At 71.0% G+C, this 57,671-nt stretch carries 42 protein-coding genes, 2 tRNA genes and 1 pseudogene; 18 read left to right on the top strand and 27 right to left on the bottom strand.

Annotated features, from left to right (window positions below; translation table 11 throughout):
• The first annotated feature begins 123 nt into the window (after positions 1-123).
• Entirely contained in the window at positions 124-1,293 is a 1,170-nt protein-coding gene (locus ABT085_RS03495; protein WP_351601340.1) for a hypothetical protein, read from the top strand.
• Positions 1,294-1,353: 60 nt separating this feature from the next.
• Here ABT085_RS03495 and ABT085_RS03490 read toward each other — a convergent pair whose 3' ends face one another.
• The 11 genes from ABT085_RS03490 to ABT085_RS03440 form a co-directional block, all read right to left on the bottom strand.
• Positions 1,354-3,327 (bottom strand): TIGR03960 family B12-binding radical SAM protein, encoded by a 1,974-nt coding sequence (locus ABT085_RS03490; RefSeq protein ID WP_351601337.1) that lies wholly within the window; start codon positions 3,325-3,327, stop codon positions 1,354-1,356.
• Between the two features lie 98 nt (positions 3,328-3,425).
• Entirely contained in the window at positions 3,426-5,009 is a 1,584-nt protein-coding gene (locus ABT085_RS03485) for a CYTH and CHAD domain-containing protein (protein ID WP_351601329.1), read from the bottom strand.
• A gap of 216 nt (positions 5,010-5,225) precedes the next feature.
• Entirely contained in the window at positions 5,226-6,422 is a 1,197-nt protein-coding gene (gene rodA, locus ABT085_RS03480) for a rod shape-determining protein RodA (RefSeq protein ID WP_351601326.1), read from the bottom strand.
• Positions 6,419-8,668, bottom strand: a complete 2,250-nt coding sequence (gene mrdA / locus ABT085_RS03475; protein ID WP_351601323.1) for a penicillin-binding protein 2 — start codon at positions 8,666-8,668, stop codon at positions 6,419-6,421. The genes rodA and mrdA overlap by 4 nt, the downstream gene beginning before the upstream one ends.
• Before the next feature lie 80 nt (positions 8,669-8,748).
• The gene (mreD, locus tag ABT085_RS03470) at positions 8,749-9,420 is read right to left on the bottom strand and encodes a rod shape-determining protein MreD (RefSeq protein ID WP_351601320.1); all 672 of its coding nucleotides are present in this window, start codon (positions 9,418-9,420) and stop codon (positions 8,749-8,751) included.
• Between the two features lie 13 nt (positions 9,421-9,433).
• Entirely contained in the window at positions 9,434-10,378 is a 945-nt protein-coding gene (gene mreC / locus ABT085_RS03465) for a rod shape-determining protein MreC (protein WP_351601317.1), read from the bottom strand.
• A gap of 182 nt (positions 10,379-10,560) precedes the next feature.
• Positions 10,561-11,580, bottom strand: a complete 1,020-nt coding sequence (locus ABT085_RS03460) for a rod shape-determining protein (protein WP_351601314.1) — start codon at positions 11,578-11,580, stop codon at positions 10,561-10,563.
• A gap of 304 nt (positions 11,581-11,884) precedes the next feature.
• Positions 11,885-12,298 (bottom strand): nucleoside-diphosphate kinase, encoded by a 414-nt coding sequence (ndk, locus tag ABT085_RS03455; protein WP_351601311.1) that lies wholly within the window; start codon positions 12,296-12,298, stop codon positions 11,885-11,887.
• 66 nt (positions 12,299-12,364) lie between these two features.
• Positions 12,365-12,721 (bottom strand): DUF4233 domain-containing protein, encoded by a 357-nt coding sequence (locus ABT085_RS03450; protein ID WP_351601309.1) that lies wholly within the window; start codon positions 12,719-12,721, stop codon positions 12,365-12,367.
• An 8-nt stretch (positions 12,722-12,729) separates the two neighbouring features.
• A complete protein-coding gene (gene folC, locus ABT085_RS03445) occupies positions 12,730-14,250 on the bottom strand; it encodes a bifunctional tetrahydrofolate synthase/dihydrofolate synthase (RefSeq protein WP_351601306.1) in 1,521 nt (506 codons plus the stop codon).
• An 88-nt stretch (positions 14,251-14,338) separates the two neighbouring features.
• Positions 14,339-16,963: a valine--tRNA ligase gene (locus ABT085_RS03440; RefSeq protein WP_351601303.1), complete on the bottom strand. Its 2,625-nt coding sequence runs from the start codon at positions 16,961-16,963 to the stop codon at positions 14,339-14,341.
• Positions 16,964-17,098: 135 nt separating this feature from the next.
• On the opposite strand from ABT085_RS03440, the gene ABT085_RS03435 reads away from it, so the two are divergent.
• Positions 17,099-18,073, top strand: a complete 975-nt coding sequence (locus tag ABT085_RS03435; RefSeq protein WP_351601300.1) for a hypothetical protein — start codon at positions 17,099-17,101, stop codon at positions 18,071-18,073.
• Positions 18,074-18,166: 93 nt separating this feature from the next.
• On the opposite strand, the gene clpX is transcribed toward ABT085_RS03435, so the two are convergent.
• From clpX to ABT085_RS03410, 5 genes are all read right to left on the bottom strand, one after another.
• A complete protein-coding gene (gene clpX, locus ABT085_RS03430; protein ID WP_351601297.1) occupies positions 18,167-19,453 on the bottom strand; it encodes an ATP-dependent Clp protease ATP-binding subunit ClpX in 1,287 nt (428 codons plus the stop codon).
• A 194-nt stretch (positions 19,454-19,647) separates the two neighbouring features.
• Entirely contained in the window at positions 19,648-20,328 is a 681-nt protein-coding gene (locus ABT085_RS03425; RefSeq protein WP_162469608.1) for an ATP-dependent Clp protease proteolytic subunit, read from the bottom strand.
• Positions 20,329-20,489: 161 nt separating this feature from the next.
• A complete protein-coding gene (locus ABT085_RS03420) occupies positions 20,490-21,098 on the bottom strand; it encodes an ATP-dependent Clp protease proteolytic subunit (protein ID WP_351601367.1) in 609 nt (202 codons plus the stop codon).
• Positions 21,099-21,771: 673 nt separating this feature from the next.
• Positions 21,772-23,163 carry a trigger factor gene (tig, locus tag ABT085_RS03415; RefSeq protein ID WP_351601293.1) on the bottom strand — a complete coding sequence of 464 codons (1,392 nt, stop codon included), beginning with the start codon at positions 23,161-23,163 and terminating at the stop codon, positions 21,772-21,774.
• A 183-nt stretch (positions 23,164-23,346) separates the two neighbouring features.
• A tRNA-Pro gene (locus ABT085_RS03410) sits at positions 23,347-23,423 on the bottom strand.
• A gap of 139 nt (positions 23,424-23,562) precedes the next feature.
• Between ABT085_RS03410 and ABT085_RS03405 the strand changes: the two genes are divergently transcribed.
• Positions 23,563-23,633, top strand: a tRNA-Gly gene (locus tag ABT085_RS03405).
• Positions 23,634-23,840: 207 nt separating this feature from the next.
• Here ABT085_RS03405 and ABT085_RS03400 read toward each other — a convergent pair.
• Positions 23,841-24,035: a hypothetical protein gene (locus tag ABT085_RS03400; RefSeq protein WP_069772786.1), complete on the bottom strand. Its 195-nt coding sequence runs from the start codon at positions 24,033-24,035 to the stop codon at positions 23,841-23,843.
• A gap of 551 nt (positions 24,036-24,586) precedes the next feature.
• Between ABT085_RS03400 and ABT085_RS03395 the strand changes: the two genes are divergently transcribed.
• Complete coding sequence (locus ABT085_RS03395) at positions 24,587-25,669, top strand: acyltransferase family protein (protein ID WP_351601364.1); 1,083 nt, start codon at positions 24,587-24,589, stop codon at positions 25,667-25,669.
• A 160-nt stretch (positions 25,670-25,829) separates the two neighbouring features.
• Here ABT085_RS03395 and ABT085_RS03390 read toward each other — a convergent pair whose 3' ends face one another.
• A complete protein-coding gene (locus tag ABT085_RS03390) occupies positions 25,830-26,270 on the bottom strand; it encodes an HD domain-containing protein (protein WP_351601290.1) in 441 nt (146 codons plus the stop codon).
• Between the two features lie 8 nt (positions 26,271-26,278).
• Positions 26,279-27,457, bottom strand: a complete 1,179-nt coding sequence (locus tag ABT085_RS03385) for a PP2C family protein-serine/threonine phosphatase (RefSeq protein WP_351601287.1) — start codon at positions 27,455-27,457, stop codon at positions 26,279-26,281.
• 162 nt (positions 27,458-27,619) lie between these two features.
• Between ABT085_RS03385 and ABT085_RS03380 the strand changes: the two genes are divergently transcribed.
• Entirely contained in the window at positions 27,620-28,873 is a 1,254-nt protein-coding gene (locus ABT085_RS03380) for a GNAT family N-acetyltransferase (RefSeq protein ID WP_351601284.1), read from the top strand.
• Positions 28,874-28,909: 36 nt separating this feature from the next.
• Here the strand turns inward: ABT085_RS03380 and ABT085_RS03375 are convergent, their stop codons facing one another.
• Entirely contained in the window at positions 28,910-29,728 is an 819-nt protein-coding gene (locus tag ABT085_RS03375) for an Fpg/Nei family DNA glycosylase (protein WP_351601281.1), read from the bottom strand.
• A 101-nt stretch (positions 29,729-29,829) separates the two neighbouring features.
• Positions 29,830-30,315, bottom strand: coding sequence for a ribose-5-phosphate isomerase (locus ABT085_RS03370; RefSeq protein ID WP_152894684.1), 486 nt, complete (start codon positions 30,313-30,315; stop codon positions 29,830-29,832).
• 203 nt (positions 30,316-30,518) lie between these two features.
• On the opposite strand from ABT085_RS03370, the gene ABT085_RS03365 reads away from it, so the two are divergent.
• Positions 30,519-31,997: an amino acid permease gene (locus ABT085_RS03365; RefSeq protein ID WP_351601277.1), complete on the top strand. Its 1,479-nt coding sequence runs from the start codon at positions 30,519-30,521 to the stop codon at positions 31,995-31,997.
• Positions 31,998-32,122: 125 nt separating this feature from the next.
• Here the strand turns inward: ABT085_RS03365 and ABT085_RS03360 are convergent, their stop codons facing one another.
• Positions 32,123-34,795, bottom strand: coding sequence for a protein kinase domain-containing protein (locus tag ABT085_RS03360; protein ID WP_502982606.1), 2,673 nt, complete (start codon positions 34,793-34,795; stop codon positions 32,123-32,125).
• A gap of 262 nt (positions 34,796-35,057) precedes the next feature.
• Between ABT085_RS03360 and ABT085_RS03355 the strand changes: the two genes are divergently transcribed.
• Positions 35,058-35,780, top strand: coding sequence for an LPXTG cell wall anchor domain-containing protein (locus ABT085_RS03355; RefSeq protein WP_351601358.1), 723 nt, complete (start codon positions 35,058-35,060; stop codon positions 35,778-35,780).
• A 162-nt stretch (positions 35,781-35,942) separates the two neighbouring features.
• On the opposite strand, the gene ABT085_RS03350 is transcribed toward ABT085_RS03355, so the two are convergent.
• Positions 35,943-36,527: a biotin transporter BioY gene (locus tag ABT085_RS03350; RefSeq protein WP_351601274.1), complete on the bottom strand. Its 585-nt coding sequence runs from the start codon at positions 36,525-36,527 to the stop codon at positions 35,943-35,945.
• A gap of 501 nt (positions 36,528-37,028) precedes the next feature.
• On the opposite strand from ABT085_RS03350, the gene ABT085_RS03345 reads away from it, so the two are divergent.
• From ABT085_RS03345 to ABT085_RS03310, 8 genes are all read left to right on the top strand, one after another.
• Positions 37,029-38,279, top strand: coding sequence for an ROK family protein (locus ABT085_RS03345; protein ID WP_502982611.1), 1,251 nt, complete (start codon positions 37,029-37,031; stop codon positions 38,277-38,279).
• 227 nt (positions 38,280-38,506) lie between these two features.
• On the top strand, positions 38,507-39,562 hold the full coding sequence (locus ABT085_RS03340) for an ABC transporter substrate-binding protein (protein ID WP_351601269.1): 1,056 nt from the start codon (positions 38,507-38,509) through the stop codon (positions 39,560-39,562).
• Positions 39,563-39,567: 5 nt separating this feature from the next.
• Entirely contained in the window at positions 39,568-40,410 is an 843-nt protein-coding gene (locus ABT085_RS03335; RefSeq protein WP_351601266.1) for an ABC transporter permease, read from the top strand.
• On the top strand, positions 40,386-41,111 hold the full coding sequence (locus ABT085_RS03330) for an ABC transporter ATP-binding protein (protein ID WP_351601263.1): 726 nt from the start codon (positions 40,386-40,388) through the stop codon (positions 41,109-41,111). The genes ABT085_RS03335 and ABT085_RS03330 overlap by 25 nt, the downstream gene beginning before the upstream one ends.
• The gene (locus ABT085_RS03325; RefSeq protein WP_351601260.1) at positions 41,108-42,448 is read left to right on the top strand and encodes an LLM class flavin-dependent oxidoreductase; all 1,341 of its coding nucleotides are present in this window, start codon (positions 41,108-41,110) and stop codon (positions 42,446-42,448) included. Before ABT085_RS03330 ends, ABT085_RS03325 begins: the two co-directional genes overlap by 4 nt.
• Before the next feature lie 14 nt (positions 42,449-42,462).
• A complete protein-coding gene (locus ABT085_RS03320) occupies positions 42,463-43,359 on the top strand; it encodes a TauD/TfdA dioxygenase family protein (RefSeq protein ID WP_351601257.1) in 897 nt (298 codons plus the stop codon).
• Between the two features lie 121 nt (positions 43,360-43,480).
• Complete coding sequence (locus ABT085_RS03315; protein ID WP_351601254.1) at positions 43,481-44,887, top strand: amino acid permease; 1,407 nt, start codon at positions 43,481-43,483, stop codon at positions 44,885-44,887.
• A 134-nt stretch (positions 44,888-45,021) separates the two neighbouring features.
• Entirely contained in the window at positions 45,022-45,252 is a 231-nt protein-coding gene (locus ABT085_RS03310; protein WP_351601250.1) for a hypothetical protein, read from the top strand.
• 24 nt (positions 45,253-45,276) lie between these two features.
• Here the strand turns inward: ABT085_RS03310 and ABT085_RS03305 are convergent, their stop codons facing one another.
• Positions 45,277-45,939, bottom strand: coding sequence for a mycothiol-dependent nitroreductase Rv2466c family protein (locus ABT085_RS03305; RefSeq protein ID WP_351601247.1), 663 nt, complete (start codon positions 45,937-45,939; stop codon positions 45,277-45,279).
• A 153-nt stretch (positions 45,940-46,092) separates the two neighbouring features.
• Between ABT085_RS03305 and pepN the strand changes: the two genes are divergently transcribed.
• Entirely contained in the window at positions 46,093-48,669 is a 2,577-nt protein-coding gene (gene pepN, locus ABT085_RS03300) for an aminopeptidase N (RefSeq protein ID WP_351601244.1), read from the top strand.
• A 225-nt stretch (positions 48,670-48,894) separates the two neighbouring features.
• Positions 48,895-49,944 carry a hypothetical protein gene (locus ABT085_RS03295; RefSeq protein WP_351601241.1) on the top strand — a complete coding sequence of 350 codons (1,050 nt, stop codon included), beginning with the start codon at positions 48,895-48,897 and terminating at the stop codon, positions 49,942-49,944.
• Between the two features lie 93 nt (positions 49,945-50,037).
• Here ABT085_RS03295 and ABT085_RS03290 read toward each other — a convergent pair whose 3' ends face one another.
• The 3 genes and pseudogenes from ABT085_RS03290 to ABT085_RS03280 all read right to left on the bottom strand — a co-directional run bounded on the left by ABT085_RS03290 (position 50,038) and on the right by ABT085_RS03280 (position 53,924).
• A complete protein-coding gene (locus tag ABT085_RS03290) occupies positions 50,038-51,219 on the bottom strand; it encodes a glycosyltransferase (RefSeq protein WP_351601355.1) in 1,182 nt (393 codons plus the stop codon).
• Between the two features lie 186 nt (positions 51,220-51,405).
• Positions 51,406-53,189 (bottom strand): annotated as a pseudogene (locus ABT085_RS03285) (TIGR03767 family metallophosphoesterase).
• Between the two features lie 291 nt (positions 53,190-53,480).
• Positions 53,481-53,924, bottom strand: coding sequence for an NUDIX hydrolase (locus tag ABT085_RS03280; protein ID WP_351601352.1), 444 nt, complete (start codon positions 53,922-53,924; stop codon positions 53,481-53,483).
• 304 nt (positions 53,925-54,228) lie between these two features.
• Here ABT085_RS03280 and ABT085_RS03275 point away from each other — a divergent pair, with 304 nt between their 5' ends.
• Positions 54,229-57,537: a S8 family serine peptidase gene (locus ABT085_RS03275; protein WP_351601235.1), complete on the top strand. Its 3,309-nt coding sequence runs from the start codon at positions 54,229-54,231 to the stop codon at positions 57,535-57,537.
• Positions 57,538-57,671 lie beyond the last annotated feature (134 nt).

Genomic DNA, 57,671 nt, shown 5'->3' with positions numbered 1-57,671 from the left:
AGTCCGATTCAACGTAAATAGGCGCGTCCCGTCCGGCAGTACGCCTCCGACCGTCAGGACACCGTCAAGCTCGCACCCGAGTTCGGTGGATCACCCGAACCGGTTGACACAAGGAGCGCACTGATGAGTCCTGAGCACAGGACCACCTCGCGGCTCGGGCCCGTGGCCCGGATGCGATTCAGAAAGGCGGGCATGCTCGCCTCCCTCACCCTCGTCATGGCTGCCAGCGTGGCGGGCCCGTCGTTCGCGGCGGCCCGCAACGTCATCGATCCCTCGCGGACGTCGGTCGGCCTCGGCGGCGACAAGTGCAAGTCCGGCGACAGGTCGCTGCCGGACGAGGCCATGGCCGAGGACGAGGTCATGGGCGGCGGCAAGGGCGACTGCAAGGGACCGACGGGTCCCACCGGTCCGAGGGGTCCGAAGGGCCCCAAGGGCGAGAAGGGCGACCGGGGGCCGAAGGGCCACAAGGGCGATAAGGGCGACCGGGGGCCGAAGGGTCCCAAGGGCGACAAGGGCCACCCGGGACACCCCGGACGCCCCGGCAAGACCGGCCCCACGGGCCCCACGGGACCCACGGGTGCCACCGGTGCCAAGGGTGACCACGGCGCGACCGGCGCCACGGGTGCGACGGGTGCCACCGGCGCCACGGGTGCCACCGGCGCCACCGGCACGGGCGTCACCGGAGCGACCGGCCCCACGGGCCCCACGGGTGCCACGGGTGCCACGGGTGCGACGGGTGCCACCGGCACCTCAGGCACAGGCACTACCGGACCCACCGGACCCACTGGTCCCACGGGCGCCACCGGAGCGACAGGTGCGACAGGCGCCACGGGCGCGACAGGCGCCACGGGCGCGACAGGCGCCACGGGTGCCACCGCCCCGTGCGCCGAGATCGACGGCTTCCAGGACAATCAGGTCTACGAGACTCGTGTCGCAGTGACCGGCACCAGCACCTTCGCCGGCATCCGGGACGTCCGCCCCAGCTTCGACCACACCTTGCGGTGGACCGACCTCAGCGGCAGGACCGGCTATCCCAACGGTGGCGACGCGGGCTTCGTCTGCGCGGCCTCCGTCAATGAACACAGCCAGGGAATGCAGGACCTGGCAGGCATCAAGTTCGACGTCATCACCACCACCGGTCGGGTCTTCGAGATCATCTGCCAGGAGAGCCACACCAACGCCAGCGCGGCCATCCTGACCTGCCCCAACCCCGCCCCCAACGACCCCCCGGCCTGGACGCCGCTGAACTCGCCCGAATCGGGCAATGACAACAACCGCCGCGTGAAACGCTGACCGGTAAGCCGAAGGGATGCCCGGAGGATAAGCCGACCCTCCGGGCACCCCTCGCGTCACTCAGTGCGCGTGCTCGTGTCCGCTCCCCGCGGGCTGCTTCACCGTCAGCGGCAGCAGCTTCTTGCCCGTGGGACCGATCTGGATGCTCGTGTCCATCGCGGGACACACCCCGCAGTCGAAGCACGGGGTCCAGCGGCAGTCCTCGACCTCAGTCTCGTCGAGGGCGTCCTGCCAGTCCTCCCAGAGCCAGTCCTTGTCGAGGCCCGAGTCCAGGTGGTCCCAGGGCAGGACCTCCTCGTAGGTCTTCTCGCGCGTGGTGTACCAGTCGACGTCGACGCCGAACGCGGGCAGCGTCTTGTCCGCGCAGCGCATCCAGCGGTCGTAGGAGAAGTGCTCGCGCCAGCCGTCGAAGCGGCCGCCGTCCTCGTAGACCGCGCGGATCACGGCGCCGATCCGGCGGTCGCCGCGGGAGAGCAGGCCCTCGACGATGCCGGGCTTGCCGTCGTGGTAGCGGAAGCCGATCGAGCGGCCGTACTTCTTGTCGCCGCGGATCTTGTCGCGCAGCTTGGTGAGGCGGGCGTCCGTCTCCTCGGCGGAGAGCTGCGGGGCCCACTGGAAGGGCGTGTGGGGCTTGGGGACGAAGCCGCCGATCGAGACCGTGCAGCGGATGTCGTTCTGGCCGGAGACCTTGCGGCCCTCGGCGATCACGTTCATCGCCATGTCGGCGATCTGCAGGACGTCGTCGTCGGTCTCCGTCGGCAGGCCGCACATGAAGTACAGCTTCACCTGGCGCCAGCCGTTGCCGTACGCGGTGGAGACCGTGCGGATCAGGTCCTCCTCCGAGACCATCTTGTTGATGACCTTGCGCATGCGCTCGCTGCCGCCCTCCGGCGCGAACGTCAGGCCGGACCGGCGGCCGTTGCGGGTCAGCTCGTTCGCCAGGTCGACGTTGAAGGCGTCCACCCGGGTGGAGGGCAGGGAGAGGCCGATCTTGTCTTCCTCGTAGCGGTCCGCCAGGCCCTTGGCGATGTCACCGATCTCCGAGTGGTCCGCGGAGGACAGCGAGAGCAGGCCGACCTCCTCGAAGCCGGTCGCCTTCAGACCCTTCTCGACCATCTCGCCGATGCCCGTGATGGAGCGCTCGCGCACCGGGCGGGTGATCATGCCCGCCTGGCAGAAGCGGCAGCCGCGGGTGCAGCCGCGGAAGATCTCCACCGACATGCGCTCGTGCACGGTCTCGGCGAGCGGGACCAGCGGCTGCTTGGGGTAGGGCCACTCGTCCAGGTCCATCACCGTGTGCTTCGACACGCGCCACGGGACGCCGGACCGGTTGGGGACCACACGGGCGATCCGGCCGTCGGGGAGGTACTCGACGTCGTAGAACGCCGGGATGTACACCGAGCCGGTCTTCGCCAGGCGGAGGAGGACCTCCTCGCGGCCGCCGGGACGGCCCTCCGCCTTCCACTCGCGGATGATCTTCGTCATGTCGAGGACGGCCTGCTCGCCGTCGCCGATGATCGCCGCGTCGATGAAGTCCGCGATCGGTTCCGGGTTGAAGGCCGCGTGGCCGCCGGCCAGCACGATCGGGTCGTCGAGCGTACGGTCCTTGGACTCCAGCGGGATGCCCGCGAGGTCCAGGGCGGTGAGCATGTTCGTGTAGCCCAGCTCCGTGGAGAAGGACAGGCCGAACACGTCGAACGCCTTCACCGGACGGTGGCTGTCCACCGTGAACTGCGGGACGCCGTGCTCCCGCATCAGCGCCTCCAGGTCCGGCCACACGCTGTAGGTGCGCTCGGCGAGGACGCCGTCCTGTTCGTTGAGCACCTCGTAGAGGATCATGACGCCCTGGTTGGGCAGTCCGACCTCGTAGGCGTCCGGGTACATGAGCGCCCAGTGGACGTCGCACGACTCCCACGGCTTGACCGTGGAGTTGAGCTCTCCGCCGACGTACTGGATCGGCTTCTGCACGTGCGGGAGCAGAGCTTCGAGGTGCGGGAACACAGACTCGGCAGCCGCGGCGGTTTCCGTAGGCATCTCGCGAACCTTCGTGAGCTGGCTGGGGCTACCCCCGGCCGGAGGCTGGGGGAGGGTGGCCATCAAGCCTAACGCGGACCGGGAGGTCCCCCGTACGCTCAGACGGCCGTACCCTCCTTGATCTCCTTCCAGGTCTGCGGCAACTCCCGCTCCACGTCCGCCGCACGCTGCTCCTCGCGTCCGTACAGCACGCCGTAGGTGAAAGAGCTCTCACCCGCCGCGTGCGCCACGGCGGACAGCTCGCGCAGGGTCAGGCGGGCCATGACGCTGTCCTGGTGGTCGCCGAGCCCGGTCTGGAGCGTCTTCATCGACTTGACCAGCACCGATGCCGGGTCGCCGAGGGCGGGTACGGCCGTCTCCGCCGCGTACCGGGTCCGCTTGGCCTTCTTGCGGGCCTCGTGCAGGGCGAGGTCCCGGTCCTGGCCGGGCGCCAGCCCGAGCGCCGCCTCGACCAGGGCGCCGACCCTGCCGAAGTCCTTGCGTACGGCCTTGGCGAGCGTCGGCCCGGGCTCGGCGGCGGCCGCCTTGCGCAGCGGCGGGGCGGCGACCAGCGCGTCCAGGGTGTCGAGCAGCGCCAGATACCGCTTGGAGTCCAGGACGCCGACGAGCCGGCGGCGCGATCCGCCGCGCCGGGCGCGTGCCCAGGTGCGCAGCCGGGTGCGGACCGGGCCGGACAGCAGGGTGCGGGGCAGGCCGTCGAGGGCGGCCGTCAGGTGTTCGGTGAGCACCTCGCGGTCGCGGTCCACGCCGAGCTCGCCGGCGAGCCACTTCAGCTCCTCGCCGATCGGGTCGGTGACCGTGCGGTCGAGGATCCTGCCGTAGGAGCGGAGGGCGCTGCGCAGCCGCCGGGTGGCGACGCGCATCCGGTGCACGGAGTCGGGGGCGTCCTGGCGGACGGCCGGGTCGAGTGCGACGAGCGCGTCGCGCTGGGCGGTGACGTACGCGAGGACGTGGTCGCCGGCCGTCACGGGCGCGCCGGGCGGGTTCCCGCGCCCGGACCGCGGCGGCCCGGCCGGGCCGCCCTTGGCGCCCTTGGCCGCCTTACCGGCCTTTCCTGTCTTGCCGGCCTTGCCGCCCTTGTCGCGCGGGGCCGTCTCCGCCAGGGCCCGGGCCAGCTTCGACGTGGCCTTCGAGGGCCGTACGCCCGCCCTGCGCAGCCGCTTCTCCACGGTGTCGAGGAAGGCCGGGTCGCCGCCGTCCGCGAGCTCCACCTCGATCTCGGTCCACTGGGCGCTGGCGTCGCCCCCGAGGAGCCGGTCGGCGCGTACGGCGTCCACGCCGGCCTCGGCGAGCAGCCGGCCGTCCGCGTCGACGAGGTCGCGCACGTCGCGTTCGGAGCGCAGGCGCACCACGGGCAGCAGTTCGGTGTCGCGGACGCGGGAGCGGACGAGGGAGGCGAGGGCGGGCGGGACGGTGTCGGCGAGCGGGGCCTGGATCTCGTCCCGGACGCCTGGGGCCACGGGGAACTTCAGGTGCCAGCCGGCGTCGGAGCCGCCGGTGCGGCGGCGCAGGGTGATCGAGGCGGCGGCCAGCCGCAGGTCCGCCGTGTCGTAGTAGGTCGCGTCCAGATGCGCGACGCCCTTGTCCAGTACGGCCGCGACGCCGGCGACGCCGGTCAGGTCGGGCAGGCCACTGTCGTCGGACTCGTACTTTCGCTCGATCTCACGCTTCGTGTCCGCCATGAACCGAATCTAGTGCCAGTCGGGGCCCCACGGCAGAGGGCATCGGAGGTGAATCGGAGGAGGACTCCGTCCGGCGACAAGGTGAAGGCGGTGCGGTCAGGGCAGTGAGGTGAAGGCGGCAAGGCGACGCGGAACGGGGCGGGGGCGGGGGCGGTCGCGCCGTGGCCGCGCCGCTCGCTCCGCCCCCGCCCCGTCCGTCGGCGGTGGTGTGGCCCGTCAGGCCGACATGGGCCGCTGCACCCTGATCGACTGGAGCAGCCCTATGGCCACCCAGACCGCGAACATCGATGATCCTCCGTACGACACGAACGGCAGCGGCAGACCGGTGACCGGCATGATGCCGAGGGTCATGCCGATGTTCTCGAAGGCCTGGAAGGCGAACCAGGCCACGATCCCGGCCGCGACGACGGTGCCGTACAGCTCGGTCGTCTCGCGGGCGATCCGGCAGGCGCGCCACAGGATCACGCCGAGCAGCGCGATGATCAGGCCCGCGCCGACGAAGCCCAGCTCCTCGCCGGCGACCGTGAAGACGAAGTCCGTCTGCTGTTCGGGCACGAACTGGCCGGTGGTCTGCGAGCCGTGGAAGAGGCCCGCGCCGGTCAGGCCGCCGGAACCGATCGCGATACGGGCCTGGTTGGTGTTGTAGCCGACGCCCGCGGGATCGAGCTCGGGGTTGGCGAAGGCCGCGAAGCGGTTGATCTGGTACTCGTCCAGGATGTGCAGCTGCCAGACGGCGACCGCGCCGAGCGTGCCCGCGCCGATCAGGCCGAACACCCAGCGGTTGGAGGCGCCGGAGGCGAGCAGCACGCCCAGCACGATGATGACCATGACCATGACCGAGCCGAGGTCGGGCATGAGGAGCACGATCAGCATCGGGACCGAGGCCAGTCCCAGGGCCTGCAGGACGGTGCGGTGGTCGGGGTACTGCCGGTCGCCCGCGTCGACCCGGGTGGCCAGCAGCATCGCCATGCCCAGGATGATCGTGATCTTCACGAACTCCGAGGGCTGGAGCGAGAAGCCGCCGCCGAGCACGATCCACGAGTGCGCGCCGTTGACCGTCGAGCCCAGCGGGGTGAGCACCAGGAGGATCCCGAAGACCGAGGCGCCGTACAGGAGCGGCACGGCCGTGCGCAGGGTGCGGTGGCCGAGCCAGACCGTACCGATCATCAGGGCGAACCCGATGCCGGTGTTCATCAGGTGCCGGAGCAGGAAGTAGTACGGGTCGCCCTGGTTGATCTCGTTGCGGTTGCGGGTCGCGGAGTAGACGAGCAGCGAGCCGAGGAACGACAGGGCCAGGCCCGCCAGCAGGATCGGCCAGTCGAGCCTGCGCGCCAGCGATTCACGGGCGAAGACCCGGGTCCAGCCGGCCCTTTGGGGTCCGTAGCCGGAGACGGAGAAGCTGTTTCCGGTCATGCGGGCATCCTCCGGCTTCCCCTACGGCGCGAGCGCCTGCGGGTGTCACGGTTGCCCGTGCCGGGCGAGGACGTGGTCGCCGCGGGCTGCGAGTCGTCCGGGGAGGGCGACTGCGTCGGCTCGGCGTGCAGGTCCTTGGCCGGGTCGCGGGAGATCCTGGGGCTGGCGATCGTGCCGTCCGTACGGACCTGGGGCAGGCCCTTCTGCGGGGTGTAGAGCAGCGCTTTCTTCTTGTCGATCGCGCCGTCGGGCTGGACCCCGTACAGGGCGCTGTAGATGTTGCGGACGGCCTCACCGGAGGCACCGGAACCGGTACCGGCCTGGGAGATCGTCATGATGATCGTGTAGTCCTTGCTGTACGTCGCCAGCCAGGACGTGGTCTGCTTGCCGTAGACCTCGGCGGTACCGGTCTTGCCGTGCAGGGCGATCTTGTCCTGCGGCCAGCCGCCGAACTTCCAGGCGGCGGTACCGCGGGTGATGACGCCCGCGAAGGCCTCGTCCATGCCCTTGATGGTCGCCTTGCCGACCGGCAGCTTCCCGTGCGACTTCGGCTTGATCTCCTGGACGGTCTTGCCGTCGGCGCTGATGATCGCCTTGCCGATGCTCGGCGTGTACATCGTGCCGCCGTTGGAGACCGCCGAGTAGATGACGGCCTCCTGGATCGGGGTGACGAGGGTGTCGCCCTGACCGATGGAGTAGTTGATCTCGTCACCCTCGCGCATCTTGTTGCCTTCGAGGCAGTTCTCGTACTCGATCTTCTCGACGTACGAGCCGTCCTTCTTGCCGGACTTGCACCAGGCGTCCTTGTTGGCCTTCCAGTAGTTCAGCTTCCACTGGCGGTCCGGGACGCGGCCGGTGACCTCGTTGGGCAGGTCGACGCCGGTCTCCTTGCCGAGGCCGAACTGGTGGGCGGTCTTGAAGAACCAGTCCTTGGGCTGGCCCTTCTTGGGGTTGATGCCGCCGTCCTTCTTCCACTCCCGGTCCGCGAGGCCGTAGAAGACGGTGTCGCAGGAGACCTCCAGGGCGCGGCCGAGCGAGATCGGGCCGAAGCTCTCGCCCTCGAAGTTCTTGAAGACCTGGCCACCGACGGAGTAGGAGCTGGTGCAGGGATAGCCGCCGTCCCACTCGTACCCGGCCTGCACGGCGGCGGCGGTGGAGACCACCTTGAAGGTCGAACCGGGCGCGGACTGACCCTGGATGGCGCGGTTGAGCAGCGGGTAGTCGGAGTTCTTGCCGGTGAGCTTCTTGTAGTCCTTGGCGGAGATCCCGCCGACCCAGACGTTCGGGTCGTAGGTCGGGGCGGACGCCATGGCGACAATGCGGCCGGTCTTGGCCTCCATCACCACGACCGCGCCGGAGTCGGCCTTGTAGTTCTCGCCGGTGATCTTGTCGAACTGCTGGCGGGCGGTCTTCATCGCCTGGTTCAGCTCGTACTCGGCGACCCGCTGGACGCGGGAGTCGATGCTGGTGACGAGGTTGGAGCCGGACTCGGCGGGGTCGGCCTTGGCCTGGCCGATGACCCGGCCGAGGTTGTCGACCTCGTAGCGGGTGACGCCGGCCTTGCCGCGCAGCTCCTTGTCGTACTGGCGCTCGAGGCCGCTGCGGCCGACCTGGTCGGAGCGCAGGTATGGCGATTCGGTGTCCTGGGCCTGGGTGATCTCGTCGTCGGTGACGGGCGAGAGGTAGCCGAGGACCTGGGCGGCGTTGGACTTGCCGGGTGCCGCGTAGCGGCGCACCGCCTCGGGCTCGGCGGTGATGCCGGGGAAGTCCTCGGCGCGCTCGCGGATCTGGAGGGCCTGCTTGGGGGTGGCCTCGTCGGTGATGGGGATCGGCTGGTAGGGCGAGCCGTTCCAGCACGGCTGGGGCGTCTTGGCGTCGCACAGCCGGACCTTCTGCATGACCTCCGTGGGGTCCAGGCCGAGGACGCCCGCGAGCTTGGTCAGGACGGCCTTGCCGTCGTCCTTCTGCTTCAGCAGGTCGGTACGGGAGGCGGAGACCACGAGCCGGGTCTCGTTGTCGGCGAGGGCCACGCCGCGCGCGTCCAGGATCGAGCCGCGCACGGCGGGCTGGACGACCTGCTGGACGTGGTTGCCGGAGGCCTCCTTGGCGTACGCCTCGCCCTCCCGGATCTGGAGGTACCACAGACGGCCGCCGAGGGTGCCGAGCAGGGAGAGGACGAGAATCTGGATCACGACGAGCCGGATCTGGACGCGTGGTGTCCGTCCGGTCTCGGGAATGTTGGTCACGGTGGTCGGCTCCCCCTCTCAGTGTGTGTCTGAGTCATATACGACGGACCTGTGCGGCCCTGCGGCCAACTGCCGTCCGGTCACAGTCGCTTGACCCCCTTGATGCGGCCGGCGCGCGCGGTGCGGGCCTTGGCCGCCTTCACGCGCAGCCCGTTGCGCTGGCCGCCGATGCGCAGGCCGGTGCCCGAGGACAGCCAGCCGGAGGAGATGTCGGTGCCCTTCCCGGGCGAGTTCGCCTCGGCCAGCGGGTCGTTCTCGGCCCGCCGGGCCAGCCACATGATGCCGGGGACGACGAACGGGGCGAGCAGCAGGTCGTAGAGGGCGGCGCTGAACAGCAGGCTGCCCAGGCCCACATGACGGGCGGCGGTGTCGCCGACCAGGGCGCCGACCAGGGCGTACAGCAGCGTGGAGCCGATCGCGGCGGCGACCACCACGGCCATCGGGCCGGTGGCCGACTTCAGCCGGCCGTTCTCCGGTCTGACGAGCCCGGCGAGGTAGCCGATGACGCACAGCACCAGGGCGTAGCGCCCGGCGGCGTGGTCGGCCGGCGGGGCGAGGTCGGCGAGCAGGCCCGCGCCGAAGCCGATGAGGGCGCCGCCCACATGGCCGTACACGATGGCCAGGCCCAGCACGGTGAGCAGCAGCAGGTCGGGCACGGCGCCGGGCAGGTGCAGCCGGGCGAGAACGCTCACCTGGAGCACCAGGGCGACGACGACCAGCGCCGTGGAGAGCAGGATCCGGTTGACGCGCATGGGGATTCAGCTCCTACTGCTGCTCGGACTGGCCGTCGGCGGGCGCGTTCGCGGACGGGGTGATGGTGATGGTCACCGTCGGCGTGGGAACGGGCTTCGGCTTCTTCGGAAGCACCGTGTCGCGCGGGTCCTTGGCCGGGGCCTGGACGACGACGCCGACGATGTCGAGCTTGGTGAAGCTGACGTACGGCGTGACGTAGAGGGTGCGGGTGAGATCGCCGCCGGAGGGGTCGACGCGGGAGACCACGCCGACCGGGACACCCGGTACGAAGGGCTTGTCGGCCTGCGAGCCGAAGGTGACCAGGCGGTCGCCCTTCTTCACCTCGGCCTTGCCGTTGAGGAGTTCCACGCGCAGCGGGCGGTCGCCCTGCCCGGAGGCGAAGCCGAGCTCGTCGGAGGACTCCATACGGGTGCCGACGGTGAAGTCGGGGTCGTTGGCGAGCAGGACGGTCGCGGTGTCCGGACCGACGGTGGTGACCCGGCCGACCAGGCCGTCGCCGTTCAGTACGGTCATGTCGCGCCGGATGCCGTCGTTGGCGCCGACGTCGATGGTGACGGTCCAGGAGAAGCCCTGGGCCGCTCCTATCGCGATGACCTCGGCGCCCTTGATGCCGTACTGGCCGGTGCCCGCCATCTTCAGCATGGTGTCGAGCTGCCTGAGCCGGCTGGTGTTGCGGTCGTCGCTGCCGAGCTTCGCCTTGAGCGCGGCGTTCTCCTTCTCCAGGAGGGCGAGCCGGTCGTGGCGCTCGTCGGAGTCGCGGACGGCGGAGACCGCGTTGCCGACCGGATCGACCGCCGACGACACCCCGTTCTCGATCGGGCCGAAGACCGTGGCCGCGGCGTGTCGGGCGCCTTCGACCGGGGAGTCCTCCCCGCCGCGGATGTCCACCGTGATCAATGCGAACGCGATGGCGATCAGCAGCACCAGGAGCAGCCGGCTCTCTCGTGTGTCCCTCACGTGCGGCGGCCGTGCCTTCCTCATAGGAATACGGGCAGAAGTGGGAAAAAAGGAAAACCAGGGAACCCCGAGGAACCCCCCAAGGTTCCGGGAGAGGCTCGTTCGGGGGAGCTTATGTCTCTGTGTCGACGACCCGCCGCACGAGAGGAGAACGTCTCGTACGGCGGAGTCGAGGAGTCACGTCATCTGCGCGGCGCGGCGTCCAGGACCTGCTGGAGGGCCTCGAACTCCTCGACGCACTTGCCGGAACCGAGCGCCACGCTGTCCAGCGGGTCCTCGGCGATGTGGATCGGCATACCGGTCTCACGGCGCAGCCGCTCGTCCAGACCGCGCAGCAGGGCGCCGCCGCCGGTCAGCACGATGCCCCGGTCCATGATGTCGCCGGAGAGCTCCGGCGGGCACTTGTCGAGGGTGGTCTTGACCGCGTCGACGATCGCGTTGACCGGCTCCTCGATCGCCTTGCGGACCTCGGCCGCCGAGATGACGACGGTCTTGGGCAGCCCGGACACCAGGTCCCGGCCGCGGATTTCGGTGTGCTCGTCAGCGTCGAGTTCGTACGCCGAACCGATCGTGATCTTGATCTGTTCGGCCGTGCGCTCACCCAGCAGAAGGGAGTACTCCTTCTTGATGTACTGGATGATCGCGTTGTCCAGCTCGTCACCCGCGACGCGGATGGACTGGGCGGTGACGATGCCGCCGAGCGAGATGACCGCGACCTCCGTGGTACCGCCGCCGATGTCCACCACCATGTTGCCCGTGGCCTCGTGGACCGGCAGGCCGGAACCGATGGCCGCCGCCATGGGCTCCTCGATGATGTGCACCTGACGGGCGCCGGCCTGGGTCGACGCCTCGATGACGGCGCGGCGCTCGACACCCGTGATGCCCGAGGGCACACAGACGACGACCCGCGGACGAGCCAGATACCGCCGCTTGTGGATCTTCAGGATGAAGTAGCGGAGCATCCGCTCGGTGATCTCGAAGTCGGCGATCACGCCGTCCTTCAGTGGACGGACGGCAACGATGTTGCCAGGTGTGCGCCCGATCATCTTCTTCGCTTCGGCGCCGACCGCGAGGATGCCACCGGTGTTGGTGTTGATCGCGACGACGGACGGCTCGTTGAGTACGATCCCGCGACCCCTGACGTACACCAGCGTGTTGGCGGTCCCGAGGTCGACAGCCATGTCACGGCCGATGAACGACATTGAGTTCCCCATCAGGATTCGACTGGCCTACCTGCAGGCTTTTGAGGGCTTTTCAGGTCGGCGAGGTGGGTGCTGTGACGTGAAGGGTTACATCGTAGACGCGCCCGCACGAACACTGCGCGAGGGTCTTCGCCATTGTCAGCAGAAGCGCGGCCCTCTCGCCCCCGGAGACGGTCCAACGGAGGCACACGTTCCCCCGATCGGCACGCATATGCCGAAGGACGACCGAAAATGCACGGCCGTCCCAGGTCAGGCGGGCTGGGAGACCTGACGGCCCCTCAAAAAATAGTCCGAAAATTTATTCTCAGGCACGACCCGGGAAGAAAATCTTCACCTCACGTTCAGCGGACTCCTCGGAGTCCGAGGCGTGGATCAGGTTCTCCCGGACGATGACACCGAAGTCACCCCGGATGGAGCCGGGGGCCGCGGCGATCGGGTCGGTCGGACCGGCCAGCGCCCGCACGCCCTCGATGACCCGCTCGCCCTCGACGATCAGGGCCACGACCGGACCGGACGCCATGAACGCGACCAGCGGCTCGTAGAAGGGCTTGCCCTTGTGCTCACCGTAGTGCGACTCCAGGGTCTCCTGGTCCAGGGTGCGCAGCTCCAGCGCGGTGATCTGCCAGCCGGCCTTGCGCTCGATACGGCTGATGATCTCGCCGGTCAGGCCACGACGGACGGCGTCGGGCTTGAGCAGGACGAGGGTGCGCTGGGTCACGGGAGGACTCCTTCTTGCTGCCGGGTGTGCGGTGGGATGAGGTTACAGGGCGTGTTCGGACGACCGTCACGCAGCGTCAGCCGCGGACGGCTCCGCCTGCGCCGCGAATCTCGCCTTCGCCTCGTCGATCTTCCGCCCGTAGTGCACCGAGGCCCACCACAGCGCGGCGAACAGCACCCCGAGGAAGAACATCGTCGGTACGACGAAACCGGAGGCGACCAGCGCGATCTGGAGCGCCCAACCCAGGGCGACCCCGCCCGGCCTGGTCACCATGCCGCACAGCACCACGCACAGGAACATCGCGATGCCGCTGACCGTCCACACGGTCGACATCGACAGGTCGGGGTCCTTCATCGCGACCAGACCGGCGAAGCCGATGACGAAGGCCTCGCCGATCAGGGTCGAGGAACAGAGCGTACGCACGGAAGAAGTCAGTCCCTTCCCAGGAGCAGCAGCCGGGCCTCGCCGACCGTGATGACGGAACCGGTGACGAGCACACCGCCGCCGGAGAACTCGCCCTCCTCCTCGGCCAGCGTGATCGCGGCCTCCAGGGCGTCGGGCAGCCGCGGTTCGACCTGGACACGCTCGTCGCCGAACACCTCCACGGCGATCGCGGCGAGTTCGTCGGTGTCCATCGAGCGATGGCTGGAGTTCTGCGTGACGACGATCTCCGCGAAGATCGGCTCGAAGGCCTCCAGCAACCCACGCACGTCCTTGTCGCCGCTGGCCCCGACCACGCCGATCAGCCGGCTGAAGTCGAACGCCTCGCCGATCGCCTCGGCCGTGACCTGCGCGCCCGCCGGGTTGTGCGCCGCGTCCAGGACGACCGTGGGCGACTGCCGTACGACTTCGAGGCGTCCGGGCGAGGTGACGGCCGCGAAGGCCCTGCGGACCGTGTCCGGGTCCAGCGTCTCCGCGCGCTGCGAACCGACGCCGAAGAACGCCTCGACGGCGGCGAGCGCGACGGCCGCGTTGTGCGCCTGGTGGGCGCCGTGCAGGGGCAGATACACCTCGGGGTACTCGCCGCCCAGCCCGCGCAGGGTGAGCAACTGCCCGCCGACGGCGACCTGGCGGGCCACCACGCCGAACTCCAGGCCTTCCCGGGCCACCGTGGCGTCCACCTCCACGGCCTTCTTCAGCAGCACCTGCGCCGCGTCGACCGGCTGCTGGGCCAGGATGACCGTGGCCCCCTGCTTGACGATGCCGGCCTTCTCGGCGGCGATCTCGCCGGGCGTCGCGCCGAGCCGGTCGGTGTGGTCCAGGGAGATGGGAGTGACCACGGCGACGTCACCGTCGATGACGTTGGTGGCGTCCCAGCTGCCGCCCATGCCCACCTCGACCACGGCGACGTCCACCGGCGCGTCCGCGAAGGCCGCGTACGCCATGCCGGTCAGCACCTCGAAGAAGGACAGCCGGTACTCCTGCTGGGCGTCGACCATCTCGACGTACGGCTTGATGTCCTGGTACGTCTCCACGAACCGCTCGGCGGGGATCGGACCGCCGTCCATGCTGATGCGCTCGGTGATCGACTGCACGTGCGGGGAGGTGTAGCGGCCGGTGCGCAGCTCGAAGGCGCCGAGCAGGGCCTCGATCATGCGGGCGGTGGAGGTCTTGCCGTTCGTCCCCGTGATGTGGATCGACGGGTACGCCCGCTGCGGGTCCCCGAGGACGTCCATCAGCGCGGAGATCCGGGTGACGGACGGCTCCAGCTTGGTCTCGCCCCAGCGGGTCGCGAGCTCCGTCTCGACCTCGCGCAGGGCCCGGTCGACCTCGGGGTCCTCGGGCCGGGCGGGCACGTCGGGCTGCGGCGGCCCGCCCTGGGTGCGCAGGGTACGGCTGCCGGCCTCGATCACCGCGAGGTCCGGGTCGCGGTCCGTCTCCGCCTCGACGATCTCCTCGAAGGAGTCGCGGGCGTCGGGCTGGTCGCTGCTGTCTGGAGGGAGCTCGCTCACGCCGCCAGTCTACGGAGCATGACCGACAGACGCGGACGAAGGCCCCCGGAACGAGTGGTTCCGGGGGCCTTCGCGGACGTACGGGTCGTCAGGCCGCCGGGAGGCGGTCCAGCTGGGCCTGGATGCGGGCGATGTCCTCGTCCGCCTTGGCCAGGCGGGTGCGGATCTTGTCCACCACGTTGTCCGGGGCCTTGGCGAGGAACGCCTCGTTGCCGAGCTTGGCGTTCGCCTGGGCCTTCTCCTTCTCCGCGGCGGCCAGGTCCTTCGCGAGGCGCTTGCGCTCGGCCGCCACGTCGATCGTGCCGGACAGGTCGAGGGCCACCTCGGCGCCCGCGACCGGCAGCGTCGCCGTGGCGGTGAAGGCGTCGCCCTCCGGCTGGAGCCGCAGCAGCTGGCGGATCGCCGCCTCGTGCGGGGCGAACGGCGTGCCGTCGAGGGTCAGCCGGGCCGGGACCCGCTGGCCGGGCTGGAGTCCCTGGTCGGCACGGAAGCGCCGGACCTCGGTGATGACCGACTGGAGGCTCTCGATCTCCCGCTCCGCGTCGGCGTCACGGAAGCCGCTGTCCGTGGGCCACTCGGCGACGACGACCGACTCGCCGCCGGTGAGGGTGGTCCAGAGGGTCTCGGTGACGAACGGGACCACCGGGTGCAGCAGCCGCAGCGTGACGTCGAGGACCTCGCCGAGGACGCGCTTGCTGACCTCGGCCGGCTCGCCGCCCGCCTGGAACGTCGTCTTGGACAGCTCGACGTACCAGTCGAAGACCTCGTCCCAGGCGAAGTGGAACAGGGCGTCCGACAGCTTGGCGAACTGGAAGTCCTCGTAGAGCGCGTCGACTTCGGCGACGACCGCGTTCAGGCGGGACAGGATCCAGCGGTCGGTCGCCGACATCTTCTCCGGCGCCGGCAGCGGGCCGTCGACCGTGGCGCCGTTCATCAGCGCGAAGCGCGTGGCGTTCCAGATCTTGTTGGCGAAGTTGCGCGAGCCCTGGACCCAGTCCTCGCCGATCGGGACGTCGACGCCGGGGTTGGCACCGCGCGCGAGGGTGAACCGGAGCGCGTCGGAGCCGTACTTGTCCATCCAGTCCAGCGGGTTGACCGCGTTGCCGAAGGACTTCGACATCTTCTTGCCGAACTGGTCGCGGACCATGCCGTGCAGGGCGATGGTGTGGAACGGCGGGGTGCCGTCCATCGCGTACAGGCCGAACATCATCATCCGGGCGACCCAGAAGAAGAGGATGTCGTAGCCGGTGACCAGGACGGAGTTCGGGTAGAACTTCGCGAGGCTCTCGGTCTGCTCGGGCCAGCCCAGCGTGGAGAACGGCCACAGGCCGGAGGAGAACCAGGTGTCCAGGACGTCGGTGTCCTGACGCCAGCCCTCGCCGGACGGCGCCTCCTCGTCGGGGCCGACACAGACGACCTCGCCGTTCGGGCCGTACCAGACCGGGATGCGGTGGCCCCACCACAGCTGGCGCGAGATGCACCAGTCGTGCAGGTTGTCGACCCAGTCGAAGTACCGCTTCTCCATCTCCTGCGGGTGGATCTTGACCTTGCCGTCGCGGACCGCGTCACCGGCGGCCTTCGCGAGCGGGCCGACCTTGACCCACCACTGCATCGACAGGCGCGGCTCGATGGTGGTCTTGCAGCGCGAGCAGTGGCCGACGGAGTGGACGTACGGACGCTTCTCGGCGACGATCCGGCCCTCGGCGCGCAGCGCGGCGACGATCGCCGAGCGGGCCTCGAAGCGGTCCAGGCCCTGGAACGGGCCGTGCACGGTGATGACCGCGTGCTCGTCCATGACCGTGATGGCGGGCAGGTCGTGCCGCTGGCCGATCTCGAAGTCGTTCGGGTCGTGGGCCGGGGTGACCTTGACGGCACCCGTGCCGAACTCGGGGTCGACGTGCTCGTCGGCGACGACCGGGATGGAACGGTCGGTCAGCGGCAGCTTGATGAGCTTGCCGACCAGGTGCTTGTAGCGCTCGTCCTCGGGGTGGACGGCGACGGCGGTGTCGCCGAGCATCGTCTCGGCACGGGTGGTGGCGACGACGATGGTCTCCTCGCCCTCCCCGTACTTCATCGAGACGAGCTCGCCGTCGTCGTCCTGGTACTCGACCTCGATGTCGGAGATCGCGGTCAGGCAGCGCGGGCACCAGTTGATGATGCGCTCGGCCCGGTAGATCAGCTCGTCGTCGTAGAGCCGCTTGAAGATGGTCTGGACGGCCTGGGAGAGACCCTCGTCCATGGTGAAGCGTTCGCGCGACCAGGCGACACCGTCGCCGAGGCGGCGCATCTGGCCGGAGATCTGCCCGCCGGACTCGGCCTTCCACTGCCAGACGCGCTCGACGAACGCCTCCCGGCCGAGGTCGTGCCGGGACTTGCCCTCCTTGCCGAGCTCGCGCTCGACGACGTTCTGCGTGGCGATGCCGGCGTGGTCCATGCCGGGCTGCCACAGCGTCTCGTGGCCCTGCATGCGCTTGCGGCGGGTGAGGGCGTCGATGAGGGTGTGCTCGAAGGCGTGCCCGAGGTGCAGGCTGCCCGTGACGTTCGGCGGCGGGATGACGACGGTGTACGCGGGCTTGTCGCTCTTCGCGTCCGCCTCGAAGTAACCCCGCTCCACCCAGCGCTCGTACAGCGGCCCCTCTACGTCGGCCGGCGCGTACTGGGTCGGCAGTTCGGTGTGGGTCGCTGATGGCTGCTGCTGAGCGTTGTCGGTCACGGGGTCAGTTTAGGGGTGTCACACGGTGGTCCCGAAACGCATTTGGTCTGTAACGGTGGCGCCCCCGACGCCATGGGCCGGCTGTGCCTGAGCCAGGATGTCAGGAACACATAAGCTCTGGAGGGGAACCCAGTAATGAGTCACAACCAGCCGGGCCCGTACGGCGGGCAGCCCCAGCAGCCCGGACCGTACGGTCAGCCGGGTCCCTACGGCCAGCCCGGCCCGTACGGCCAGCCGCCGCAGGCCCCTCAGCCCGGCTACGGCTACCCCCAGCAGACCCCGCCCGCCCAGCCCGGTTACGGCTACCCGCAGCAGGCCCCGCAGGGCGTGCCGCAGCAGCCGAACCCGTACGGCCAGCAGCCGCCCTACGGTCAGCCTCCGTACGGCCAGCAGCCCTACGGCGTCCCGCAGCCGCCCGCGCCCGGTGGCGGCGGGAAGAAGACGGCGATCGTCCTCGGCGCCGTGGCGGTCGTGGCCGCGATCGCGGTCGGCGCGTACATGGTGCTCGGCGGCAGCGGCAGCGGTGGCTCGGACATCGCCGACGACGGCCCGCACAAGCTGACCACCCCGGCGACGGTGCTCACGGACTACAAGAAGTCCGCCGACGCCGACAGCGGCGGCTTCGACAAGAACGACGTCAAGGACGCCGAGAAGCACGGCGTGAAGAACGCCAAGGACGTGCACGCCGGTTACCAGTCCGGGGACGAGACCAACTACCTGGCCATGAAGATGGTCAACTTCATGGGCGTGTACGGCGAGATCGACGACCCGGAGGCGGTCGTCGACGCGATGTTCGCCGACATGAAGAAGAACGCCGGCGCCGACGAGGGCGAGGTCGTCGGCAGCCCGAAGGCCTACACGCCGGCCGGTCTCGACGGCGCGGTCCTCAAGTGCCAGGAGACCAAGGTCAAGGGCGACGACTCGTCGTCCGGCGCGGCGGCCGGGCCGAGCGAGATCAGCATGCCGGTGTGCATCTGGGGCGACCGCAGCACGCTGGGCGTCGTGATCCACGTCGACATGGCGGACGCGATGTCCGGCAAGGCCGCCGACCTGGCGGGCGCCGCCGAGCTGACCGCGAAGTTCCGCGGCGAGGTGCGCGTCAAGGCGTGAGCCGGTTCCGGCGGGCCCGAAAGGGCCCGCCGCGACGGCGAAAGGGGCCCCGGTCTGCCGACCGGGGCCCCTTTCCCGTACGCGGTGCGGCGGTTACGCCGTCTTCTGCTCCCCCGGGCCGCGGCCGCGGGCGTCGCGCGGGATCAGCGTCGGGTTCACGTTCGAGTGAACGACGTCCGCCGTGATGACGACACGGGCCACGTCCTTGCGGGACGGGACCTCGTACATCACCGACATGAGGACTTCCTCCATGATGGCGCGCAGTCCGCGGGCGCCGGTCTGGCGCAGGATCGCCTGGTCGGCGATGGCCTCCAGCGCCTCCCGCTCGAAGTCCAGCTCCACGCCGTCCAGTTCGAACAGACGCTGGTACTGCTTCACGAGCGCGTTGCGCGGCTCGACCAGGATCTGGAGGAGCGCCTCGCGGTCGAGGTTGTGCACCGAGGTGATGACCGGCAGACGGCCGATGAACTCGGGGATCATGCCGAACTTGACCAGGTCCTCGGGCATGACGTCCTCGAACTGGTCCTTGGCCTCCAGCTCGCGCTTGGAGCGGATCGTCGCGCCGAAGCCGATGCCCTTGGCGCCGGCCCGGGACTCGATGAGCTTCTCCAGGCCCGCGAAGGCGCCGCCCACGATGAACAGGACGTTCGTCGTGTCGATCTGGATGAACTCCTGGTGCGGGTGCTTACGGCCGCCCTGCGGCGGGACCGAGGCCGTGGTGCCCTCCAGGATCTTCAGCAGCGCCTGCTGCACACCCTCGCCGCTCACGTCACGCGTGATCGACGGGTTCTCGCTCTTGCGTGCGACCTTGTCGATCTCGTCGATGTAGATGATCCCGGTCTCGGCCTTCTTGACGTCGTAGTCGGCCGCCTGGATCAGCTTGAGCAGGATGTTCTCGACGTCCTCGCCGACATAGCCGGCCTCCGTCAGCGCCGTCGCGTCGGCGATGGCGAACGGGACGTTGAGCATACGGGCGAGGGTCTGCGCGAGGAGCGTCTTGCCGGAGCCCGTGGGACCCAGCAGCAGGATGTTGGACTTCGCCAACTCGATGGCGTCCTCGCGGCTTTGACCGCCGCCGTTCTCACCGGCCTGGACCCGCTTGTAGTGGTTGTACACCGCGACGGACAGGGCCTTCTTGGCCGCGTCCTGGCCTACGACGTACCCCTCGAGGAACTCGAAGATCTCGCGGGGCTTGGGGAGTTCCTCCCAGCGCACCTCGCTCGTCTCCGCGAGCTCTTCCTCGATGATCTCGTTGCAGAGATCGATGCACTCGTCGCAGATGTACACACCGGGGCCTGCGATGAGCTTCTTGACCTGCTTCTGGCTCTTGCCGCAGAACGAGCACTTGAGCAGATCGCCGCCGTCACCGATGCGTGCCACGGTGTGCTTCCCCTTCGCCTGGGAGACGCCTGGACTCTTACGAGTCCAGCGGCTCCTGGTGCTGCCTTATGTCCGACGGTACCTTGCCGAGCCCCCCGTTCGGGCCCCCCTTGGCACGGTTCACTTTGTCGTGCACCTTGCCGCGCACGGCGTGCGATCCTGCCAAGGGGCGGCAGACGATACATGCCTGAGCGTCAGCGGACGCTGCTGTTGTTCATCTTCCGGGTGGAGATGATCTGGTCGACCAGGCCGTACGCGAGCGCGTCCTCGGCCGTGAGGATCTTGTCGCGCTCGATGTCCTCGCGGATCTTCTCGATCGGCGTGGTGGAGTGCTTGGCCAGCATCTCCTCCAGCTGCGCGCGCATCCGCAGGATTTCGTTCGCGGCGATCTCGAGGTCCGAGACCTGGCCGCGGCCGGTCTCGCTGTAGGGCTGGTGGATCAGCACGCGCGCGTTCGGCAGGGCCATGCGCTTGCCCGGCGTACCGGCCGCGAGGAGGATCGCCGCGGCGGAGGCCGCCTGCCCCATGCAGACGGTCTGGATGTCCGGCTTCACGAACTGCATGGTGTCGTAAATCGCAGTCAGCGCGGTGAAGGAGCCGCCGGGGCTGTTGATGTAGACCGAGATGTCACGGTCGGGGTCCATCGACTCCAGGCACAGCAGCTGCGCCATGACGTCGTTGGCGGAGGCGTCGTCGATCTGCACGCCGAGGAAGATCACGCGCTCCTCGAAGAGCTTCGCGTACGGGTCGTACTCGCGGATGCCCTGGGAGGTGCGCTCCACGAAGCGCGGGATGACGTAGCGGGACTCGGCCGAGGGCCCGGTGTACTGGGCGCGCGCACCGTCGTAGAGGCTGCTGCCGGGGAAGTCGTTCACGGTGTCTCCTGAGAGGGGCTGGGGCGGTGGCTGACGGCTGAAACGGCGTGCGGCCCCAAAGAGGGACCAAGCCCTGTCAACGGACCCGCACAGGGCCGCCAGGGGACCACGGCGGGCCACCCATGGAAGCCGGGCTTGGTACGGGCCCGAATGGGCCCGTACTAAGCCGCTCCGGTACCGCCGCCGCCCGGCATGCCGGCGGCCGTCGGGATGACGTCGTCGATGAGGCCGTACTCCTTGGCCTCGAAGGCGTCGAACCAGCGGTCGCGGTCCGAGTCGCGGGTGACCTGCTCGACCGTCTGACCGGTGTGCTGGGAGGTCAGCTCGGCCATGCGCTTCTTGGTGTGCAGCAGCCGCTCGGCGTGGATCTTGATGTCGGAGGCCGAGCCGGCCAGGCCCGCGGAGGGTTGGTGGATCAGGATCTCGGCGTTCGGCAGCGCGAAGCGCTTGCCGGGCGTGCCCGCGCTGAGCAGGAACTGGCCCATCGAGGCCGCGAGACCCATGGCGATGGTCACCACGTCGTTCTTGATGAACTGCATCGTGTCGTAGATCGCCATGCCGGCCGTGATCGAACCGCCGGGGCTGTTGATGTACAGAAAAATGTCCTTGTCCGGATCGGCGGCCAGGAGAAGGAGCTGTGCGGTGATCTTGTTCGCGATGTCGTCGTCGACCGGCTGGCCGAGGAAGATGATCCGCTCGTTGAGCAGCCGGTTGTAGACCTGGTCGCCGAGGCCACCACCGATGGAAGGCTCGCCGGCGGCGGAGGGCATCAGATTCGTCACGTATCCACCTGCTCGTCTTACGACGGCGCCGGGCCGTCTCACGTGTACTGCCGGGGCGCAGGGCCGTCCGGCCGTTTCCGGGGACTCCCCTGCCCTCGTACTCATGGACCCTAACGCGCGGGTCCCTTCGGGGAATCCCGCAAAGGGAACTGTTCGCTGTGAGCGCAGGTCGCCCGGCCGGGCGGGGCGGAATGCGGGCTGCGGGGGTCTTCCGCGGCGCCGGTGGCCGCGGGGCGTACGGTCTCGCGGCTCGCGGGACGTCCGCCCGGCCACACGGTCTCACGGTTCCCGGGCGACCGCAGCCCGGGCGGCCGGGCGGGCGGCCGCACGGCCGGAGCCGCCCCGGGCCCGTGCGCGCGGTTCGCGGACGGCCGGCCGGTCTCACGGTTCCCTGGCGGGCGAGCGGGCGGGTGCAGGGGCGAGCGGGCGAGCGATGGCTGGGCGACTCGCCTGCCGGGCGTCCGGGCAGCCGGTTGTACGGGCAGCCGGGCAGCCGGGCAGCCGGGCAGCCGGTTGTACGGGCGCACGGGCAGCCGGGCAGCCGGGCAGCCGCTTGCACGGGCGCACGGGCGCACGGGCGCACGGAGCTACGGCGAAGGGCCCCGGGGCGCAGTGCGTCCCGGGGCCCTTCGTCCTGCGTGTGTCAGAAGCGGCGCGAGGCTCAGGCCTCGGGCTTCTCCTCGACCTCGGCGGCCTCGACGACGGCCTCGACCGTCTCGGCGGCGGCCTCCTCGGCCTCCTCCTCGTCGTCCAGGTCGACGATCTCGCCGTTGGTGTCCTTGACCGTGGCGGCCTCGACGACCAGGGCCAGGGCCTTGCCGCGGGCGACCTCGCCGACCAGGAGCGGAACCTGGCCGCCCTCGACGACCGCCTGGGCGAACTGGTCGGGGGACATGCCGGAGGACGCGGCGCGGCGCATGAGGTGCTCGGTGAGCTCCTCCTGGTTGACGTTCAGGTTCTCGCGCTTGACGAGCTCGTCCAGCACGAACTGGGTCTTGATGCCCTTGACCGCGGCCTCGTTGGTCTCGGCGTCGAACTCCTCCTCGGTCTTGCCCTGGATCTCCAGGTACTTCGCGAGGTCGAGGCCCATCTGGCCGAGCTGGTGGTGCTCGAGGTTGTGCTTACGGGTGTTGATCTCGTCCTCGAGCAGCTTCTCGGGGACCGGGACCTCGACCAGCTCGAGCAGCTTCTCCAGGACGCGCTCCTGGGCCTGCGTGGCCTGGTCGTACTGCTTCATGTTCTCGAGGCGCTTGCGGCTGTCGCCCTTGAGCTCGTCGAGGGTGTCGAACTCGGAGGCGAGCTGCGCGAACTCGTCGTCCAGCTCGGGCAGTTCGCGGGCGGCGACCTGGGTGACCTTGACGGTGACCTCGGCCTCCTTGCCGGCCGCCGAGCCGCCCTTGAGCTCGGAGGTGAAGGTGGCCTCGCCACCGGCCTCCAGGCCCTTCACGGCCTCGTCGATGCCTTCCAGCAGCTCGCCGGAACCGATGGTGTACGAGACACCCTCGGCGACGCCGTCCTCGAGGACCTCGCCGTCCACCTTCGCCTGCAGGTCGATGGTGACGACGTCGCCGTCCTCGGCGGCGCGCTCGACGGGGCTCGTCGAGGCGAAGCGCTCACGGAGCTGCTCCACCGACTTCTCGACGTCCTCGTCCGACACCTCGACGGCGTCCACCTCGACCTCGATGCCGGAGAAGTCCGGGATCTCCAGGGCCGGGCGGATGTCGACCTCGGCGGTGAAGTTCAGCGTCTCGCCGTCCTTCAGCTCCGTGATGTCGACCTCGGGCTGGCCCAGCACGGCGAGCTCGGCCTCGTTGACCGCCTCCGTGTAGAACTTCGGGAGCGCGTCGTTGACGGCCTCCTCCAGCACGGCGCCGCGGCCGAACCGCTGGTCGATGACCCGGGCCGGGATCTTGCCCTTGCGGAAGCCCTTCACCGTGACCTGCTGGTTGATCTTCTTGTACGCCGCGTCGAGGCTGTCCTTGAGCTCCTCGAAGGGCACCTCGACAGTGAGCCGAACCCGGGTCGGGTTCAGGGTCTCCACGGCGCTCTTCACGGTTCGGTCTCCTTGTGGCTGACTTCTTGGTTTCTGCCGGGACCCGACGGGTCCGGCGGATTTCGTCGCCCGGAGACTTCAGAACAAGAGACACACGGGCGCGCAGCTTGCATAGTAACCGCAGCGGCTACCCGCCCCCAAAGGCGATCACGCGAGGGTGATCCGTCCGGACTGCCGTCCGGATGGTCGGGGTGGCGGGATTTGAACCCACGGCCTTCCGCTCCCAAAGCGGACGCGCTACCAAGCTGCGCCACACCCCGTCTGGTGCGAGACGTAGGGTACATGCCCGCAGGCAGCGGGGCTGCCGTATTTCAGGCGGACGTAGGGAGTGTGCGGTGAGCGCGTGCGAACCGCTACGATGCCTGTGTGCCGCGGTCACCCGACCTGCGACACATCCGCGCGGGCGTAGCTCAATGGTAGAGCCCTAGTCTTCCAAACTAGCTACGCGGGTTCGATTCCCGTCGCCCGCTCTGTACGCATCCAGGGCCCGGTCCGAAGAGTGATCTTCCGACCGGGCCCTGATGCGTTTGCCGGCGCCGGAACCGAGATCACTTCGACTCGCCCGAGATCACTCCTTTGCGCCCCGGGGTGCTGCCGGGCGCACCGTCTCCCGCTCCGGCGCACACGCCATCGCTCCCGCGCGCCCCGGGCCGAGCGGCCCCGCCGGAACGGCCGGCTCAGAAGTTGATCGAGTTGATCGTGTCCGCGAGCGAGTTCAGGAAACGGTTTATCGACGGGGCCATGCCGGTCGAGGCGAGGAAGAAGCCGAACAGGATCGCGACGATCGCGGGCCCCGCCTTGATCGAGCCGCCCCGGATCAACACCACCAGGATGATCGCCAACAGCAGCACCACGGACAGTGAAATGGCCACAACTGATCACACCCTCGGTCGGTCCGCTCTCCCGGCCTGGGGATGCCGGCATCGCGCACCCCCGCCAGAACCATCGTGCCACCAACACGGCCCGCGTATGCGGCCCGTGACGCATCATCGGCCGGAACCGGGCCCGGGCGTTCGCGCGAAAGGGCGCCGGACGGGGCGGGCACAGCAATTCGAGGCTCCACTCGCACAGGAAATTGCAGAGATCGTTTCGGTATCCGCACAGCCCGCGCACAGCCAATTCGATTTACCGGCCGGGGGTCGCGGCAAGCACCCCCACCAGCGCCGGTATGCACCCTTTCGGATGGATGAATTGCGACATCGAGGGAGGAACCTCCGCGCCGGAGCGCCGACCATGTGGGCGCCATCACGCCGACACCGAAGTCGACTTGGGGAAATTGCGGGGTACCCGGAGCCCATAAACCGTATTGACGTGGGGTGTTTTACGGAAACCCACACACGACGCTAGGGTGCCTCAAATGTTCCACGCCGCCTCGCCCTCGCCGCATGTTCAGCAGGATCAGAACAACCAGGACAAGCCGGACATGCAGAACAAGCAGCACGAGTCCGGCGATCAACCGCAGAATCGGCCCAAGCAGCGCGACTCGTTCTTCGACAACGCCAAGTACCTGGCGATCGTGCTGGTGGCCGTGGCCCACTCCTGGGAGCCGCTGAAGGGCGACAGCCGGATCCTCCAGGGCGTGTACATGGTCGTGTACGCGTTCCACATGCCCGCGTTCATCATCATCTCCGGCTTCTTCTCCCGGAGTTTCGACGCGCGCCCGGACCGGCTGAAGCGGCTCGTGACCGGTGTCCTGGTGCCGTACGTCCTCTTCGAGACGGCCTACCCGCTGTTCAGGCGGGTCGTGGACCACGCCCCGGACCAGGAGATCAGCCTCCTCGACCCCTGGTACCTGACCTGGTTCCTGTGCGCCCTGTTCATCTGGCGGCTCACCACGCCGATCTGGAAGCTGGTGCGCCATCCGCTGCCGGTCGCGCTCGGCGTGGCCGCGCTCGCGTCCGTCACCCCGGCCATCGGCGACGACCTGGACCTGCAACGCGTCCTTCAGTTCCTGCCGTTCTTCGTGCTGGGGCTGTGCCTGAAGCCGGAGCACTTCCGGCTGGTGCGCCGCCGCTCGGTGCGTATCGCCGCCGTCCCGGTGTTCGCGTTCGCGCTGGCCTTCGGCTGGTGGGCGGTGCCGCGGATGAACGCCGCGTGGCTCTACCACCGCGACGCCGCACAGGAGCTGGCCGCGCCCTGGTGGGCCGGGCCGGTGATGCAGCTGGCGCTGTTCGGCTGCTCGCTGGTGCTGACCGCCTGCTTCTTCGCCTGGGTACCGGGCCGCAGGCTGTGGTTCACGGCGCTCGGCGCGGGCACGCTCTACGGCTATCTGCTGCACGGCTTCCTGATCAAGGCCGGTGAGTACCGCGGCTGGTTCGAGCACAGCCGGCTGCACCGGCCGCTCGGCGAGATCCTCGTCAGCGTCCTCGCGGCCGCGGCCGTCACCCTGCTGTGCACCCCGCCCGTGCAGCGGGTGTTCCGGTTCGCGATGGAGCCGACGATGGCGTGGGCCTTCAAGCGGGACGCGGCGGAAGTGGCGCGTGAACGCGTGAAGGTCGGTGCGTAGGCGCTCCGCTGGGTGCTTTTGGACTCCGCTTCGCCGAGCGCCGTCGGGCGTCCGCCGAGTTGCGTCCGCGGGTTCGTCGTGGCTGGTCGCGCAGTTCCCCGCGCCCCTGAAGAGCACCCCTTCGGGGCGCGTCTTCGGGGCGCCGCTTCAGAGCGTGTCCTCAGGGTGTGAGGCCGAGGAGTCGGCGCATGTGGGCGTACTTCTCGGTCAGCCGGTCCCGGGTGGCCGGGTCGAGGACCGCCAGGCGCGCCGGGTCCGCGTTGTGCGCCAGGTCCGCCTCCTTCACCAGCAGCGCCCCGGGCGTGGCGAGGACGCGCCCCGCGTACGCCGCCGGGTCCTCCCCGGTCCGCTTGGTGACGGCGAGCACGATGTCCTTGGTGCGCGCGCTCAGCGCGGCCTCGTGCAGCCATCGCGCGGACAGCGCGCCGTCCTCGACGGAGTCGTGCAGCCAGGCCGCCGCGATCTGTTCGTCGTCCCCGCCGCGTGCGCGCACGCCGTCGGCGACGGCCCGCAGGTGTTCGGCGTACGGCCGTCCCGCCTTGTCGGTCTGTCCCTGGTGGGCCGCCCGGGCCAGCGCCTCCACCTCGGCGAGGCTCAGCATGGCCGCCGTCACCGGACGGCCGCCGCGGTCGGGCCCTCGCGGCAGACCAGCAGCAGCGCCCGGTCGTCGTTGACGTCCTTCGCCACCGCCTCGATGAGGTGCCAGGCGGCACCCTGGAAGCCGCCGGCCACATAGCGGTCGGCGGCGCCGGTCAGCCGGTCGATGCCCTCGACGATGTCGCGGTCGGAGGTCTCGACCAGGCCGTCGGTGAACAGCATCAGCACGTCGCCGGGGCGCAGGGAGCCCTTGACCGGGTCGAACCGGGCGCCGTCGTAGACACCGAGGAGCGGGCCCTCGGCGGCCTTCTCCTCCCAGCGGCCGCTGCCCGCGCTGAGCTGGAGGCCCGGCGGGTGTCCGGCGGAGTAGAGCTCGTAGTCGCCGGAGTCCAGGTCCAGGACCAGGTGGATGGAGGTCGCGAAGCCCTCGTCCCAGTCCTGGCGCAGCAGGTAGCCGTTGGCGGCCGGCAGGAAGGCGTGCGGCGGCAGGGAGCCGAGCAGACCCCCGAACGCGCCCGACAGCAGCAGGGCGCGGGAGCCCGCGTCCATGCCCTTGCCCGACACGTCGGTCAGCACGACCTCCATGGTGCGGCCGCCGTTGGTGCGGGCCGCGACCACGAAGTCGCCGGAGAAGGACTGGCCGCCCGCCGGGCGCAGCGCCATCTCGCGGTGCCAGCCGCGGGGCAGCTTCGGCAGCTTGCTCTGCACCCGGATGCGTTCGCGCAGGTCGAACAGCATGGTGCCGCCGCGCCGCCAGGGCACGCCGACCCGGCTGCGGAACTGGGCGATCAGTAGTCCGACGAAGCCGCAGGCGGCGACGACCAGGACCACGCCCGGGGTGACCCGGGAGGGCCCCTGGGTGTAGGGGCCCAGTTTCACGGACTCCACGATCAGCGCGGTGGCCGCGGCCGCGTACAGGCCCAGCAGGCTCGCCGGGCGCAGCAGCAGGCCGCCGGCGACGATCGGCAGGACCAGCGCGGCCGGTGAGCACCAGACCGAGTTGGCGAGGGTGGTGGCCGCGATCAGCGGGATGGTGAGCAGCAGTCCGGCCAGCGCGATCCAGTCCGAGCCGTCGCCGCGGAAGTAGTCCACGGCGGATCTGCGCACGCCGACGCGGGCCCGGTGCCATTGCATCTTCAACCGGGCCGTGAACGTCTCGGCCGCTGCGCGCCGCTCTCGTCCTGCTGCCATTAGTTCGGGACCCTATCCATCGGACCTGCCGCTTGGCACGGGAGGTCCCGCTTGTCCCCCGTCCGAGCCTCGACCTCACAGTGAACTTCACGGGAGGCCGTCGTGCGTCGGGCACGGGGAAATTCGTTCGCCGGACCCTCGAAGCCCTGGTACGCATGGCCCATGGCACTTCACCTGCCCGAGGGGGCGACCGAGCTGCGGGTGCTGCGGCGCGACGACTGGGACCAGTGGTACGGCAACCTGACGCGCGCCTTCGGCGGCGGCGAGCAGGCGGCCGAGGTGGTGGCGCTGTGGCGCGACGAGCTCATCGACGTCGACCGCGCGCTCGCCGTGTGGGACGGGGACCGCTGTGTGGGGTCGGCGGGGGCGTACGCGTTCCGGCTGACCGTGCCGGGCGGCGCCTCGGTGCCTGCGGCGGGCGTCACGATGGTCGGCGTGGCGGCCACGCACCGCCGGCGCGGGGTGCTGACCTCGATGATGCGACGCCAGCTGGACGATGTGCGGAGCTGGGGCGAGCCGCTGGCGGTGCTGACCGCGTCGGAGCCGGCGATCTACGGCCGGTTCGGGTACGCCCCGGCGACGTTCGGGATCAGCGCGGAGATCGACACCGGCCGCGCGACGCTGTCCGTGCCGGACGGCACGGATGCCGTACGTCTGCGGTACGAGCGTCCGGCGGACGTCCTGGACGTGTGCGAGACGGTGTACGCGCGGACGGTGCCGGCCCGTGCGGGCATGCTGGCCCGGCAGTCCGGCTGGGACCGGGTGGGAGTGCTGGACCCGGCGCAGGACCGGGACGGCGCGTCGGCGTTGCAGTGCGTGGTCGCCGAGCGGGACGGGGAGCCCACCGGGTACGCCCGGTTCCGGGTCGCGCTGCGCTGGACGGACGCCGGGCACGACGGCCAGGTGGTCCTCCAGGATCTCGCCGCGCTCGATCCGGCGTCGGAGGCGGCCCTGTGGCGCTTCCTGTTCGGTATCGACCTGACGACCTCGCTGAAGGTGCGCGGACGGCCGGTCGACGAGGCGTGGCAGTTCCAGGTGTCCGACATCCGGCGGTGTCGACTGGGGCTGCGGGACGCGTTGTACGTACGGCTGGTGGAGGTCGGGGCGGCACTGGCGGCGCGGACGTACCAGGCGCCGGTGGACGTGGTGTTCGAGGTCGAGGACGCCTTCTGCCCGTGGAACGCGGGGCGTTGGCGGCTGACCGGGGACGCGAAGGGCGCGTCCTGTGCCCGCACCACGGACGCCGCCGATCTCGCCCTGTCGGTGCGGGAGTTGGCGGCGGCGTATCTCGGCGGGGTGTCACTGGCCGCGCTGGCGGCGGCCGGCCGGGTGCGCGAACTGCGGCAAGGGGCCCTGGCCGAGGCCTCGTCGGCGTTCGGCGGGCTCGTGGCCCCCTGGCTGCCGCACGGGTTCTGAGCCGGCCGGGTCAGGCGGCCCGTCGGCGGGCCCGGGTCAGGTCCGCTGGCAGGTCGGGCACCAGAAGAGGTTGCGGGCGGCGAGGTCGGCGGTGCGGATCCCGTCGCCGCACAGGTGGCAGGGCAGCCGGGCGCGGCGGTAGACGTAGACCTCGCCGCCGTGGTCGTCGACGCGGGGCGGACGGCCCATCGCCTCCGGGGTGTGCTGCGGGCGGACGGTGTCGATGCGGTTGTTGCGGACGCCCTCGCGCATGAGCCCGGCCAGGTCGCCCCAGATCGCGTCCCACTCGGCGGGGGTGATGTCCCGGCCCGCCCGGTAGGGGTCGATGTGGTGCCGGAAGAGGACCTCGGCGCGGTAGACGTTGCCCACCCCGGCGATGACCTTCTGGTCCATGAGGAGCGCGGCGATCGTCGTACGGCTGCGGCGCACGCGGGCGTACGCGGCGGCCGGGTCGGCGTCGGCGCGCAGCGGGTCGGGGCCGAGACGGTCGTGTATCGCCTGCTTCTCGGCGCGGGTGATCAGCGCGCAGGTGGTGGGGCCGCGCAGGTCGACGTACGCGGTGTCGTTGGCGACGCGCAGCCGGACGGTGTCCGTGGGCGGCGGCGCGGGGGCGTCGCCGAAGTCGACCTTGCCGAAGAGGCCGAGGTGGATGTGGACCCAGTCGGCGTCCTCGCTGTCGCGGAAGCCGAGGAAGAGGTGCTTGCCGTGGGCGTCGGCGGTGCGCAGGACGGCGCCGTCGAGAAGGGCTGCCGCCTCGCCGAACCTGCCCTGAGGGCTGGTGACCCGCGTGGCACGGGCCGCGAAGGCGGCGGCGTAGTCCTGCGCGAGCCGGTGAATCGTGTGCCCCTCTGGCACGTCCTGTCGTCCTTTCCCACCCGTACGCCGGTACCGGTCCCCCGACCGGTGGAGCCCTGTGGACCCCGGGGGGCGTCACCCCCGGGGCCGGGCGTCTGCCGCTACTGCTGCGGGTGGTGCGCCGGGATCGGCGGGAGGTCGCCCGTGGTCTCGTAGCCGGAGAGCATGTCGATACGGCGGATGTGGCGCTCGTCACCGGAGAACGGCGTGCCGAGGAAGGTCTCGACGAACTTCGTCGCCTCCTCCTGGCTGTGCATCCGCGCGCCCACGGCGACGACGTTCGCGTTGTTGTGCTGGCGGCCAAGGGACGCGGTCTCCTCGCTCCAGGCGAGGGCCGCACGCACGCCCTTCACCTTGTTCGCGGCGATCTGCTCGCCGTTGCCGGAGCCGCCGATGACGATGCCGAGCGCCTCGGGGTCCGCGGCCGTGCGCTCCGCGGCGCGCAGGCAGAAGGGCGGGTAGTCGTCCTGGGCGTCGTAGATGTGGGGGCCGCAGTCGACGGGCTCGTGTCCCGCCTCCTTGAGCCATTCGACGAGGTGGTTCTTGAGTTCGAAGCCCGCATGGTCGGAGCCGAGATACACGCGCATGGATCGAGTGTGACACGGGCGTTGCGGGGCAGCAGCGTTGGGTGCGCGACGGACGGGTGTGACCGGGGCTACAGAACCTTAGGTTTTTCCGACGTACGATCCGGAATCAAAGGTTCCAGGATTCGTAACCCTCCGTTTCGCTGGACCGTCCCGTACACCGCTCGTGCGGGAGCCCCTCGAGTGGCGCAAAGGAAATCCCTCCCATGACTTCGCAGTCGACCCTGCCGAAGACCGGAAGCGGCCACGGAGAATCCGGCGATCCCGGTTCCTCTCTCCACGCCGGTCTCAAGAACCGACACCTGTCGATGATCGCCATCGGCGGCGTCATCGGCGCCGGCCTCTTCGTAGGCTCGAGTTCCGGCATCGCCACCGCGGGCCCCGGCATCCTCCTGTCGTACGCACTCGTCGGCACGCTCGTCGTGCTGGTGATGCGGATGCTCGGCGAGATGTCCGCGGCCAACCCGACCTCCGGTTCCTTCTCCGCGCACGCCGACCGGGCGCTCGGCCGCTGGGCCGGGTTCTCCATCGGCTGGCTCTACTGGTTCTTCTGGGTCGTCGTGCTGGCCGTGGAGGCCACCGCCGGCGCCAAGATCCTGGAGTCGTGGATACCCGGCGTCCCCCAGTGGGGCTGGGCGCTGATCGTGATGGCGGTGCTGACCGCCACCAACCTGGTCTCCGTCAGCTCCTACGGCGAGTTCGAGTTCTGGTTCGCCGGGATCAAGGTCGTCGCCATCGGCGCGTTCATCGTCGTCGGCGCGCTCGCCATATTCGGTGTGCTGCCCGGCGTCCACAGCGACAAGGCCGGCCTCGGGAACCTGACCGAGCACGGCGGATTCCTGCCCCACGGTCCGGGCGCCATCCTCACGGGTGTGCTGCTCGTCGTCTTCTCCTTCATGGGCAGCGAGATCGCCACCCTGGCCGCGGGCGAGTCGGAGAACCCGCAGCGGGCCGTCACGAAGTCCACCAACAGCATCATCTGGCGGATCGGCGTCTTCTACCTCGGCTCGATCCTCGTGGTCGTCTCCCTGCTGCCGTGGAACGACCCGTCGATCAAGGAGAAGGGCTCGTACGTCGCCGCCCTCGACTCCCTCGGTATCGCGCACGCCGGTCAGATCATGAACTTCATCGTGCTGACCTCGGTGCTGTCCTGCCTCAACTCCGGCCTGTACACGGCCTCCCGCATGGCCTTCTCGCTGGGCCAGCGCGGCGACGCGCCCAGGGCCTTCGCGCGGACCACCTCCCGCGGTGTGCCGCGGGCGGCGATCCTGGCCTCCGTCGCCTTCGGCTTCGTCGCGGTGTTCTTCAACTACAAGTTCCCGGACTCGGTCTTCCTCTTCCTCGTCAACTCCTCCGGTGCGGTCGCCCTGTTCGTCTGGCTGGTGATCTGCTTCTCGCAGCTGCGCATGCGGAAGATCATCAAGGCCGAGGCGCCGGAGAAGCTCATCGTGAAGATGTGGCTGTACCCGTACCTGACCTGGGCGGCGGCCGCGCTGATCGTCTTCGTGCTCGGCTACATGCTGACCGACACCGAGGGCGCGAGCAGCGGGCGTACGACCGTGCTGCTGTCCCTGGGGGTCGCGGCGGTCGTGATCGTGATCGCCCTGGTGAAGGAGAAGGTCCGCGGCGGCCGGACCGCCGTCGTCGAGGCCGCGGCCGCGGCCGACGAGGTGCCGGTGGGCTGAGGCCCGCGGCCCGGACGCCGGGTGTGAACCGAAGGGGAGGGAACCCGCGGGTTCCCTCCCCTTCCGCGTTCCCCGGCCCACGGGTCCGCCGGTCGGCCGGTTGGCCGGTTGGCCGGTTGGCCGGTTCACAGCAGCGTGAAGCCGTCCTTGACCTGGTTGTAGGTCCGCACGGCCCGGCTCTCGATCTGCGGCTGGTACCAGGTGTTGATCTGGTACGACTTGCCGCCCGCGTCGAAGCCCAGCAGTCTGGCGTACCACTGGACGCCCTTCAGGGTGAACGTGTACTCCCAGACGACCGCCGGGTTGCCGCGGAACGTCGTCTCGTCCAGACGGATCTTGCGATAGCCCTGGCCCTGGTGGGCGTTCTGCTCCGAGGTCCGCCAGGTGTCCATCAGATCGCCCCGGGCCAGCGAGGACTTGGCCACCAGCTCCTGGGTGCCGTCGGGCGAGGTGTAGTGCACCTCCGCGCCCGTCTTCACGTCCCGCCGCCAGCCCTTGGGCGTCACCCACGCGAAGCCGCCGGCCTCCTGGTGCGCGCCCGGCGGCAGGCTGGGCGGCCGGAAGGTGCCCTCGACCGTGGGCGAGGGGGTGCCGCCGGTCGGAGCCGTGGCGGAGGCGGAGGCCTGCGGCGAGGAGCCGCCCGCACGGGTTCCCGCGGGCGGGGAGGACGACATCGCCAGCACCACCGCGACGACCGCGCCCGTGGCGGCCACGGCACCGGCGGCGGCCAGGACGGCCGTACGGCGCCGGGCCCTCGCCGGGGAGGACGGCATCGCGGCGCGCGGTCCGGACTCCGGGGTGCGGCCGGCGGCACCGGCGGGACCCGTGACCCCTGCGTCCTCCGTACGGCCCGGATCGCCGGTGCTGCGGGCGTTGCCGCTGCTGCCCGCGTTGCTGGAGGAGGTCTCGGAGCGCACCTCCGAACGCGCCTCCGAGCGCGCCTCCGACCAGGCTTCCGAACGTGCCTCGAAGACGGTTTCGGCTGCGGTTTCCCGTACGGGGGCGGGAGCGGGCTGCCTCGGATCGCGGATGTCCGGCACCCGGGCGCCGTCCACGGAGACCGGGGTGGACGACGCCCCCGGCAGCCGGGGCAGGACCCTGGTGGGCGACTCGACACCGGGGCCGGTGTCCCGACCCCCGGAGGCCGGATCCTGTCCGGACGGGACCGAGTCCTGGGCGACCGGGGGCAGGTCCCTTGCGGTCGGGGCCGGATCCTGGGCGACCGGGGGCAAGTCCCTTGCGGTCGGGGCCGGACCCTCGGGGACAAGGGCCGGGTCCTGGGGATCTGGGGATAAACCCCGGGCAGCCAGGGCCAGGTCCTGAGCGCCAAGGACCGAATCCTGGGAGCCAAGGACCGGCCCCTCAGAGCCAAGGTCCGCGTCCTCTCCGGCGGCCGGAATCGCGTCCTGAGGGTCCGAGGCCGGATCCCGGGCGGCCAGCGCCGAGTCCCGGGGGCCAGGCGCCGGATCCGCGTCGGCCACAGCTGCGTCCTGGGCTTCCGGGGCCGGTTCCCGGGCCGCCGGATCCAGGTCCCCGACAGCCGGAGTCAGGCCCTGGGGCGCCGCCGAGGGCGCCTCGGGCTCGGGCGAGGGGACGGGTGGCGTACCGGGGGTGGAGGGGGCCCGTGCCGGGACCGCGGACGCGGGCTCTCCGGCGGCCTCGGGGGCGGAACCGGCCACCGTCGGGATGACGGAAGCCTCCCCGGAGCCCGGTGCCGCGGCGTTCCCTGCCTCCGGCCCGGCCGCTGTCCACGTCTGGTCCTCGTGCACCGTCGACGGCCCGGTCCCGTACCCCGACCGCGGCCCGTCTCCCCCCTCCCCCGCCGCCGGCCCGGTCTCCCCCGGTGCCTGCCGTTCCGGCTCGGGCGCCGTCGGCGGGGCGGGCTCGTTCGGTCGCTGCGGCTCGGTGGGGGACGTGGCGTCGGTGGACGTGTCGGGCTGCGCCGCCGCGGAGGCCCCGGACAGCCCCGGCGCGCCGCCGACCGCCAGCGTCGGGGTCGGCTCCGGGAACGCGATCGGCCGCAGGGCCGATTCCACGTCCTCCAGGGACGGCCGTACCGTCGGCTCCTTCTCCAGCAGCGCGGCCAGCAGAGCGCGCAACGGACCGGCCGAGGCGGGGAGTTCGGGCTCCTCGTAGAGGACCGCGTGCAGTGTCGCCAGGGTCGTACCGCGGGAGAAGGGGGAGCGGCCGCCCAGCGCGGCGCAGAGGGTCGCACCCAGGGACCACACGTCGGACGGCGGGCCCTGGTGCCGGCCGGAGATCCGCTCGGGGGCCATGTAGTCGGGGGAGCCCACCAGCATGCCGACCATGGTGAGCGCCTTGGCGTCCTGGATCGCGGCGATGCCGAAGTCCGTCAGGACGACGCGCCGCCCGCCGCTCTCCACCAGGACGTTGCCGGGTTTGATGTCACGGTGCAGGACGCCCCCGGCGTGCACCTGCCGCAGCGCCGCCACGAGGCCGAGGCCGATACGGGCCGTCTCCCCCGGGCTCAGCGGTCCGTCCTCCGCGATGGCCCGCTCCAGGGAGCGGCCGGCCACGAGTTCCATCACGATCCACAGGCGTTCGCCCTCGTCCACCACGTCGTACACCCGCACGACGTGGGGATGGTCGATCCGGGCCGTCGCCCGTGCCTCGCGCAGGGTGCGTTCGCGACGGGTGCGCGTGTCCTCCGCGTCGAGTCCGTCGATGCGCATTTCCTTGACGGCGACGAGCCGGTCGAGAATTTCGTCGACGGCTCGCCACACCCGCCCCATTCCGCCCTGCCCGATGCTCTCGACCAGCCGATAACGTCCCGTCACCAGCAGCCCCGGAACTCCGCCGCTCCGCGGGTTTCCCGCACCCCCCTCGCCTCCCGCATCGCCCGGGTTTCCCGGATTCCCCAAGTCTCCCGATTTTCCCTGCACTTCCGCCGCACCCCCCTCTTCGGCAGTCCGCCCGGTCTCCCCTGACACGCAATAGTCACACTTGCTGCCGTACCAGCATAGTGCGGAGAAATCTTGTGGTACCTCTTCAAGTACTGCGGATTCAGGCGCAGTCCAGGGGGACGCAAGGGGGACGAACATGAGTTCTCGTCGAATGAAGGCCATTGCGGGATCGCTGGTCACGGCATCTTTTTCGGCCGTGATGATCCTTCCGTTCACGGCCGTCGCCGATGACCAGGGACCGGGTAGCGACAAGGGGGGAAAGGCTGTTGACGAGGCCCCGGCGGGCGTGAAACTGACCACGCTGCTGCCGGAGAAGATCTCGGTCGACAACGGCTCGAAGAAGACGGCGATCAAAGCCACGGTGAAAAACGAGGGAACCAAGAACAGCGGTGACATCAGGCTTTTGGTGGTCGGTTTCGACGGCCTCGAAGTCACGGATGTCCAGGGCTGCTCGGCGATCGCGAAAAAGGATCTGCCGTCCGGTTCGAACAGCGGTTTCAGTTGCGCCGTCGGCGATCTCGCGGCGGGCAAGTCGAAGTCGTACGACGTCTCCGCGACGTACGACCTGAGCAAGACCGGGAAGATCTGCCTGCCGGTTCAGACCGCCGACGGGAAGAAGACCTTCTGGCAGCAGGGACCGGTCCCGTTCGGCACGTCCAACCCGTCGCCGAACGCCCCTGCCACCCCGCTGCTGCTCGGCACCGACAACCAGCCGGTGGCGCCGGGCGGCGACGAGCTGCCCAAGACCGGCGTCGGACGTGACGTACTGCCGCTGGGCGCGGCCGGTGCGGCGCTGGTCCTGGCGGGCGCGGCGGGGCTGTGGTGGTCGCAGCGGCCACCGCGGGCCCGGCGGGCCTGAGCCCGGCGGGCCTGAGCCCAGCAGGCGTGAGCCCGGCAGGCCTCGAGTCCGCCCCGGGAACGACGAAGAGGTTCGCCGGAGTGCTGTCGCAGTGCGACCCGGCGAACCTCTTCCGCTCCCGCTTGCGCGGGTGCCGGGGCCTGTCGGACAGACCCCGTGGCGTCAGCGCTTGGCGATCTTCCAGGCGGCGGGCAGCGCGCCCATCGCCAGCGCGGCCTTCAGCGCGTCGCCGATCAGGAACGGGGTGAGGCCGGCCGCGATCGCGGCGGAGGCGGACATCCCGGTGGCCAGGGCCAGGTAGGGAACGCCGACGGCGTAGATGATCGCCTCGCCGAGCAGCATCGTGCCCGCCATGCGCAGCACGGAGCGGTCAGCGCCGCGGCGGGCCAGCGCGCCCACGGCGGCGGACGCGAGCAGCATGCCCAGGACGTAACCGAAGGACGGTGCGGCGCCGCCCGAGGTGCCCTCGGCGAACCACGGCACACCGGCGACGCCCGCCACCGCGTACAGGGCGAGGGCGAGGAAGCCGCGGCCGGCGCCGAGGGAGGTGCCCACCAGCAGGGCGGCGAAGGTCTGGCCGGTCACCGGCACCGGGGAGCCCGGGACCGGGACCGAGAGCTGGGCCGCGAGGCCGGTCAGCGCGGCGCCGCCGAGCACGAGGGCGATGTCCCGGACGCGGGACGCGGGGAGCAGGTCGGCGAGGACCTGTCCGGGCCGGGCGGTGGCAGTGGCGGCAGCGGTGCTCATGGGGACTCCGCGGAGGCTGGGCGGCGAGGGACACCGTGACGCTATCCCAGCGGTCGTGGCGTGATCACCGTCAGTGGTCGACAAAGGGAGGATCAAGGCCTTGGTGGGCTTCGGACAAAGATCGTCGGCTACGCACACTCCGGCGTGATGCCGGTCACTGAGGTCGGGTGGCATGGGCAACGGGAAGTGGTACGGCGGGTTTCTGTAGGGATTCACCAACGCCGTCGGAGCGTGCCGTGGGGGCCGTCTCGCCCGTCGGTCGCCGTCTGGGCAGGGGTCCGCCGTTTTGCTAGCTTCGACCGCATGGTTGCTCAGGCCCGGTACTTCTCGTCGCGTCGCTATGTCGACCTGCGACGCCAGGGCACGGCCACCTGTCGCCTCGGCGGGTGAGGCGGGCGGAGCGATCCGGCGCGCCTCACGTCAGCTGACGGCGCAGTGTCGGACCGGCTCCCGAGGAGATGCCCCATGCCCACGCCCACTCCCCTACCCGCACCCCTCTCCCTGCCGCGTACCGCGGCCTCCCGCACCCCGGCCGCCCGCACCCCGGCCGCCCGCACTCCGGCGGCCCGCGCGTCGGCGCCGTCGCCGGTGCCCCGCGTCGCGGACAGCGACCGGCGTCGTACCAGCGCCAGTGTCGTGCTGCGGTCGGTGCTGGAGCACGGGCCGGTCGCGCGCAGCACGATCGCCCGGCTGACCGGGCTGTCCCCGGCGTCGGTGACCGACCACGTGGCCCGGCTCGCCGGGATCGGGCTCGTCCGCGAGGCCGCCGCGCCCGGACGCGCCAAGGGCGCGGGGCGCCCGCACGTGCCCCTCGACCTGGACGACTCCCGGTTCGTGGTGGGCGGGGTACATGTGGCGGTGCCGTTCACCACGGTCGCGCTGCTCGATCTGCGCGGGCGGGTGCTGGAGCGCCGGGAGCTGAAGCACCGCGGCACCGAGCCGTACGAGGTGCTGGCGCGGGCGGCCGAGGGGCTGGCGGCGCTGCTGGCCGGGGCGGCCGGCAGCCGGCCGCTGGGTGTCGGGGTGGCCGTCGGTGGCTGGGTGGACCGGGACTCCGGCACCGTCGTCGAGCATCCGCTGCTCGGCTGGCGCGAGGTGCCGGTGCGGGAGGTCCTCGCGGCGCGCACCGGGCTGCCGGTCCATGTGGACGGCCACGCGCGGGCGTTGGTCAACGCGGAGCGCCTGTTCGGGCAGGCGCGCGGCAGCCGCAGCGTGCTGCATCTGTTCGCGGGGAACGTGGTCGACGCCGCGTTCGCCACGCATGACGAGGTGCACCACGGTCCCCGTTCCCAGTCGGGATCCGTCGCGCATCTGCCGCTGGCCGGCGGCACCGAGCCGTGCGGCTGCGGCCGGACCGGCTGCCTCCAGGCCGAGTTGAGCGAGCGGACGCTGTGCCGGCGGGCCCGGGAGGCGGGGGTCGTCGACGGGGACAACCCGATGCGGGTGCTGGCCGCGGCGGACGCCGGGAACCCGGTGGCGGTCCGGCTGCTGCGGGAGCGGGCGCGGATGACGGGGCGGGCCGCGGGGCTGCTGCTGGACGTCCTGAACCCGGAGCGGGTCGTCGTCACCGAGCTGGGCGTGCTGTTCCGGCAGGACTGTCTCGACGCGCTGCGGGACGAGGTGGGGGCGGAGCGGGCGGGGTGCGTCGCGCCCACCGGTTTCCGGGACCTCGTCCTGGCCGTGGCGGGCGGCGCGGTGGCCCTGGACGTCCTCTACCGGGATCCGCTCACCGTGTCGTCCGAACCGAATTAATTCAGAAACTCCGAATGTTGACAGGCTTCCCGACCGGACAGGACGATGTTCGCATGAGCTGTCGCACTTTCTGTTGCTGACGCCCCGGTGCGCCGGGAGCGCACCCTTCTCGCTGTCTTCCCAGCCGTTTCCCGGCTGACTTTCTCACGCGGATTCCCCGTCATGGCACCGCCGTGCCCGGAATGCCGTACGCACCTTTTCGACGCTTTCCCCTGAGGGGTACTCCCATGCCTTCTTCCTATGACCGTCGGGTGTTTCTCGCCTCGCTGCTCGGTGCGGCGGCCGGTGTCGCCGGGCTCAGCGGCTGCGCCGAGACCAGCGCGGCCGCCACCGACAAGGGCGCCGCCACGGCCCCGCTCGCCGACCGGGTACCGGCCGGCACCAGCCTGAAGATCGCCTCGTACCAGAACGTGCAGCAGTTGCAGTTCGAGCTGGCGAAACTGCCCGAACTGCCTTTCACGGTGTCGAGCTGGGTGAACATCGGGGCCGGTCCCGATGTCATCAACGCCTTCCGGGCGAAATCCCTGGACGTGGCGAACAACGCGGGCATCCCGCCGATCCAGGCGCATTACCAGGGTTATGACGCGAAGATCGTCGCGATCGACGTCACCCGTAAGCCGAACTATCTCTTCGCCACCAAGCCCGGCAGCGACATCCGGACCGTCGCCGATTTCAGGGGGAAGAAGCTGGCGTTCTCGCAGGGGCAGGCACAGGGTGTCGTGCTGCTGCGCGCGCTGAAGAAGGCGGGCCTGAAGTACGACGACGTGACGCTGGTCCCGCTGACCAGCAACCAGTTCCTGACCGCGCTCCAGTCCGGCCAGGTCGACGTCGCCCCGCTCGCCAACAGCCAGGCGCCGGCCTACCTCCAGCAGTACGGGTCCAAGGGCGCCCGTTCGATCACCACCGACGTCGTCGACCTGCTCAACCTGCTGTGGGCGCCCGCGTCGGTGCTCGCCGACCGGGCGAAGGCTGCCGCGGTCGCCGCGTACATCCCGCAGTGGGCGAAGGGCCAGGTGTGGCAGTACGAGAACCCCGACCGCTGGAACGAGGAGTTCTACGTCAAGACGCAGAACCTGACCCTCGCCCAGGCTCGGGCGATCACCGCGCTCGCCAACAAGCCGCTGTTCCCGCCGAGCTGGGACGAGGCGATCGCCTGGGAGCAGGAGACCGCCGATCTGCTCGCGGAGGGCGGCTTCGTGAAGAAGTTCGACGTCTCCTCCCTCTTCGACCACCGCTTCGAGGGCATCGCCGCGAAGTCCGTACCCGCCGAGTACCGGAGCTGACCGCCATGACCGTCACCACCCTGGGCACGGCCGCCCCCGCCGCCGTGGCCACGGAGCAGCCGCGGCGGCGACGCCGGGGCCTGGCTCCCGGAAAACGCCTGCCCGCCGCCCGGCTGGCCGGGCCGCTCCTGCTGCTCGCCCTGTGGGCCGGGGCCTCCGCCGCAGGCCGGCTGGACACGGCCGCGGTCCCGGCGCCCTGGACCGTACTGGACACCGGGGTCCGGCTGTGGACCGACGGGACCCTGCCCACCGATGTCCTCACCTCCCTCGAACGCGCGGCGTACGGCTTCGCGTTCGGTCTGACCGCCGGCGTGGTGCTCGCGCTCGCGTCCGGGCTCAGCCGGACCGGGGAGGCGCTGATCGACGGGACCGTGCAGCTCAACCGGGCGATCCCGGTCCTCGGTCTGATCCCGCTGTTCATCCTGTGGCTGGGCATCGGCGAGACCTTCAAGATCGCGATCATCGCGATCGTCGTCTACATCCCGATCTACCTGAACACCCATGCCGCGCTGTCCGGCATCGACCACCGCTTCGTCGAACTCGCCGAGGTGCAGGGCCTGTCCAGGCTCCGGTTCGTCCGGGAGATCGTGATCCCCGGTGCGCTGCCCGGGTTCTTCGTGGGACTGCGGCTCGGAGTCACCGGCTCCTGGCTGGGCCTGGTGGTCCTGGAGCAGATCAACGCCACCAGCGGCCTCGGCTACATGATGTTCCAGGCCCAGAACTACGGCCAGTCGGACGTCATCCTCGTCGGTCTGCTGATCTACGGCGTCTTCGGTCTGGTCTCCGACAGCGCGGTCCGTCTCGTCGAACGGAGGGTGCTGTCGTGGCGCCGCACACTGAGCAACTGACCCGTCCCGCCGTACGGCTGCGGGGCCTGACCCGGTCCTTCGGCGGGCGTACCGTCCTCGACGGCATCGACCTGGACATCCCCGCCGGGCAGTTCGTCGCCCTCCTCGGGCACAGCGGATCGGGCAAGTCGACCCTGCTGCGGGCCGTCGCGGGCCTGGACCACGAGGTCACCGGGAGCGGGGAACTCGCGGCTCCCGAGCGGGTGTCCGTGGTCTTCCAGGACTCGCGGCTGCTGCCCTGGCGGCGGGTGCTGGACAACGTACTGCTGGGCACGGACGGTACGGACAGGGGGCGGGCGGCACTCGCCGAGGTGGGGCTGGCCGGCCGTGAGCGGGCCTGGCCGAGCGAGCTGTCCGGCGGTGAGGCACAGCGGGCCGCGCTCGCCCGCTCCCTGGTCAGGGAGCCCGAACTGCTGCTCGCCGACGAGCCGTTCGGCGCGCTGGACGCGCTGACCCGGATCAGGATGCACCACCTGCTGCGCGAACTGTGGGAGCGCCACCGGCCGTCCGTGCTGCTCGTCACCCACGACGTGGACGAGGCGATCGTGCTCGCCGACCGTGTGCTCGTCCTCGACCGGGGCCGCATCGGCCTCGACCTGACCATCGACCGCCCGCACCCGCGCTCCTACCGGGACCCGCTGCTCGGCGAGTACCGGGAGCGGCTGCTCGCCGCCCTGGGCGTGACGGAGGACCTCGCATGACCCGGCAACTGCACCTGAACGCGTTCCTGATGAACACCGGCCACCACGAGGCGTCCTGGCGGCTGCCCGAGAGCGACCCGCACGCCCATGTCCGGCTGGAGCACTACGTCCGGCTGGCGCGGACCGCCGAGCGCGGCACCTTCGACTCGCTGTTCCTGGCCGACGGACCCCAGCTGTGGAACAGCGTGGGCCAGCGGCCCTCGGGCGCCCTGGAGCCGCTCACCCTGCTGACCGCGCTGGCGACGGCGACCCGGCACATCGGTCTGATCGCCACCGCCTCCACCTCCTACAACTCCCCCTACAACCTGGCCCGCAAGTTCGCGTCCCTGGATCTCATCAGCGACGGCCGGGCGGGCTGGAACATCGTCACCACCGCCGGCGCCGAGGCGGCCCGCAACTTCGGCCTGGACGCGGAGCCCGCCCATGCCGAGCGGTACGCGCGCGCCGCCGAGTTCCTCGACGTGGCCCTCAAGCTGTGGGACAGCTGGGAGGACGACGCGGTCGTCGCCGACAAGGCGGCCGGAATCTGGGGCGACGCCGCCAAGATCCATCCGCCCCGGCACCGGGGGAGGTACTTCAGCGTCGAGGGCGCCCTCAACGTGCCACGCACCCCGCAGGGTTACCCGCTGCTGGTGCAGGCGGGCTCCTCCGAGGACGGCAAGCGGTTCGCGGCCCGTTACGCGGAGGCGGTGTTCACCGCCCAGCAGACCCTCCAGGACGCGCAGGCCTTCTACGCCGACCTCAAGTCCCGCACCGCCGCGGCCGGGCGTGATCCCGGCCATCTCAAGGTGCTGCCCGGCATCGTCCCGGTCGTCGGCTCCACGCAGGCCGAGGCACGCGCCGCCGAGCAGGTGCTGGAGGAGCACATCGTGCACCGGCACGGGGTGGCCCACCTGGAGAACCTGCTGCGCCTGCCGCCCGGCACCCTCGAACTCGACGCCCCGCTGCCCGCCGGTCTGCCGCCGGAGAGCGCGATCGAGGGCGCGAAGAGCCGCTACACGCTCGTGGTGGAGCTGGCCCGGCGCGAACGCCTCACCGTCCGGCAGCTGATCGGACGGCTGGGCGGCGGCCGCGGCCACCTCACCTTCGCCGGTACGCCCGAGCAGGTCGCCGACAAGATCGAGACGTGGTTCACGCAGGGCGCCGCCGACGGCTTCAACATCATGCCCGCGGTCCTGCCCTCCGGTCTCGACGCCTTCGTCGACCACGTCGTCCCGGTCCTGCGCGCCCGCGGCCTGCTCCGCACGGAGTACGGACCGCGCCAGACCCTGCGGGAGCGCTACGGCCTCCCGCGCCCCGCCAACCAGTACACCGCCGGCGCACCCGCGCTCGTCTGAAGGGAACACCCGTCATGACCGACGTACGTATCCAGAAGATCACCGCGAACATCGGCGCCCGGGTATCCGGCGTCGACATCACCCGGCCGCTGGACGAGGAGACCGCCGCCGCGCTGCGCGAGGCGCTCAATGTGCACAAGGCGCTGGCCTTCGACGCCGAGGGCCTGGACGACGAGGGCCAGCAGGCCTTCGCGCGCCACTTCGGGGACCTGACGACCGCGCATCCGACCGTCGGCGCGGTCGACGGCGCCCCGAACGTGCTGCCCGTCGACAGCGAGCGCGGCCGGGCCGCCAACCACTGGCACACGGACGTCACCTTCGTCCTCAACCCGCCGCAGGCCAGCACGCTGCGCAGCATCACCGTCCCGCCGTACGGCGGCGAGACGCTGATCGCCAGTTCGGCGGCCGCCTACCGCGACCTGCCCGAGCCGCTGCGCCGGTTCGCGGACACGCTGTGGGCGGAGCACACCAACGACTACGACTACGCCGTGCCGCAGGAGGAGATCGACGAGGAGCAGGCCGCCCAGCGCGCCCGGTTCACGTCGATCAAGTACCGCACGGTCCACCCCGTGGTCCGGGTGCATCCGCTGACCGGGGAGCGCGGACTGTTCGTCGGCGGTTTCGCGCAGCGGATCGTGGGGCTGTCGCCGGGCGAGTCCCGCAAGATCCTCGACCTGCTCCAGGCGTACGTCACCCGGCCGGAGAACGTCCTGCGCTGGCGCTGGTCGGAGAACCAGCTGGTGCTGTTCGACAACCGGATCACCCAGCACTACGCCGTCGACAACTACGACCGCGCGCCCCGGCGGCTGCACCGGGTGACGGTCGCCGGTGACGTGCCGGTGGGCATCGAGGGCAAGGAGAGCTACGCGATCGAGGGTGACGCCTCTCACTACACCCCGGTTCCGGTGTGACCGGAGGATCACGGCACGTGAAGCGAGTGTCCGAATATCGGGCACTCCTTCCCGGCAGTCGGATGGGCTGTCCAGACTGTGGGCGTTCGCAGCCCTCTCACGCACTGGACGAGCCGCGCCCATGCCCCACAACACCACGGTCGAGACGCCGCCGCAGCAGGACAGGCGCGACGACGCCTCCTCCGCCTCCGGATCCCTCGCACACGGACTGAAGCAGCGCCATCTGTCGATGATCGCCCTCGGTGGCGTGATCGGCGCCGGACTGTTCGTCGGCTCCGGCGCCGGCATCGCCGCCGCCGGGCCGTCGATCGTCGTCGCCTACGCCGTCTCCGGCCTCCTCGTGATGCTGGTGATGCGGATGCTCGGCGAGATGTCCGCCGCGCACCCGTCCTCGGGCTCCTTCTCCGCGCACGCCGAGCGGGCGATCGGCCCCTGGGCGGGCTTCACCGCCGGCTGGTCCTTCTGGGTGCTGCTGTGCACGGCCGTCGGTCTGGAGGGCATCGGCGCCGCGAAGATCGTCACGGGCTGGCTGCCGGGCACCCCCGAGTGGGCCTGGGTGGCGCTGTTCATGGTCGCCTTCTGCGGGGCGAACCTGGCCGCGGTGAAGAACTTCGGCGAGTTCGAGTTCTGGTTCGCGGCCCTGAAGGTGGGCGCGATCAGCCTGTTCCTGGTGCTGGGCGGGCTGGCCGTGGCCGGCGTGCTGCCGGGCACCGACTCCCCTGGCGTCTCCCACCTCACCGACTTCCTCCCCAACGGCGGCGAGGGCCTGGTGATCGGCCTGCTCGCCTCGGTCTTCGCCTACGGCGGCCTGGAGACGGTCACCATCGCCGCCGCCGAGTCGGAGAACCCGGTCAAGGGGGTGGCGAGTGCGGTCCGTACGGCGATGTGGCGCATCGCGGTGTTCTACATCGGGTCGATGGCGCTGATCGTCACCCTGGTCCCCTGGGACTCGAAGGAGGTCGTCGACAAGGGCCCGTACGTCGCCGCCCTCGACCACCTCGGCATCCCGGGCGCCGGCCAGCTGATGAACGTGGTCGTGCTGGTGGCGCTGCTGAGCGCGATGAACGCCAACATCTACGGCTCCTCGCGCATCGCGTACTCGCTGGTGGAGCGCGGCCAGGGCCCGAAGGCGCTGGGCCGGGTGTCCGGCGGGGTGCCGCGCGTGGCCGTACTGGCCTCCTGCGTCTTCGGCTTCGGCTGCGTGGTCCTCAGCTACTGGCGGCCCGACGACGTCTTCCCCTGGCTGCTGAACATGATCGGCGGGGTCATCCTGGTCGTCTGGTTCTTCATCGCCGTCTCGCAGCTGCGGCTGCGCCGCCGGCTGGAGCAGGAGTCGCCGGAGAAACTCGCCGTGCGGATGTGGGCGTTCCCGGTCCTGACCTGGGTGGCGCTGGCCGGGATGGCGGGCATCTTCGTCCTGATGGCCCGTGAGCCCGACACCCGTGTGCAGCTGTACGCGACGGGCGCGATGACGGTGTTCCTGGCGGCCGCCGGCTACGCCAGGCAGCGCTCCCGCGCCCGCGGCTGAACGCTCGTCGCCACGCCGAAGGGCCCTCGCGTCTGCCGCGCGTGGGCCCTTCGGCGTCGCGCGAGCCTGCGTCCGTGCCGTGGCGCGCGCCGTCGTTCCGGTGGTACGAGAGGAGCGACAGGACGGAGGCACGGGTGACCACCAAGTACCTGGACTGCCGCAACTGCGGGGACATGCAGGACTTCAGACCGCTGACGGACGAGGAGAAGGACGCCGTGCGCGCCCTCGTCGAGGACCGGTACGTGCACGACTTCTGGCGCTGCACCGCCGCCGGCTGCCTCCGCTTCCAGCGCTGGTACGCCAAGCGGGACGGGGCGAGCCTGCCGGAGAGCTTCCGGGTGCCCGCCCCGCCCGAGACACCGTGACCGCCCCCGGGCGGCCCCTGCCGCTCAGAGGTTGCTGAAGTCGGGGCCCTTGGTCCGGGTGCGCTTGATCTCGTAGAAACCCGGGACCGAGGCGACCGCGAGGGTGCCGTCCCAGAGGCGGGCGGCCTCCTCGCCCTTGGGGGCGGGGGTGACGACCGGGCCGAAGAAGGCGATCTGCTCGCCGTCGGAGCCGGGCACGGCGATGACCGGGGTGCCGACGTCCTGGCCGACCTTCTCGATGCCCTCCTTGTGGGAGGCGCGCAGCTCGGCGTCGAACTCGAAGTCCTTCTGCTCGGCGTAGTCGATCAGGTCGGCGGGCAGGCCGACGTCGGCCAGGGCGGCGGCGATGGCCTCCAGGGTGGGACCCTCGCCGTTGTTGTGGAAGCGGGTGCCGAGGGCGGTGTAGAGCGGGCCGAGGACGTCGGCGCCGTGCTTCTGCCAGGCCGCGGTGACCACGCGCACCGGCTTCCACGCCTTGGTCTCGAGCATGTCCCGGTACTCCTCCGGCAGCTCCTCCAGCCGGTCCTCGTTCAGCACGGCCAGGCTCATGATGTGCCAGCGGACCTCGATGTCGCGGACCTTCTCGACCTCCAGCATCCACCGGGACGTCATCCACGCCCAGGGGCACAGCGGATCGAACCAGAAGTCGACGGGGGTCTTGGCGGACACGGAAGCGGTGTCGGACATGGCTCTCCTAGGGATACGCGAGGTTCGGGGATTGGCAACACCGGCCTGTGCCGCCGCATTCCCTCGTGCCCGGCGTCAGGGGTGCATGGCAGGATCGGTCCTGTTCCGTCGTGTCCCATGACGTGTCCGACACATCCAGAGGGAGTGCCGCCCGTGCCCGGTGAGAATCTGACCCGTGACGAGGCCCGGGAGCGGGCCGCCCTGCTGTCCGTCGACGGGTACGAGGTGTCCCTCGACCTGCGCTCCGCCGTCGGCGACGGGGACGGGGAGCCGCGCACCTTCCGCTCGGTGACCACGATCCGCTTCCGGTGCGCCGAACCTGGCGCGACGAGCTTCGCCGACCTGGTCGCGCCGAGTGTGACGGCCGTCTCACTCAACGGCCGCGACCTCGACGCGGGGGCCGTCTTCGACGGGTCGCGGATCCTGCTGGAGGACCTCGCCGCCGACAACGAACTGGTCGTCGACGCGCAGTGCGCGTACTCCCGCACCGGCGAGGGCATGCACCGCTTCGTCGACCCGGAGGACGGCGAGGTGTACCTGTACACCCAGTACGAGCCGGCCGACGCCCGCCGGGTCTTCGCCGACTTCGAGCAGCCCGACCTCAAGGCCCCGTTCCGGTTCGAGGTGCGGGCGCCGGAGGGCTGGACGGTGTGGAGCAACGGCGCCGGTGAACTCACCGACGGGGTGTGGCGGTTCGCCGAGACCAAGCCGATCTCCACGTACATCACCTGTGTGACGGCGGGCCCGTACCACTATGTGACCGACTCCTACTCCCGTACGTTCGACGACGGCACGACGCTGCGGATCCCGCTCGGCGCCCTGTGCCGCAAGGGCCTGGCGCCCTACTTCGACGCCGACGACGTCTTCCTGGTCACCAAGCAGGGGCTGGACTTCTTCCACGACCACTTCGACTACCCGTACCCGTTCGGCAAGTACGACCAGGCGTTCGTGCCGGAGTACAACCTCGGCGCGATGGAGAACCCGGGCCTGGTGACCTTCCGCGAGGAGTACATCTTCCGCGGGAAGGTGACCCAGGCGTCGTACGAGGCGCGGGCGAACGTCATCCTGCACGAGATGGCGCACATGTGGTTCGGCGACCTGGTCACCATGGTGTGGTGGGACGACCTGTGGCTGAAGGAGTCCTTCGCCGACTTCATGGGCACCTTCGCCAACGTCGGCGCGACCCGCTTCACCGACGCCTGGATCACCTTCGCCAACCGCCGCAAGGCCTGGGCCTACCGCGCCGACCAGCTGCCCTCCACCCACCCGATCACCGCGGACATCCGCGACCTGCAGGACGCCAAGCTCAACTTCGACGGCATCACCTACGCCAAGGGCGCGAGCGTCCTGAAGCAGCTGGTGGCGTACGTCGGCCAGGACGCGTTCCTGGAAGGCGCCCGGCGCTACTTCAAGCGCAACGCCTACGGCAACACCCGGCTGGGCGACCTGCTGTCGGTGCTGGAGGAGACCAGCGGGCGGGACATGGCCGCATGGGCCCGCTCCTGGCTCCAGACGGCCGGCGTCAACTCGCTGACCCCGCAGGTGCTGCTGGACGAGCAGGGCCGGGTCGCGGAGCTGGCCGTGCTCCAGGACGCCGCCGAGTCCCACCCCGAGCTGCGCCCGCACCGGGTGGCGATCGGCCTGTACCGGCGTACGGCGGACGGCGCCCTGGAGCGCTACGCGCGCGCGGAGGCGGACGTCGACGGCCCGCGTACGGTCGTGGCGGAGCTGGCCGGGGCGCAGACGCCGGAGCTGGTCCTGGTCAACGACGACGACCTGACGTACTGCAAGATCCGCTTCGACGACACCTCGCTCCAGACGCTGCGCGCCCACCTCGGCGACCTCACCGACCCGCTGGCCCGCGCCCTGTGCTGGTCGGCGCTGTGGAACCTGACCCGGGACGCGCTGCTGCCGGCCCGGGACTTCGTCGATCTGGTGCTGCGCTTCGCGGGCCGCGAGTCGGACATCGGCGTGCTCCAGATGCTGCACGCCTGGGCCGACTCCGCGCTGGTCAACTATGTGGCACCGCAGTGGCGCGAGACGGGCGGGCGGCTGCTCACGGACGGCGCGCTGGCCGAGCTGCGGTCGGCCGAGCCGGGCAGCGAACACCAGCTGGCGTGGGCGCGGTTCTTCGCGACCGCGGCGTCCACTCCGGCCGACCTCCAGCTGCTGAAGGACCTGCTGGAGGGGACGGAGGAGATCGAGGGGCTGGTGGTCGACCAGGAGCTGCGCTGGGCGTTCCTGGAGCCGCTGGCGGCGCACGGGGTCGCGGACGAGAAGGTGCTCGCCGCCGAACTGGCCCGCGACGACACGGCGTCCGGCAAGCGCCACCAGGTCCGCTGTCTGGCCGCCCGTCCCTCGGCGGCGGTCAAGGCGCAGGCCTGGGCGCAGGTGGTCGAGTCGGACGCGCTCTCCAACGCGCTCGTCGAGGCCACGATCGGGGGCTTCGCCCAGCCCTCCCGGCGGGATCTGCTCGCGCCGTACACGCAGAAGTACTTCGCGGTCATCGACCGGGTGTGGTCCGAGCGGTCCATCCAGATCGGCATGGACGTGGTGCGCGGCCTGTTCCCCGCGCTCCAGGACTCCCAGGAGACGCTGGACGCCGCCGACGCCTGGCTGTCGGCCCACGAGAAGGCGGCTCCGGCGCTGCGCAGGCTGGTGCTGGAGGCGCGGGACGACCTGGCGCGCGCGTTGCGCGGACAGGCCTGCGACGCGGCGGCGGACGCCTGAGCCCCCGGGACCGCACACTCCGCAGCTGTTCCGGAATTCAGGAAATAGCCGTTACGGAATTCAGGCAATAGGAACCGTAACCCCTGGTCCGCCCCGAACGGACCAGGGGTTTTCCGCGCCTTTTCGGCACCCGAACACCCGTCCTTTAGTGCCACCTTGTCCGCATTTGTCAACAGCTGTGTAACACGGGTTACGGGGCGGACCGGGCACGGGAACCTCCGGGTCATGAACCACAACACCCCGCTCCCCCCGCTCTCCCCCCGCCCCGTGCGCCGCCCCTTCGAGGTGCACCGCCGTGTCATGACGGCCCACCAGCTCCGCGCCCACGGCGTCCCGCCCGCCGAGGCGAACGAGCGGTGCCGGGCCGGCGGCCCCTGGCAGCAGCTCCTGCCGGGCGTGTTCCTGCTCCGTCCCGGCCCACCGACCAGTGAGGAACGACTGCACGCGGTGCTCATGTACGCGGCCCGCGAGTCGGCACGCCCCGCGGTGCCGGCGCAGCCGAGCGCGGACGAACCCCACCGTCCGTACTACGCCGACACGATGATCACGGGGCTGGCGGCGCTGACCCTGCACGGCTTCGCCGGCACTCCCCCGCTGCCGTCCCTGGAGCATCTCGACGTCCTGGTCCCGCGCCTGCGGCGGCTGCGCTCGGCGGGCTGCGCGCGGATCGTGCGCACCGCGGACCTGCCCGTCCCGGACCAGGTCACGGGTCTGCCGTTGGCCCCCGTCCCGCGCGCCCTGGCCGACGCGGTGGCAGGCATCGCGGACGCGGACACCGTACGCCGTCTGCTGACCGAGGCGGTCCACGGCGGCCGCTGCGAACCCTCGGTCGTCGTACGGGAGCTGAATCAGGCGGGGCTGCTCGGGCGCGCGCATGTGGTGGACGCCGTGGACTCGCTGGTGGCCGAGCGCCGGGCGGTCGCCGAGGACCGCCTGTACCGGATGGTCGGCGCGTACGGTCTGCCCGACCCCGTCTGGAACGTCGACCTGCGGCTGCCGGGCGGCCCGCACCTGGGCGGCCTGGACGCCTACTGGCCCGAGCAGGCGGTGGCGGTGGAGCTGGACACCCGCGCCCCCCGCCGGGACGAGGACGCGCTGTGGTCCGAGTACGCCCGCAAGCGCGAGCACCTGGAGCGGCTGGGCATCACGGTCGTCCACGTCACCCCCAAGCGGCTCAGGGACGCGATGGAGGAGCAGGCGGCGGTGATCCGTACGGCGCTGATGGCGTCGCGCGACCGTGAGCCCGCCGCGTATGTCGTGGTGCTGCCCCGGTAGTGACGGACCGGGGCGGCACCAGGAGGGGGAGGAGGGGCCACCGGGCCGAGCCGGCGGTCCCTCCTCGTGCGTCCCGCGCTCCCGGGACCCGTCCTACAGCGTCTCCGGGAGCGACGGACGGGTGGCGCCCGCGTGCACGCGGTCGATCAGCTCGGCGTACGACGCGATCATGCGGGTCCGGCTGAAGCGCTCGCGGGCGGCCGCCAGGGCCGGTGCGAGGGCGCCGCGCCCCGCGACCGCCTCGTCCCAGGCGCGGGCCACGGCCTGCGGGTCCGGCGGGGTGACGAACCCGAGCCCGTTCACGATCGCCGAGCTGTCCCCCACGTCGGTGGTCACCGGGACCGCGCCGCACATCATGCCCTCGATCAGGCACAGCGGGGCCGCCTCGCCCCAGGACGAGGTCAGCGCGACCACGTCGGACCCGGCGTACACGACCTCCATGTCGCGCCGCACCCCCAGCAGGTGCACCCGCCCGGCCGGCGGGCACTCGCCGCCGAAGGCGTCCGCGATGTCCGCCCCGAGCTCCGCGTTGGCGCCGGTCATGCCCGCCCCGCACAACAGCACGTGCCCGTCCGGCCGGTCGCGCAGCCAGGCGCGGGCGGCCCGCAGGAACAGCGGGACGTTCTTCATCGCCGCGTACCGGGCCGCCAGGACGACCACCGGCGCGGTGTCCGGGATGCCGAGCTCGGCGCGCAGCGCGACCCGGCGGGCCGGGTCGGGCCGGAAGCGCACCAGGTCCACCCCGTTCGGGATCACGTGCAGCAGTTCCGCGGGAACCCCGGCGGCCTGGTACGCGGCCCGCGTGGACTCGGCGCAGCAGACACAGGCCGCCACGGTGCCGTCGGCGATGGCGGTCCGCAGCTCGTCCAGCGCCGGGCCCTGGTTCTCGGGGTCCGAGCGGTGCAGTGCGACCACCACCGGGCGGCGCGGCAGGCCCGCCTGGTTGAGCAGGGACAGGGGCTGCTCCTTGAGCGACAGGATCACGTCGACATCCGCCATCGCACGCGCTGTTTCGGCCAGTTCCGGGCCGCTGAAAACGGCCGAATCACCTCTCCCGCCGAGCGTACGGCCGAGTGAGCCGACCCCCACCCCGGCCGCGGTCAGCGCCCGGTAGCAGGCGTCGTCCTCCATCAGCTGCCGGGTGGCCTCGCGGTGCACCTCCGCGTACACGCTCAGGACCCGTTGGTACTGTCCGCCTTCTCGCAGCCCCAGCACCACATCGCTGTGCACGATCCGGGCACCGCCGGAGAAGAAGCCTTCGTAGACCGACAGCACCCGCAGTCCGCGTCCGGTACGCACACGACCACCCGCCTTGCACAAATATCTGGCCATCCCCGTGAAGTGCGGGTTAGCCGATATGAGGCGATACCGACATTGCTTGAGCGTGAACTCCGTACTTCGTGTCCGTGGCAGCTCGTCGACACGTCCACTCCCGTCGCGGGGCTCCGCCCGACGCCGCGCTCAGCTCTTCCTGAGCACCAGTTCGGTGTTGCGGTCCCGTGCTTCGCCGGCCCGCTGCGTGCGGGCGCCCGGGGTGTTGAAGGCCAGCTCGCGGTAGAGGGCCGCGAGGCCGGTCTGGGAGAGGTCGGCGAAGTCCGTGCGGTGCGGGGCGGCGGACTCGATCAGGGTGGTGAAGACGGAGAGGGTCCCGTCCTTGTTGTCGGTGAGCTCGATCACCCGGGCGAGCTGGGGGTGGTCGACATGGGAGGCGGTGGAGATCTCCCAGAAGGAGTGCCCGGCGGCGGACGTGTGCGAGGTGATCACGTTCCGGTGGATGTGGCCGTTCACCCAGGCCAGCACGTTGCGGTGGCGGCCGAGCAGGGAGACGACCTCGGCGCCGGAGTGCCGGGTCTCGTGCGGCCGGGCCGGATCCGGGCGGGTGTTCGACATGGAGCCGCTGGTGTGATGACTGAAGACGATCACGTAAGAGTCCGCGTGCTCCCGCAGGGTCCGCTCCAGCCACTTCAGCTGGGCGGTGCCGACGGAGCCTTCGTAGTGGCCGCCCGGGTCGGTGGTGTCGAGGCTGACGCCGAGCGCGTCGTCGGCGATCCGGAAGCTGTAGTACTGGGTGCCGGCCGACAGGTTCGCCGCGGAGTAGCCGTGCCCGAGCGGGCCGGGACCGGTGTACGCGGGGTCCAGATGGGCCTTGAGGTAGTCGGCCGGGGTGTAGGGGGCACGGCGCTCGTCCGGGGTGACCCGGCGCATGTCGCGGGCGTGCGCCTCGAGCAGGTCGCGGAAGGCCGTACCCATGGGGTCCGTGGCCCCGGAGATGAGCCGCTCCAGCTTCACCCCCTCGGCCGGGTCCAGGGTCATGAGCTTCCTGCCGCCGACCGCGTACTCGGCGAGGTAGGAGTCGCCGTGCCCGTAGCAGCCGAGCGGCAGGGCGTCGTGGTTGCCGACGGTCGAGTACCAGGGCAGGTTCAGGCCGGGGCTGTGCAGCTCCCGGGTCGCGGCGGCGAGGAAGCCCGCCAGGTGCGGGAAGCCGCGCTGCTTGTCGGCGTCGCGCAGGGCCTGGTCGGGCTGCCAGTACAGCTTGAGGCCGGAGTTCTGCACGCCCTCGTAGTGCCGCGGGTCACCGGAGTTCGGGGTGATGCGGCCGCCGCTCATGACGGTCAGGAACCACTCCAGCTCGGTACGGGCGTTGTTGTCGGTGTTGTCGCCGGTGGTCATCGCGAAGTGCAGCGGCGAACCGGTGACGGGGCCGGCGCGCAGCGCGTCGACGCGCTCGACGAGGGAGACGGCGCCGTGCACGGTCAGCGCCTCGTGCGGCCGCCAGCGGTCGACGTCGGCCGAGCGCAGGAACTCCAGCCGCAGCGGGTGCTGACTGTCGATCAGATGCAGGTCGGTGAGCTGCACGAAGGCGGCGAGCGCGGTACGGCGGTCCGCGCGGCCCGCCTTGGCGGCGGCCAGGTCGTCGCGGACGACGCGCCGCCAGCCGGGGCCGTCGCCGAGCCGGCGGTAGCCGGAGGCGGTGCGCGGGGCGGCGACGGTCGCCAGGGTGGTGCCCCGGGTGTACGGGGCGAGGGCGGCGGCCGCCGTGGGGCGGGACGAGGCGAGGGGGCCTCGCCGGCGGGAACGTCGGCGGCCGGCGCGGCCTGGGGGACGGTCGCGGGCGCGGCCTGGCTGTCGGCGGGCCGCAGGGCGTAGCCGACGCCCGCCGCGAGGGACACGGCCGCGGTGGCGGCGAGGACGGAGCGCCGGTCGACTCCCGGCACGGACGTGGTCACTGAGCGTATGCGCGACATGGCGCGATCTCCCCAGGGTGCGAACGCGTCGGCGGTGGTCGCGGGCGCCCGCCGATGGCGAACCGCCCACTCGTACCGGATGCTTGGCACCGGGGGTGACCTGGGCGTGAACGAGGCCGCAACGTGCGACACCCATCGCCGTACGTGGATCACGGACCACCCGGGAGGTCCGCGACCGCTCGTCGAACGGCCCGTGGGCGGTCACTGCGCGTTCATTTTCCGGGGTAGCACGGCAGCTCCCCGGCGGGCACGGCCGCCCGCGGAGGGCACCCGCGCTCCGGCAGGGCAGACCTACTCCGGGGCCGTTCCCAGGTGTCCCGCGGCCGGACGCCCGCGCCACAGCGTCAGCGCCACGTCGATCAGCGGCACCCGGGGCAGGCCGGGCACGGCCGTCAGGTCCTGCCAGGCGGCCAGGTCCGTGGATCCGCCGACCTCGTTGCGCAGTTCGCCGCCGACCACCCGGCCCTCGTAGACGAGCCGCACGCCGTGGTGGTCGGTGGCGCGGCGCAGCCCCGTGCGCCGGACGGCGTGCCGGACGGAGTCCACCCCGAGCAGGCCGGTGACCTCGATCCGATAGCCGGTCTCCTCCGCCAGCTCCCGCCGGACGGTGTCGTACGGGTCCTCGCCGTGCTCCATGCCGCCGCCGGGCAGCACCCACTCGGGGGTACCGTCGGGCGCGGACGACCGGGCGAGCAGGACCTGCCCCTCGCGGACGCAGACGGCATAGGCCGCCACCCTCAACTTCTGGCGCACCCGGCGAGGTTAACCCGAAGTGTGATCACCCGTTCACTCAAGTGGACATTCCGTGCCCGGAGTTCCCGAGAAACGCTCACAGGAATGTCACAGGATGACCACTCGTGTCCGTAAAATCCATCGGGGGTTTTCCCCATACATTCATCTTGTTTCGGTCAACCCTCCCCAAACACTTGCCCCTTGGGTAAAGCTGAGCGACCGTCCGGGGCCGTAGTCCGGACGATCGCGACCAGGGCCGATCGGGCCCGTCGCACCGCGCTCGTTCCTTTACCTGCAAGGGATGCCGATGACCCTCACCCCTCAGCGTGAACCCATAACCGGCGCCAGACGCGTGGTCCGTATCGCCGTGGCCGCCGGTCTGGTGGCCGCGCTGTCCGCGGCGGGACCGATACCCATGGCCTTCTCCGCCGGCCAGGCCCCCGCCACGGCGGACCCGGGCGTCAAGTCCGCGGACGAGAAGCTCGGTTCCGACGACGCCGACCGGCTCGCCGCGGCCAAGGCGGACGGCGACAAGACCGTCACGATGATGGTCGCCACCACGCCCGGCCAGACCGAGCAGGTCGCGGACAAGCTGGACGCGGTCAAGGGCGGCTCCGTCGGCCGGACCTACGACAAGCTCGGCTACGTCCGCGCCACCGTTCCGACGGGCCAGGCGGACGCGGCCATCGCCGCCGCCGCGAAGCTGTCCTCCGTGCAGGCCATCGACCTGCGCCAGGAGATCAAGCTCGACGACCCGACGCCCACCGCGGACACCGCCCGGGGCGCGAAGTCCGGCTCCTCGACGGTCACTTACCCGGCGCCCGGCAAGAAGACGCCCGCCGAGAACCCGTACAACCCGTCCTTCGAGACCGGTGCCGTCGACTTCGTGCAGGACCACCCGAAGGCGGACGGCCGCGGGGTCACCATCGGCATCCTCGACTCGGGCGTGGACCTGGGCCACCCGGCGCTGCAGAAGACCACCACCGGCGAGCGCAAGATCGTCGACTGGGTGACCGCGACCGACCCGATCGTCGACAGCGACAACACCTGGCGCCCGATGGTCACTTCGGTGTCCGGGGCCTCCTTCGCCTACGGCGGCCGCACCTGGACGGCGCCGGCCGGCTCGTACCAGATCAGCACCTTCAAGGAGTCGTACACCGCCGGCGGCGACGCGGCCGGTGACGCCAACCGCGACGGTGACACCACCGACTCGTGGGGCGTGCTGTACGACGCGGCGGCCGGCACGGTCCGGGTCGACCTGAACAACAACTTCGACTTCACCGACGACACGCCGATGAAGCCGTACAAGGACGGTTACCAGGTCGGCTACTTCGGTACCGACAACCCGGCGACCGACGTCGTCGAGCGCCAGCCGTTCGTCGTGCAGATCCGCAAGGACGTGCCGATGGACCCCTACGGCGGCGACTGGGTCGGCAAGAAGGTCGACTTCGTCAACATCGGCGTCATCGAGTCCGAGCACGGCACGCACGTCGCCGGCATCACCTCCGCCAACGGCCTGTTCGGCGGGAAGATGAACGGCGCGGCCCCGGGCGCGAAGATCGTCTCGTCCCGTGCCTGCACCTGGACCGGCGGCTGCACCAACGTGGCGCTCACCGAGGGCATGATCGACCTGGTCGTCAACCGCGGTGTCGACATCGTCAACATGTCGATCGGCGGCCTGCCGGCGCTGAACGACGGCAACAACGCGCGCTCCGAGCTCTACACCCGGCTCATCGACACCTACGGCGTCCAGCTGGTGATCTCCGCGGGCAACTCCGGCCCCGGTGCGAACACCATCGGCGACCCCGGTCTGGCCGACAAGGTCATCTCGGTCGGCGCGGGCATCTCCAAGGAGACCTGGGCCGCCAACTACGGCTCGGCCGTGACCAAGAAGTACGCGCTGCTGCCGTTCTCCTCGCGCGGCCCGCGTGAGGACGGCGGCTTCACGCCGACCCTGGTCGCCCCCGGCGCCGCCATCAACACCACCCAGACCTGGCTGCCGGGCGCCCCGGTCGCCGAGGCGGGCTACACCCTGCCGGCCGGCTACTCGATGCTCCAGGGCACCTCGATGGCCTCCCCGCAGGCCGCGGGCGCCTCGGCGCTGCTGCTGTCGGCCGCGAAGCAGAAGGGCATCGCCCTCACCCCGGCCACCCTGCGCACGGCGCTGACCTCCACCGCCCACCACATCAAGGATGTGCAGGCGTACGAGGAGGGTGCGGGCAGCATCGACATCGTGGACGCCTGGGACGCCATCAAGGACGGCGCCACCGCCCACGACTACACCGTCAAGGCCCCGGTCGACACCGCGATCGACTACGCGCTGAAGACGCCGGGCTTCGGCACCGGCCTCTACGACCGCGAGGGCGGCCTCAAGGCCGGCGACAAGAAGACGTACGACATCACCATCACCCGTACGTCCGGTTCCGCCAAGGCGATCCGGCACGACCTGCACCTCGCCAACAACGCCGCCGGCACCTTCCGGATCGTCGGCTCCGACGAGGTCAAGCTGCCGCTGAACCAGCCGGTGACCGTCAAGGTCCAGGCCGCGCCGAGGTCCGCGGGCATCAAGAGCGCGATCCTCGAGGTCGACGACCCGCGCACCGAGGGCACCGACAAGCAGATCCTGGCCACGGTCGTGGTCTCGGCGCCGGTGAAGTACACCTACGCCGCGTCCGGCACCGTGCAGCGCAACAGCTCGAAGTCGTACTTCGTGACCGTGCCCGCGGGCGCCAAGTCGCTGGAGGTCGCGATCGGCGGTCTGAAGGACAAGAGCCAGACCCGCTTCATCGCCATCCACCCGTACGGCGTCCCGGTCGACAACACCAGCACCCCGTTCTGCTACAACAACTACCTCGACGGCAACGGCTGCAAGCCCGACGTGCGCGCGTACGCCGACCCGCAGCCGGGCGTGTGGGAGATCGAGGTCGAGTCGCGCCGCACCTCGCCGCTGCTCGACAACCCGTACAAGCTCGACGTCGCCGTGCTCGGCGCGGCCTTCGACCCGGAGACCGTGACCGTGCCCGAGGCCAAGGTGGGCGTCCCGTCCGCCGCCTCCTGGAAGGTCACGAACAACTTCGCGGCCCTCGACGGCACGCTGGTGGGCGGCCCGCTCGGCTCGGCCAAGTCGGCCCGTCCCGCCATCAAGGAGGGTGAGACCCAGACCACCACGGTGGAGGTGCCCGCGGGCGCCAAGTCCCTGGACGTCGCCATCGGCAACGTCTCCGACACGTCCGCCGACCTCGACCTGACGGTCTACGACGCCAGCGGCAACCAGGTTGCCCAGTCCGCGGACGGCGACTCGGAGGAGTCGGTCTCCATCGCCTCGCCGGCCGCCGGTACGTACACCATCGCGGTCGCGGGCTACTCCGTCCCGGCCGGCTCGACCGACTACGACTACCAGGACGTCTTCTTCTCCGCCGCCCTGGGCTCCGTCTCCGTCGACGCCTCCGCGCCGGTGAAGCTCGGCACGGGCGCCTCGGCGTCGGTCTCCGGTTCGGTCACCGCGCTGGCCCCGGCGCCCGAGGGACGCGAGTTCTTCGGCCAGGCCCAGCTGGTGAACGCGCGCGGCACGGTCGCCGGCATCGCGAGCGTGAAGATCGAGAAGGTCACGCCGTAACGTCGGGTACGGCATCGGGGGCGGGGGTCCCACGGGCGCCCGCCCCGTCAAGTCGCCCCGTGCGGACTCCCCGGGGTGGGTGCCGGAGTGGGGCAGGGCCCCGGCGTGGGGCGCGCCGTTCCGGGGGACGGCGT

Source organism: Streptomyces sp. NPDC002265, assembly GCF_040296125.1.
Taxonomy (GTDB): domain Bacteria; phylum Actinomycetota; class Actinomycetes; order Streptomycetales; family Streptomycetaceae; genus Streptomyces.
Note: the sequence above shows the minus strand (reverse complement) of the source record. Positions and strands in the feature narration are given on the sequence as shown.

What these genes read in the sequence shown, in the direction of transcription:
- ABT085_RS03495 (WP_351601340.1), top strand. Translation starts at nt 124, where the DNA reads ATGAGTCCTGAGCACAGGACCACCTCGCGGCTCGGGCCCGTGGCCCGG.
- ABT085_RS03490 (WP_351601337.1), bottom strand. Translation starts at nt 3,327, where the DNA reads ATGCCTACGGAAACCGCCGCGGCTGCCGAGTCTGTGTTCCCGCACCTC.
- ABT085_RS03485 (WP_351601329.1), bottom strand. Translation starts at nt 5,009, where the DNA reads ATGGCGGACACGAAGCGTGAGATCGAGCGAAAGTACGAGTCCGACGAC.
- rodA (WP_351601326.1), bottom strand. Translation starts at nt 6,422, where the DNA reads ATGACCGGAAACAGCTTCTCCGTCTCCGGCTACGGACCCCAAAGGGCC.
- mreD (WP_351601320.1), bottom strand. Translation starts at nt 9,420, where the DNA reads ATGCGCGTCAACCGGATCCTGCTCTCCACGGCGCTGGTCGTCGTCGCC.
- ABT085_RS03460 (WP_351601314.1), bottom strand. Translation starts at nt 11,580, where the DNA reads ATGTCGTTCATCGGCCGTGACATGGCTGTCGACCTCGGGACCGCCAAC.
- ABT085_RS03435 (WP_351601300.1), top strand. Translation starts at nt 17,099, where the DNA reads ATGAGTCACAACCAGCCGGGCCCGTACGGCGGGCAGCCCCAGCAGCCC.
- ABT085_RS03420 (WP_351601367.1), bottom strand. Translation starts at nt 21,098, where the DNA reads ATGCCCTCCGCCGCCGGCGAGCCTTCCATCGGTGGTGGCCTCGGCGAC.
- ABT085_RS03395 (WP_351601364.1), top strand. Translation starts at nt 24,587, where the DNA reads ATGCAGAACAAGCAGCACGAGTCCGGCGATCAACCGCAGAATCGGCCC.
- ABT085_RS03390 (WP_351601290.1), bottom strand. Translation starts at nt 26,270, where the DNA reads ATGCTGAGCCTCGCCGAGGTGGAGGCGCTGGCCCGGGCGGCCCACCAG.
- ABT085_RS03385 (WP_351601287.1), bottom strand. Translation starts at nt 27,457, where the DNA reads ATGGCAGCAGGACGAGAGCGGCGCGCAGCGGCCGAGACGTTCACGGCC.
- ABT085_RS03380 (WP_351601284.1), top strand. Translation starts at nt 27,620, where the DNA reads ATGGCACTTCACCTGCCCGAGGGGGCGACCGAGCTGCGGGTGCTGCGG.
- ABT085_RS03370 (WP_152894684.1), bottom strand. Translation starts at nt 30,315, where the DNA reads ATGCGCGTGTATCTCGGCTCCGACCATGCGGGCTTCGAACTCAAGAAC.
- ABT085_RS03365 (WP_351601277.1), top strand. Translation starts at nt 30,519, where the DNA reads ATGACTTCGCAGTCGACCCTGCCGAAGACCGGAAGCGGCCACGGAGAA.
- ABT085_RS03355 (WP_351601358.1), top strand. Translation starts at nt 35,058, where the DNA reads ATGAGTTCTCGTCGAATGAAGGCCATTGCGGGATCGCTGGTCACGGCA.
- ABT085_RS03350 (WP_351601274.1), bottom strand. Translation starts at nt 36,527, where the DNA reads ATGAGCACCGCTGCCGCCACTGCCACCGCCCGGCCCGGACAGGTCCTC.
- ABT085_RS03340 (WP_351601269.1), top strand. Translation starts at nt 38,507, where the DNA reads ATGCCTTCTTCCTATGACCGTCGGGTGTTTCTCGCCTCGCTGCTCGGT.
- ABT085_RS03335 (WP_351601266.1), top strand. Translation starts at nt 39,568, where the DNA reads ATGACCGTCACCACCCTGGGCACGGCCGCCCCCGCCGCCGTGGCCACG.
- ABT085_RS03325 (WP_351601260.1), top strand. Translation starts at nt 41,108, where the DNA reads ATGACCCGGCAACTGCACCTGAACGCGTTCCTGATGAACACCGGCCAC.
- ABT085_RS03320 (WP_351601257.1), top strand. Translation starts at nt 42,463, where the DNA reads ATGACCGACGTACGTATCCAGAAGATCACCGCGAACATCGGCGCCCGG.
- ABT085_RS03315 (WP_351601254.1), top strand. Translation starts at nt 43,481, where the DNA reads ATGCCCCACAACACCACGGTCGAGACGCCGCCGCAGCAGGACAGGCGC.
- ABT085_RS03305 (WP_351601247.1), bottom strand. Translation starts at nt 45,939, where the DNA reads ATGTCCGACACCGCTTCCGTGTCCGCCAAGACCCCCGTCGACTTCTGG.
- ABT085_RS03295 (WP_351601241.1), top strand. Translation starts at nt 48,895, where the DNA reads ATGAACCACAACACCCCGCTCCCCCCGCTCTCCCCCCGCCCCGTGCGC.
- ABT085_RS03275 (WP_351601235.1), top strand. Translation starts at nt 54,229, where the DNA reads ATGACCCTCACCCCTCAGCGTGAACCCATAACCGGCGCCAGACGCGTG.